Genomic DNA, 57,671 nt, shown 5'->3' with positions numbered 1-57,671 from the left:
TACGAGGACGTGAACTACGTCGCCAGCGGCGCCTTCGAGCGCCTGACAGGAAACCCAGATGCCTTCTACGAAGCCTGGGCTGAGTACCGGTCAGTTGAGGCGCACAAGACCGAGGCATCAGACATGGGCGAAGACTTCGACTTCGATGACGCGAGCGAGATGCATCGGCGACTCCCCCGTCTGGCTGGGCTCCATCTCCGAGCCCGCTGATAGGAGGGCTCGAAGTGTTGCATCCACCTGTGGGTCGCGAGCAATCGTGCTCCACGCGAAGCAGATCGGCCCGCCGCTCTACTCAGAGGGGCGGGCCGTCCTCCCAGGGCTACGACTACTCCGCCAGGGGCAGATACACCCGGTTCCCGCTCGCCGCGAACTCCTTCGACTTCTGCAGCATCCCCTCAGCGACCTCCTCCGCCGTCGCGCCGGCCGCCGCCGTGCCACCGAACTGCTTTGTGATGGATTGGCTAATCTTCATCGAGCAGAACTTCGGCCCGCACATGGAGCAGAAGTGCGCCGTCTTCGCAGGCTCGGCCGGCAGCGTCTCGTCGTGGAACTCCCGTGCCGTGTCCGGGTCGAGTGCGAGGTTGAACTGGTCCTCCCACCGGAACTCGAAGCGGGCGTCCGACAGCGCGTCGTCCCACTCCTGTGCACCTGGATGCCCCTTGGCGAGGTCGGCTGCGTGGGCGGCGATCTTGTAGGTGATGACGCCGGTCTTGACGTCGTCACGATTGGGCAGGCCCAAGTGCTCCTTGGGCGTGACATAGCAGAGCATGGCCGTGCCCCACCAGGCGATCATCGCGGCACCGATGCCGGAGGTGATGTGGTCGTACGCCGGCGCGACGTCCGTGGTCAGCGGGCCGAGCGTATAGAACGGAGCTTCATCGCAGATCTCCTGCTGAAGGTCGATGTTCTCCTTGATCTTGTGCATCGGGACATGTCCCGGGCCCTCGATCATGGTCTGAACATTGAAACGCTTCGCGATCCGGTTGAGTTCCCCGAGCGTGCGCAACTCCGCGAACTGTGCTTCGTCGTTGGCGTCCGCGATGGAGCCCGGCCGGAGGCCGTCGCCGAGCGAGTACGTGACGTCATAGGCGGCGAGGATCTCGCAGAGCTCCTCGAAGTTCTCGTACAGGAAGCTCTCCTTGTGGTGCGCGAGGCACCAGGCGGCCATGATCGAGCCGCCGCGGGAGACGATGCCGGTCTTGCGATTGGCGGTCAGCGGTACGTACGGCAGGCGCACGCCCGCGTGGACCGTCATGTAGTCCACGCCCTGCTCGGCCTGTTCGACGACCGTGTCCTTGTAGATCTCCCAGGTCAGTTCCTCCGCGCGCCCGTCGACCTTCTCCAGCGCCTGATAGAGCGGCACCGTGCCGATGGGGACGGGGGAGTTGCGCAGCACCCATTCGCGGGTGGTGTGGATGTTGCGGCCGGTGGACAGGTCCATGACCGTGTCGGCGCCCCAGCGGGTCGCCCAGGTCATCTTCTCGACCTCCTCCTCGATGGAGGACGTCACCGCGGAGTTGCCGATGTTGGCATTGACCTTCACCAGGAACCGCTTGCCGATGATCATCGGCTCGATCTCCGGGTGGTTGACGTTGGCCGGCAGCACGGCTCGGCCCGCCGCGATCTCCTCCCGCACGACCTCGGGCGAAACGTCCTCCCGAACGGCCACGAACTCCATCTCAGGAGTGATCTCGCCCCGGCGGGCGTACGCGAGCTGTGTGACCGCGTTGCCGTCCCTGCTGCGGCGCGGCAGGCGCGGCCGCCCGGGAAAGACCGCGTCGAGGTTGCGCAGACCACCTCGCGGCGAGGTGTGCTTGATCCCGTCGTCCTCGGGACGGGCGGGACGGCCCGCGTACTCCTCGGTGTCACCGCGGGCGATGATCCAGTTCTCCCGCAGCGGCGACAGGCCCCTGCGGACATCCGTCTCGGTCAGTGGATCGGTGTACGGGCCCGACGTGTCGTACAGCGTGACCGACTGCCCGTTGGTGAGGTGCACCTGACGGACCGGCACCCGCAGATCGGGGCGTGAGCCCTCGACGTACGCCTTGTGCCAGCCGATGGACTTCCCGCTCTCCTCGCTGAGCTCGTTCTGCTCGGAGGCAGGCGTGCGTGCGTCCTCGTTGGTCATGAGACCTACTCCCTACGCCGGCATTACCCGGTAACAGGTTCGGCGGTCGACGCAGCGGCTTCCGTCTGCCGACGTTTCGTGTGAAACATCACTCGCTTGAGGCGATGTTTCATGTGAAACATGACTGGGACGGAGGTCAGCGCCCTCTCAGCCCGGTGCTCCGAGCTCCCGCGTGTACAAAGGTGCCTCCACGCTAGCGTCAATTCGGGCGCGGTGAACAGGGGGCCCCTGTCGTTCTTGCGATGATCGGTCGGTGACCACGACACAGCAGTTCCCGTTTCCGCCATCCGAGCCTCCCCGCAGGCCGGGTGCCGGGCACGGCAACGGAGACGACCGCGGACGTGGCGACGGCCGTGGCGGCAGCCCTGGTGGCGGCAGCGGAGGCAGCCATGAAGGCGGCCATGAGTTTTTCGGTGCCAGGGGTGCCAGGCGTACCCATGGCGACGGAGTCGCCGACGGGCACCGTGGCGGTCATGGGCCCGGTCACGATGAAGGGCCGGGTTACGGCGAAGGGACTGGTCACGGCTCTGGTGCCGGTCACGGTCACGGTCACGGATCCGGGGGCCACGGTTCCGGAGGCGGGCAGGGGCCTGAGGGTCCAGGTTCCGGTGGTGGGCATGGGCCCGAGGGTCCAGGTGCCGGCGGGGGGCACGGCCACTCGCACAGCCACAGTCATGGGCCGGCCGCACCCGTCTCCAAGCACCTGCGCAAGGTCATCGCGGCGATCCTGATCCCGTTCGCCGCGGCCGTCCTGGTCGGGCTCGCGGTGCTGTGGCCCGGTGGCGCTCCGGGTCACGAGCGCACGGGCGTCGGCTTCGACCGGCAGACCCAGCAGGCCACGGTCACTGAGGTCGAGAGCGTGAGTTGCTCATCGGTGAACGCCTCGGGGGAGACTCCGACCGGCGACACATCCACCGCCGAGGGCTCGTCCGCGCAGCAGCAGGCGAACGGCACCTGCAAGAGGGCGACGATCCGGGTCGACACGGGCAAGGACAAGGGTCGTACGTTCACGGAGATCGTCCAGCCGGACCAGTCACGGCAGTTGCACGAGGGCGAGAAGGTCGTGGTCGCCTACGAGCCCTCTGCGCCGAGGGACCTGCAGTACTCGGTCACCGACGTCAACCGCCGCCTCCCGATGGCGCTGCTCGCCGGCATCTTCGCGCTCGCCGTCGTGATCGTGGGCCGGCTGCGGGGCGTCATGGCCCTGGTCGCGCTGGCCATCAGTTTCCTGCTGCTGAACTTCTTCGTCCTGCCCGCGATCCTGCAGGGCTCGAATCCGCTGGTCGTGGCCGTGGTCGGGGCGAGCGCCATCATGCTGATCGCCCTGTACCTGTGCCACGGCCTGTCGGCCCGTACGTCCGTGGCGGTGCTCGGCACTCTGATCTCGCTGCTGCTGATCGGCGTCCTCGGCTCGCTGTTCATCGGCTGGGCCGCGCTCACCGGCAACACGGACGACAACACCGGCCTGATCCACGGCCTGTATCCGTCGATCGACATGAGCGGTCTGCTGCTCGCCGGCGTCATCATCGGTTCGCTCGGTGTCCTCGACGATGTGACGGTCACCCAGACCTCGGCGGTCTGGGAACTGCACGAGGCCAATCCGTCGATGGGCTGGCGCGGGCTGTACCGCGCGGGCATCCGTATCGGCCGCGACCACATCGCATCCGTCGTCAACACGCTCGTCCTCGCCTACGCGGGTGCCGCGCTGCCGCTGCTGCTGCTGTTCTCGATCGCGCAGAGCAGCGTAGGAACGGTCGCCAACAGCGAACTGGTCGCGGAGGAGATCGTACGCACGCTGGTGGGCTCGATCGGCCTGGTCGCCTCGGTACCGGTCACCACGGCCCTCGCGGCCCTGGTCGTCTCGGCCGACCGGACGGGGGCGGGGAGCACGATGGCAACGGGGGCGCCCAAGTCGCCTGGCTCCCCTGGCTCTCCTGGGCCGACGGAAGCGGCGACGACCGGTGCCCGACCGGCTCCGGCACGCGGCGGGAAGGGACGGCGGCGCAGGCACTGAGGCAAGAGGCGCGGCCGGTATGACGGAGGTGCCGACCGGACCGACCCCGGCCACCCCGCCGACCTCAGCATGAACCCGCCGTCCGCCCGAACTGGAGACACCCACGCAGAAGCGTTACTGCACTCCTCCACGTCCGCGCTGAAGTGTTCCGCCGCCTCTCCGCCGAACCGCTCAGCCCGCGCTCTGCTCCTCCGCCAGGATGCGGTCCAACGCCTCGTCGAGGTGGGCGTCGAAGTCGCCGTGCGCCCCTTCCTGGCCCAGCGGCACCAACTTGTCGGTACGGTCGAGGAAGGCGATGAGCGGAGCCGTGGACGAGCGGAACAGCGCCTGGTCGCTGCCGACCTGAAGCCGGATCAGCACATCGCCCAGCGAATCGGGTTCGGCTGGCGAGACCCGCACGTCCCCGTCCCCGCACGGCCGCCCCACCCCGTCGATCAGCAGCTCGCGGCCGAAGGCCCAGGTCACCGGGGCATCGCCCGGCAGATGGAAGGTCAACCGGACGGCATAGGGATCGCAGGTCTCGTAGCGCAGCTCCACCGGAATTCGGAAGGAGAGCTCCTCGGAGACGAGAAAGCTCATCATGACCTCTGCATGCACGGACTCGCGCATCGCCTACCCCGTCACTTGACGTCGACTGGCTGGGAATCGTCCCTCTGACACTCATGGAATCTTGCTGAACGTGCACGGCAGATCACAAGGAGTGAGTTTTCAGATGCTGATAGAGATCGCGAGTGACCCTAGGAGCCGAGCCAGCGCACCCTGCAATTGCTGCGTTGCCGCAGGCAACCGGTCGGCTTGGTGGGCGGGCAGAGAAATCGCCATCGTCGCGGCAGAGTTACCCACGGTGATCGGAATCGCCGCGCACACCGTGCCCAGTGCGTACTCCTGCCGTTCCGTCACCGGTTCCGCCCGCCGCATGCGTTCGAGCCGCCGCAGCATCGAGTGGCTGTCCCGCACTGTGTAGGGGGTGATGGACTGCACGGGGTAGCGGTCGAGGTGGTCGCGGCGGGCGTCATCGTCCAACTGGGCCAGCAGACACTGCCCGATGGCATGGGCGTGCCCGGTCTCGCGGAAGTCGGCCCACTCCTCGACCGCCGGGTTGCCAGGGCTGTCCGAGACGCACACGACCTCGATCTCGCCGTCGCGGTACATCGCGTAGTACACGGGTACGCCGATCGCGTCGCGCCAGTGTGCGAGCGTCTCGGCGACCGTGCTGCGACGTTTCTGCCGGGCTCCACTGCTGCCCAACCGCTCGGCCGCCTCGCCGAGGAAGAACAGCCCTTTGTCGCGGCACAGATAGCCCTCGTGCACGAGGGTGCGAAGCAGGTGGTAGGCCGTGGGGAGGGCCAGACCCGCCTCACGGGCCAGTTGCTTGGCGGGCGCCCCGTGTTGGTGTTCGGCGACGCACTCCAGCAGACGCATCGCGCGCTGGACGGATCCGATGAGGGTGGAGGAGTGCGGCGGCGTGGGTGACGCGGTCGCCTGCCGCTGCGTCGGAGGGGTTGCCGGACGTGACCGCGCGGGCAGTACGGCCGGCTGCTCGAGGGGCCGGACGCGGGCTCCCGTAGGCGGGAGGTCCGCCGTGCCGGTCGCGGCGGATGCGTGCGGCTGAGCGGGTGCGGTGGGTACGTGGGATTGGACGGATGCGGTGTCAACCGTGGCCAAGGGGCACTCCCGGAGCGCGAGGGGGCAGCCCGTGCGGGGGAACACGGGAGGGGGTGTACGCCGCTCGCGGGGTCGTCCCCGCGACGAGTTCCGGACTCTAACCGTCCGCCACCGCTCGCAGACCGTCTGCCCGGGAAACTTCCCTCGCCCGAGGGAACCGGTGATTGCTGTTACCGATCGCCGGTTGCCCCGAGTTGACCGTTCACCAGTCGCTGCGTGACGAGGAGCTCGTCGTGAACTTCCGTACGACGTAGATCAGTCCGCCGACCAGTGCCACGAAGACCAGCACCTTGAAGAGCAGGCCGATGACGAAGCCGACGACGCTGGCTATCAGCCCGCCGAACACGACCAGGGCGATGACCGGCACCGCGACCCACTTCACCCACCACGGCAGTCCCGTGAAGATCTCTCCCATTGCCCTCGCCTCTCTGGTGTCCGGCAGTCTGATGCCGGATCTTCTGATGTCCTGCACTCGATGCTAGGGCCGGGAGGGGCCCCGGCGGGGGCCTCGCATCCCTTGTCCGCCCCTGACTGATCCCCTAGGGAACCCCGAGGTCGCAGGTCAGCTCTCGGGTGGAGAGAACACCACCATCACCCTCAGGTCCTCGCTGATGTGGTGGAACTTGTGCGCGACACCGGCCGGGACGTAGACCACGCTGCCGCGCGCCACCTGGGTGGTCTCCATGCCGACGGTGATCGCGGCGCGGCCGCTGACGACGAAGTAGACCTCGTCCTGGTTGTGCGGCTGCTGCGGGTCGCGCTCGCCCGCGTCGAGGGCGTACAGGCCGACCGACATGTTCCGCTCCCGTAGGAACTGCAGGTAGGCGCCGTCGTTGGCGGCGCGCTCCGCCTCCAGTTCGTCCAACCGGAATGCCTTCATCGACTTTGTCCGCCCTCGCCCGTACTCGTAACCGATCTCTTCTGTCACGATCAGACACATGAAGAATTTCGTAGTCAAGACGATCGCCAACGCGGGCGCCCTGGCGGTCGCCGTTTGGCTGCTCGACAAGATCACCCTGACCGGCGACAGCACCGGCAAGAAGGTCTGGACGCTCATCCTCGTCGCCCTGGTCTTCGGGCTGGTGAACTTCCTGGTCAAGCCCATCGTGAAGGTCCTCACCTTCCCCCTGTTCATCCTGACCCTCGGCCTGATCACCCTGGTGGTCAACGCCCTGATGCTGCTGCTGACCTCCTGGCTGGCCGACAAGCTCGACCTCAGCTTCCACGTCGAGGGCTTCTGGACCGCCGTCCTGGGCGGCCTGATCATCTCGATCGTGTCCTGGGCGCTCCACGTCGTCCTGCCCGATGAGGACTGACTACGCCATGACATACCGCGTCTGCTTCGTCTGCACCGGCAACATCTGCCGCTCCCCGATGGCCGAGTCCGTCTTCCGCGCCCACGTGCGGGAGGCCGGGCTCGGCGGCCTGGTAGAGGTCGACAGTGCCGGCACAGGTGGCTGGCACGAGGGCGACGACGCCGACCCGCGCACCGTCTCCGTCCTCGAGAACAGCGGCTACGACGGCACCCATACGGCCCGCCAGTTCCAGCCGTCGTGGTTCGCCCGCCTCGACCTCGTCATCGCCCTCGACGCCGGCCACCTCAAGGCCCTGAGGCGTCTCGCACCCACCTCGCAGGACGCGGAGAAGGTCCAGCTGCTGCGTTCCTACGACCCCGCCGCCGACGGCGACCTCGATGTGCCGGACCCGTACTACGGGGGCATGGACGGCTTCGAGGAATGCCTTGAGATGGTGGAGGCAGCGAGCGAGGGTCTGCTCGCCGCGGTACGCGAGGACGTGGAGGGGCGGGCGGCATGAGCGTTTCGAGTGGGCAGGGACTCCCTGCGAGCGGTGACGGCACGCGTGCGGTGCGGGCCGGGCTGCCCGAGCCGGTCAAGCACGAGCCGACCCTGCCCGGTCCGGTGTTCGCCGCCCACTTCCATCTGCCGGGCGAGGTGACGGGTCCGTACGGCTACGGCCGCGACGACAACCCCACCTGGACCCTGCTGGAGCGCGCCGTCGGCGAGCTGGAGGCGCCCGGCCAGGACGGCGTCGAGACGCTCGTGTTCGCCTCGGGCATGGCCGCCATCTCCTCGGTGCTCTTCTCGCAGCTGCGGGCCGGGGACGCGGTGGTCCTGCCCAGTGACGGTTATCAGGCGCTGCCCCTCGTGCGCGCGCAGCTGGAGGCGTACGGCATCGAGGTGCGCACGGCGCCCACCGCCGGCGACGCCCAGCTGGACGTCCTCGACGGGGCGAAACTGCTGTGGATCGAGACGCCGTCGAATCCCGGGCTCGACGTGTGCGACATACGGCGGCTCGCCGAGGCGGCACACGCGCGTGGCGCCCTGGTCTCGGTCGACAACACGCTCGCGACACCGCTCGGGCAGCGCCCGCTGGAGCTCGGCGCCGACTTCTCCGTGGCCAGCGGCACCAAGCAGCTCACGGGACATGGGGACATCCTGCTGGGATACGTCACCGGTCGCGACCCCGAGGCCATGGCCGGCGTACGGCGTTGGCGGAAGATCGTCGGGGCGATCACGGGGCCCATGGAGGCCTGGCTCGCCCACCGCTCCATCGCCACGCTCCAGTTGCGGGTAGACCGGCAGAACGCGAACGCCCTGGTGCTCGCGGAGGCGCTGCGGGAGCGCCCGGAGGTGGCCGGGCTGCGTTATCCAGGGCTGTCCGGCGACCCCTCGCACAAGGTCGCCTCGCAGCAGATGCGGCGCTTCGGCTGCGTGGTCTCGTTCACGCTCCCCACGCGCGCGCGTGCCGACCGTTTCCTCGACGCGCTGCGGCTCGTCGACGACGCAACCAGCTTCGGCGGGGTGCGCTCGACGGCCGAACGCCGTGGGCGCTGGGGCGGAGACGCTGTGCCGGACGGTTTCATTCGCTTCTCGGTGGGTGCCGAGGACCCGGATGACCTGGTGGCGGATGTGATGCGCGCGCTGGACGAATCGTCCCAGTGACCCGTGCGCGGCCGCTCCGGACGGTGCACGGCTCCATACAACGGACGGTCCGAGCCTCCCCCCTCGTGGCTCGGACCGTCCCGGTTCTGCGCGCGAAGAACCGCGCGACCAAGGCTAGTTGACTCTGTGTCAGTGTCCAATCACAGTAGCGACAGAGACCTATCGACATATTTATAGTTGGGCCCTGCCTCGAGGCCGGGAGAAGGGCAGGGAAGAGGAGGCGTCGCCATGGATCTGGCCTTGCTGCGCACCTTTGTGACGGTGCACCGGGCCGGTTCCTTCACCCGCGCGGCCGCGCTGCTCGGCCTGTCGCAGCCTGCCGTCACCTCGCAGATCCGCACCCTGGAGCGGCAGCTGGGACGCCCTCTGTTCCTGCGCCAGGCCCGTGGAGTGACTCCTACAACCATCGGCGACGAGCTGGCCCACAAGGCGGCACCGCATCTCGACGCCCTGGTGGAGATCACCGAGGCCGGGCTCGATGACGAGTCCTCCTTACGGACACTGCACCTGGCCGGCCCTCCCGAGTTCACCGCCGAGCGGGCGCTTCCGGCGCTCACCGAGCTGACCGGCGAGGACGGCCAGAGCTTCGCCCTGCGCGCCTCCTTCGGGAACGCCGAGGAAGTCCTGGAAGGGCTGGCCGCCGGGCATCACGATCTGGCCATCTGTACGGCCCGTCCGCGCGGCGCGCTGCTCACGGCGACTGCGCTCTGCGACGAAGAACACGTCATGGTCGCTGCCCCGCGCTGGGCAGAACAGCTCGGCTCCGGGAAACCGCGCCGCAAGGGGGCACGGGTCCTGGAGAACGTCACCTCGGTCAAGGCGCGGCAGGCGTCGGAGGGCGTCTCCGGGGTCAAGGGGAGGCGGTCGTCGGAAAACAAGTCCGGAGCCACGTCGGCACCCGCGCTGGAGAACGTCCCGGTGGTCGAGGTGCACGAGTCGCTGCCCTTCATCTCCCGCTACTGGGCTTCGGTCTTCGACTCGCTTCCGGCCGCCCCAGGCACCGTGATCGTCCCCGACCTGCGCGCGGTCCTCGCCTGCGCTGCGGCAGGCGCCGGACTCGCCGTGCTGCCCCGCTACCTGTGCGCATCCGCCCTGGAACGTGGCGAGGTCGTTTCGCTGCACGATCCGGTGGTGCCGCCCCTGCGGACGTACTTTCTGGTGGTCCGCACCGGCACGCTGGCGATGCCGCACATCGCACGGGCCCACGAGTGGCTGCTGCGGGCGTCGGGCGACTGGTGCTGAGCCTCGCATTTCCCCTGGTCACCGGCGCGCCTTGCCGCCGGTAGCCACCTCTCACGGGGCTGCTCACACGGTGAGCTCATTCGGTGACGTTTCGCGATGTTTCACGTGGAACCAGCCGGGCCACATTTCTCCCATGACCGTCCGACCCGTGGTCAAGCGCACCGCCCGAGCCATTCTGCTGGACGGCGACGACCTGATTCTGATCAAGCGCACCAAGCCCGGCATGGATCCCTACTGGCTCACCCCCGGCGGCGGGGTCGAGCCTGACGACACGACCGTCGTCGACGCCCTGCACCGCGAGGTGTACGAGGAGCTCGGCGCCAAGATCGCCGATGTGGTGCCCTGTTTCGTCGACACCGTAGAGCACATCGGGGAGGACGGCGGTGCGACCGGCGTGAAGGTGCAGCACTTCTTCGTCTGCCACCTGGAGTCCATGGACCCGTCGCTGCGGCACGGCCCCGAGGTGGACGAGCCCATCGGCGAGTACGAGATCGTGCGCGTGCCGTTCACTCGCGTCGGGATCGCCTCGGTCCACCTCGTACCGCTGTCGCTGCGGCACTACCTGGACGGCAACATCGAGGGCGTACGGGCCATGCACGCCCCCGATCTGGGCTGATATCCGACCAGCGGTCACTGAGCGGTGGCGACGAGCTCCTCCACGGAGTCGTGCCGTATGCGTTCCGACGGGATACCGATGTCCCTGAGCACGTGTACACCGCTGCGGATCATTCCAGGCGGGCCGGAGAGGTAGGCGTCGTACTCGTTCCACGGCCCGTACTGGCGTATGGCGTCCGGGAGCTGGAGGTGCGCCTGCTGGTCGATGATCGCGCGGACCGAGAGCCACGGGTGGGACTGCTGGAGTCTGAGCATGGTGTCGATGTCATAGAGGTCGAGGTCGGTGCGGGCGCCGTAGAACACCTCGACCGGGCGCCGTTCGCCGTGCTCGGCGACGTCCTCGACGAGTGCCTTGATGGGCGCTATGCCGGTCCCGCCGCCCAGACAGAGCAGCCCGCTGTCGGTGGTGTGGTCGACGGTCATCGAACCGGCGGGCGGGCCGAGCCGGATGATGTCACCGGGCCGGGCGCGGTGCACCAGGGCGTTGGAGACCCAGCCCGCGGGGACAGCCTTCACGTGGAACGACAGCAGGCCGTCGGAGCGGGGCACGGAAGCGAAGGAGTAGTGCCGCCAGATCCGCGGCCACCAGGGCGTCTCCACGCTCGTGTACTGGCCGGCGAGGAAGGGATAGGGCTGGTCGGGGCGGACGGTGACGACCGCGACGTCCGGTGTTCTGAGGTCGTGCGCCACGACTTCCGCGTACCACCAGGCGGGGGCGCGTAGTTCGTCCGTCGCCGCCGCGTCGATCATCACCTGCGAGATGGTCGTGTACGTCCGGACCCAGGCCGCCTCCAGCTCCGGGGTCCAGATACCGGAGGCGTACTTGCTCAGCGCCCCGATGAGGCACTCGCCGACGGCCGGGTAGTGCTCGGCCCGGGTGCCGTACTTGCGGTGGCCGCGACCGAGATTCTGCAGGTACTCGACGAGGACTTCGGTGTTGTCTATGTGCTCGGCCGCGGTGAGCAGTGCCTTGAGCAGACGGTCCCGCTGGGTGTCCATCGCGGCCGGGAACAGCGACCGGAGATCGGGATGACGTACGAAGAGCAGCGCGTAGAAATACGAGGTGACCTTGTCGGCCACGGGGCCGACCTCGGTCATGGTCCGTCGGATGAGGACGGCGTCCGGGGAGGCGTCCTGCTGCGGGACGGGGCGCTGGGCGGGTACGAGCTGCTCGGCGGGCCGGACTTCAGGGGTAGCGGCCTGGGTGAGGAGTGAGGTCCGGGCAAGCGATGCCTGCGTAACCGGGGATTGGACGGGCGGAGCCGGAGCGCGCGAAGTCGGGGCGGAGGCCGGTATGAGGGGCGCTGTCTCGGGGGTCTGTATTGCGGAGGGCTCGCCGGTCGCGGTGGCGGGCGGTACATCGGCCGGATCGGCGGGCGGTACATCGGCCGGGATGGTCAGCGGTGAGCCGACTGTCGCCGTCGTGGGCTGAGTGTCGTCCGTGGCCGCGGCGGGCGGCTGTTCGCCGTCGGTCGTCGTGGCGGGCGGTGCGGTGTCCGGCGTCGGCGGGTCCGTTTCGGCGTTGGTCGCGGTCCTGCCCACCGGGCGCATCGCCGCCAGGCGACGGCCGTCGGTGGGCTCATGTTCGCCGCCCGGAGTTGTCACCGGCTGCTTGCGCGGCGTGAACCAGCCGCTCCCGCCGGCGGACGCGCCGTTGTCGGCCGGCGTGGTGGTCGGAGCGTCCATGGTGTGCCTCGCCTCGAACATCTTTCGGTCGGTCTGCGCACTTCCTTGGTTCGGAAGGTGCCTGCTTTCCCCCGCAGACGGCTTGCTGTCTTGTCCGGCGCCACAGCCAATGCGGCCACATTCAACCCGCGTTCCGGCTCCGTACGGACAAGTAAGGCGAGAGTGTGACATTGGCCGCAGTACTCACCGCAGCGTCCCACCCGGTATGGACGCCCGGTCCCATTACCAGAAATGTGGGTCTTCGATCTCTCCGTCCCGTTAGGCTGCATTGCCCTGCTCTCGGCCCGGTCGGGGTGCACAGGAGGGGCTCCTCACCCGGACGCGAACCGGAGTCGACCATACCGGCCGCCGCTCCGCACACAAGTCCCCCCTCCTCCTCCACGAATGCTGCGAGGGGCAAACCATCGATTCCTTCAATTACCGGGCGTGCCGCACCAATTCATAGGCTTCCCACAGGTCCCGGCCCATGTAGGAGTGGGTCGAGATACCGGCCAGATGACTGTCCGCATTGACCGCGACGGAGACCGGCACCACCCCGAACAGGTCCTTGTCCGACAACGAGTCCCCATAGGCGATGCAGTCGGCCCGCGCCACGCCGAACTCCTCGCACAGCCGGTCGGCGATCCGGACCTTGGCCGCAGCGCTGAGCACACCGGCCGGGTCCACCGGCTCGGTGAACGGCAGCGCGGGGAAGCGGGACCCGTACGCCGCATGTGCGCCCCAGCCGATGAGCCTCTCCACGAAGAAGGAGGGCGAGAGGGACACGACGGCGCAGTAGTCGCCGCCGTTCCTGATCTCCGCCCAGACCTCGCGGATACGCGCCAGCCATGGGGCACCTTCGAATGCCGCCGCCACATGAGCCTCGGTGAGTTCCGCCCAGAGCGTGTACACCTCCGCCGCGTATTCGGGCGGCCCTATCAGCCCCGCCCCGATCGCCTGGTCGAGGGCAACCGCCTCGGCTTCCAGCCCGAGCTGCCGGGAAATCTCCACGGGAGCGGTGCTTCCGTGCAACAACGTGCCGTCGAGGTCGAAGAGATGAAGTCTGGCCATGCCGCCGAGGCTAGCGGTGCGCTTGTCCGGCTCCCGGGGCGGTCGCCGGACGGGCGCCGTTCGCCGATGTTTCACGTGAAACAGCCAGGGCTGTTCTGGATTGTGCAGTTGTTTACGACATGGCCAAAAGCTCGTAGGTCCCCCGGGAAACAGGTGGACGTCGAGGACGCCCATCAGACAGCCTGACCTGCGTGCCGACTCCTTCCCCCACCGCTCTGCCCATCCGCCGTCTGACGCGTCGCGACCTCACCGCCTGCGCCGACCTGTCCGAGGACCGGGGGTGGCCACGCGAGGAGCACAAGTGGGGCTTCCTCCTCACGGCCGGGAAGGGTTACGGCATCGACGACCCCGACGGTGGACTTGTCAGCGCCTGCGTGGTCACCGAGTACGGACCAAAGGACCAACCTGATCTCGGGGCCATCGGCATGGTGCTGGTCGCCGAAAGGCATGCCCGCCAAGGCATCGGACGCCGACTGATGCGCCACGTCGTCACGGCGATGGGCACTACGCCGCTGATCATGCACGCGACGCCGTACGGTCGCCCGCTCTATGAGGAACTCGGCTTCAAGGTCACCGGACGGGCCGAGATGCTGCGCGGACACTTCACACCGGGCGGATCGTCGGCCGAGGTCGCCACTCGTGCGGCCTCGGCCGACGACCTCACCGGCATCCTCCGGCTCGATGAGAAGGTGTTCGGCGCCGATCGCACGCACATCATCACCCGACTGCCCGCCTTTGCCGACCAGTTGCGCGTCGCTGAGGAGAACGGCCGGATCATCGGCTACGCGGCTGCCTGGCCCAACATGGACACCCATGTCGTCGGGCCCCTGATCGCCCGCGACACACGCACGGCGAAGGCACTGATCGGCTCTCTCGCCGCCCACACGGACCGCCCGCTGCGCACCGACATCGACGTACGGCACGAGGAACTGCTGGCCTGGGCGAAGGGGCACGGCCTTGCATCCGTCGCTTTCAACGCCGTCATGACGTACAGCGTGGCGGAACTCCCAGGGGACTGGAGCCGGCGCTTCGCGCCGCTGACGGTGGCGGCGAGCTGAGGTCCGGCAGGCCGAATTCTGATGCTCCGAGCACCGGTTCCCAGGGGATTCGGGAACCGGCGCTTGCCGTGAGAGCTCGTGGTCCGCTGCAGCCGCGCGCCTCAGCGGTGAGTGGCAGCCCGCTGATCCGTCGGCAGGGCTTCGGCAACCACCCTGCTGGGCCCGCTGTGGCGGCGTTCCAGAGCGGCCGAGAGGAAGGCGAGCAGCAGGGCGGCCGCAGCTAGGCCGGCACCGACCCAGTTGGGAGCGGTGTACCCGAGACCCGCCGAGATGACGAGGCCGCCGAGCCAGGCGGACAGCGCGTTGCCGAGGTTGAAGGCGCCGATGTTCACGGCCGAGGCCAGGGTCGGGGCGCCGCGTGCCTGGTCGAGGACACGCTTCTGCAGCGGCGGTACGGTGGCGAAGCCCAGGGCACCGATCAACGCGATCGTGACGGCCGCCAGGGCCTTGTCGTGGGCGGTGAGCGTGAAGAGGGCGAGCACGACGGCGAGGGCGCCCAGAGAGACGTAGAGCATGGGCATCAGCGCGCGGTCGGCGTACTTGCCGCCGACGAGGTTGCCGCCGACCATGCCGAGGCCGAAGAAGACCAGCAACCAGTTGACCGAGCCGTCCGCGAAGCCGGCGACCTGAGTCATCATCGGCGCGATGTAGGTGATGGCCGCGAAGACGCCGCCGAAGCCCAGAACTGTCATCGCCATCGCGAGCAGGACCTGCGCGTTCTTGAAGGCGGCCAGTTCCTGGCGCAGGCTCACACCTTCGACTCTGGGCATCTCGGGGACGAGCCTGGCGATACCGAGCAGACCGATCACACCCAGAAGGGCGACGATCCCGAAGGTGACACGCCAGCCGACGGACTGCCCGACGAGTGTGCCCAGCGGGACGCCGACCACGTTGGCGACGGTCAGTCCGGTGAACATCATCGCGATGGCTCCGGCCTTCCTGTCGGGAGCCACCAGATCGGCCGCGACGACCGAACCGATACCGAAGAAGGCCCCATGGGCGAGTGAGGCGATCACACGGCCGATCAGCATGACGCCAAAGGTGGGTGCGAGGGCGGACAGCAGATTACCGGCGATGAACAGACCCATCAGCAGCATCAGCGTCCGCTTACGGGAGATCTTGGTGCCGAGCACGGTCATCAGCGGGGCGCCGACCATGACACCGAGCGCGTAGCCGGTCACCAGGAAGCCGGCGGTGGGGATGGAGACCCCGAAGTCGCTCGCGACCTCGGGCAGCAGGCCCATGATCACGAACTCGGTCGTTCCGATTCCGAAGGCCCCGATCGCGAGGGCGAGAACCGCGAGCGGCATGGGGAGCACCTTCCCAGACGATGACAGAAGCACGTGGCGCCCACATTAATTGCAGACGCGTTATAGACGCAAACGCTGGCTATTTCGAGGCCGCTCTGTCCCGATGGCGGACCGCTCCTGGGTATGCCCGCACAGGGACGCCCCTGCATAGAGTGCGGCCATGGGAGATCTTGAGATACGACCCGTCACGGCGGATGACATTCCCGCGATCGTCGCCATGCTCGCCGACGACCCCCTGGGTGCCCAGCGCGAGTCACCCGACGAGCTGACCCCCTACCTTGCGGCGCTCGAACGCCTCACGACCGACCCGAACCAGCATCTGGTGGTCGCCGTCCGCGAGGGCCGCGTCGTCGGCACGCTCCAGCTCACGATCATTCCCGGGCTGTCCCGACTCGGTTCCACCAGGTCGATCATCGAAGGAGTACGCATTCACGCAGACGAACGAGGCAGTGGTCTGGGGACGCGGCTCATCGAGTGGGCGATCGAGGAATCCCGTCACCAGGACTGCCAGTTGGTCCAGCTGACCTCGGACAACACCCGCACGGATGCCCACCGCTTCTACGAGCGGCTCGGCTTCACGGCCTCTCACGTGGGCTTCAAGCTCCAACTGTGACGTACCGCTCCGAGGACGGCATCACGTCCATCCGTCACGCGGTGAAGCGGCTTGTTTCACGTGAAACAAGCCGCTTCACCGCGAGCGCGTCTAGCCGATGCCTCGCCAACCTTCGGGATCCACTCCGCCGGGCAATGAAGCCCCCTCGTCGTACGGCTGGCGGGTGAAGACGAACGACCCGAGGTCCAGATGGCTCACGGAACTGTCCGGGCGCCGTACGGCCGTCAGGAGCTCACCGGCGTAGTAGCCCTCCAGTCCCGTCCAGGTCCCGTCACCGTTCGCCTGGAACCGTGAACGGCGACCGTTGCCGGAGAGGGGCTCCAGTGAGACAAGCCCGTCGGCCGTCAGCCGCAGGGCGAACGCATGTGTCCCCCAATACCACTGGCCCGCCAACTCAAGTGCAGCGGCGTCGACTTCGGTCAGGGGCTGCCACGGATCAGGGAAGCGCGGCTCGGCCTCCGCGACGATCCGTACGAGTTCGGCGCCCACGGCCGACAGCAGCGGGCCGGAGGTGCAGTTGGCCAGCACCACCGCCGCGACGTCGTCCGCCACGCTGATGGTGAGGTTGGCCAGGAAGCCCGGCAGCGACCCCGAATGCCCCACCAGCAGCCGTCCGTCCCGATGCTGGATCTGCAGCCCAAGACCGTATGTGGCTCCGTCTACAACGTCCGCGACCTCGGCCGGTGCCGCGGGCGTCCGCATCTCCCGCACGGTGTCGGCGCTCAACACCCGGGCGTTCCCCTTCGCCAAGAAGGCGGCGAATCGCGCCAAGTCTCCTGTGGTCGACCAGAGTTGCCCCGCCGGAGCCATCAGACCGAGGTTCTCGGAGGGTTCGGGCAGCATCACGTCGGCCCATGGGTGCACCGCCCAGCCACCGGCGTGGGGCGCTTGTGGCCGCGTGCTCGTACGGTCCAGGCCCAGAGGTTCGAGCACTTCGCGCCGCAGTACGTCCTCCCATGGAGCCCCGCGCAGCTTCTCGACGAGCGCGCCCAGAAGGGTGTAGCCAGGGTTGGAGTAATGGAAGCGGCGGCCGGCCGGATGCCGGAAGGGCTGCTCCCCCAGCACGTCGGCGAGTTCGGGGCGCAGGGACCCCGGAGTGCGCTCCCACCACGGCGCGGGTGACTCGGCCGCCAATCCGCTCGTGTGGGCGAGCAGTTCGGCGATCGTGGCCTCCCCCGCACCGGTGCCCGGCACGTGCTTCTCGAGGGGGTCGCCCAGGTCGAGCGCACCCTCGTCACGCAGTCGCAGCACAAGAACGGCGGTGAAGGTCTTGGTGATCGACCCGATCCGGTACTGCACGTTCTCGTCCGGGCCGTGCCCTTCCACCGAGGTCCGCGAACCGTGCCACACGGCCTGTCCGTCCCTCACGACCGCGGCGACCAGCGACGGCGCACGCCCTTCCGCCTGGGCCACGGCAATCCGGTGCAACAGCGTCCGGCGCGTGCTGGGTAGCAACTCTTCCAGAGGTGTCGTCATGGCCCCAGTCCATCCCGCGGGGAGCTCGGGCGTCGAGCTCATTTGGCCCCGTAGGTGCCTGATCAGGTCTGCGCCATGTCCACGAACCGTGAGTAGTGGCCCTGGAAGGCGACCGTGATCGTGGCCGTCGGGCCGTTACGGTGCTTGGCCACGATCAGGTCGGCCTCGCCCGCGCGCGGGGACTCCTTCTCGTAGGCGTCCTCGCGGTGCAGCAGGATGACCATGTCGGCGTCCTGCTCGATGGAACCGGACTCACGCAGGTCGGAGACCATGGGCTTCTTGTCCGTGCGCTGCTCGGGACCACGGTTCAGCTGGGAGAGCGCGATGACCGGCACCTCCAGCTCCTTGGCCAGCAGCTTGAGGTTTCTGGACATGTCCGAAACCTCCTGCTGACGGTTCTCAGCGCGCTTTGAGCCGCCGGACTGCATCAGCTGGAGGTAGTCGATGACGACCAGCCGAATGTCATTGCGCTGCTTCAGCCGGCGGCACTTGGCACGGATCTCCATCATCGACAGGTTCGGGGAGTCGTCGATGAAGAGCGGGGCGGCCGAGACGTCCGGCATCCGCCGGGCCAGGCGCGTCCAGTCCTCGTCGGTCATCGTGCCGGATCTCATGTGGTGCAGGGCGACGCGTGCCTCGGCCGACAGCAGACGCATCGCGATCTCGTTGCGGCCCATTTCGAGGGAGAAGATGACGCTCGGCAAGTTGTTCTTGATCGACGCGGCCCGCGCGAAGTCCAGTGCGAGCGTGGACTTACCCATGGCGGGACGGGCGGCGATGACGATCATCTGGCCCGGGTGCAGTCCGTTGGTGAGCGAGTCGAAGTCGGTGAACCCCGTGGGCACACCGGTCATCTCGCCGCTGCGCGAGCCGATCGCCTCGATCTCGTCGAGGGCGCCCTCCATGATGTCGCCGAGCGGCAGGTAGTCCTCGCTTGTCCGCTGCTCTGTGACCGCGTAGATCTCCGCCTGGGCACGGTTGACGATCTCGTCGACGTCGTCGTCGGCCGCGTACCCCATCTGCGTGATGCGGGTACCGGCCTCGACCAGGCGGCGCAGAACGGCTCGCTCGTGAACGATCTCCGCGTAGTACTCGGCGTTGGCCGCAGTCGGCACGGTCTGGACGAGCGTGTGCAGATACGACGCCCCGCCGACCTTGTTGATCTCGCCGCGCTTGGTGAGCTCGGCGGCGATCGTGATGGGGTCGGCCGGCTCGCCCTTGGCATAGATGTCGAGGATCGCCTGGTAGATCGTCTCGTGCGCGGGCTTGTAGAAGTCGTGGCCTTTGAGGACCTCCACGACATCGGCAATGGCGTCCTTGGACAGGAGCATGCCGCCGAGCACGGACTGCTCGGCATCCAGATCCTGCGGAGGAACGCGCTCGAAGGACGAACCGCCGCCCTCCCAGGCGCCGTTCTCCCTGCCTCGGTCGTGCTGCTCGTCGCGACCCCGGGCTCCGTCGCCGCGTCGGCGGGAGGCGGGTAGACGATCACTGGGACCGCTGTCGGCCCAGGGGTCGTCCAAGGGCTCGGAAATGCTCACCGAGCCACCTCCTCCCGTCCGCAGAGCGGACCTAGCCGTGCCCCTCTGTTCTACGGCACGGCACTGACAAATGAGACGCCCAACTCCGGTTCTGGCGCGTCGGTTTTGTGATGCTTTCCAGGCCGACGGACGGAGTGGGCGCCGGTCCACGGTAGGCCCGCGGGCACCGTCAGCCAATCTGGTTATCCACAGGCCATGTGGACGACGGCCCGGATGCTGTGGAGAACTCCGCGAAACCTGTGCACGACCCGGTGGACAGCCCTGTGAACAAGCCTCGCCTTCTCTCGCCAGACCTACTCTGACCTGCTCTTTTCCCGTCCACCGGTTGTGCAGAAGAAAAACTTTTCCAGTCGGGCCAAGATCACATCGATTGGTGCGTTCAAGCACGCGCCACGAGACAGTGAGTAAGGGACAGTAGCGCATTGCATCTCTTACCTGTGGACGATTAGATTAGTGCTCATGACACAGGCTCCCGCGACCCCCAAGGCCGCCCGCAGTCGGCACGACCGAGAGATCGTCGCGCTGGCCGTCCCGGCCTTCGGCGCACTCGTCGCCGAGCCTCTCTTCGTCATGGCCGACAGCGCGATCGTGGGCCATCTGGGCACGGCCCAACTCGCCGGCCTCGGCGTCGCCTCGGCGCTCCTCATGACCGCCGTCAGCATCTTCGTCTTCCTCGCCTACGCCACCACCGCCGCCGTAGCCAGGCGCGTCGGCGCGGACGACCTCCAAGCCGCCATCCGGCAGGGCATGGACGGCATCTGGCTGGCACTGCTGCTCGGCGCCGCCGTCATCGCCGTTGTCCTGCCCACAGCGCCTGCTGTCGTGGATCTCTTCGGCGCATCCAACACCGCAGCCCCGTATGCGACCACTTATCTACGGATCTCGGCCCTGGGCATCCCGGCCATGCTCGTCGTACTCGCCGCCACCGGGGTCCTGCGCGGTCTGCAGGACACGAAGACGCCGCTGTACGTCGCCATCGCCGGCTTCGTCGCCAACGCCGCCCTCAACGTAGGCCTCGTCTACGGTGCCGACCTCGGTATCGCGGGCTCCGCCTGGGGCACCGTCATCGCTCAGTGCGGGATGGCCGCCGCCTATCTCGTCGTGGTGATCCGCGGTGCCCGTCGGCACGGTGCCTCACTGCGCCCCGACGCCGCCGGGATTCGTGCCTCCGCACAGGCCGGTGTCCCCCTGCTGGTTCGCACGCTCTCCCTGCGGGCGATCCTGATGATCGCCACCGCTGTGGCGGCCCGCCTCGGCGACGCCGACATCGCGGCGCATCAGATCATCCTGTCGCTCTGGAGCCTGCTCGCCTTCGCGCTCGACGCCATCGCCATCGCCGGACAGGCCATCATCGGCCGCTATCTCGGCGCCGACGACCCGGAAGGCGCCCGCAACGTCTGCCGTCGCATGGTGCAGTGGGGCATCGCGGTCGGCATCGTGCTCGGCCTCCTGGTCTTGATCAGCCGCCCGGTATTCCTGCCGCTGTTCACCAGCGACGCCGTAGTGAAGGAGGCAGCCCTGCCCGCTCTGGTGATCGTCGCCCTTTCGCAGCCGATCTGCGGCATCGTCTTCGTCCTGGACGGAGTCCTAATGGGCGCGGGCGACGGCCCGTACCTGGCGAGGGCGATGCTGGGCACCCTGGCGGTGTTCACCCCGGCCGCCTTCCTGGTTCCGGCACTCGGCGGTGGGCTCACGACACTCTGGGCGGCCATGACGCTGATGATGACCATGCGGTTGCTTACGTTGTGGCTGCGAGCCCGCTCCGGGCGCTGGCTGGTGACGGGGGCGACGCGCTGACCGTTTGGACACGGTGACCGTTTCACGTGAAACCAGCGTTTCACGTGAAACATGGGCTCCCGTCCCGGTCTCTGGCACGGAGGAAGGGGCCGCACCCGACTGGGTGCGGCCCCTTCCTCTCAGCAGTCCGAGCCGAGTGCAGCGATCAGGCCGCGACGACCTCGATGTTGACCTTGGCGGCAACCTCGGGGTGCAGGCGAACGGACGTCTCGTGGGCGCCCAGCGTCTTGATCGGCGCGCCCAGCTCAATGCGGCGCTTGTCGACCTCGGGGCCACCGGAAGCCTTGATCGCGGAAGCGATGTCGGCCGGGGTGACGGATCCGAAGAGACGACCGGCGTCGCCGGAGCGGACGGCCAGGCGGACCTTGACGCCCTCGAGCTGAGCCTTCACGGAGTTGGCCTGCTCAATGGTCTGGATCTCGTGGATCTTGCGAGCGCGACGGATCTGCTCGACGTCCTTCTCGCCACCCTTGGTCCAGCGGATCGCAAAGTTCCGCGGGATCAGGTAGTTGCGAGCGTAACCGTCCTTGACGTCGACGACGTCGCCCGCGGCACCGAGGCCGGAGACCTCGTGGGTGAGGATGATCTTCATGTCTCGGTCACCCTTCCCTTATCGCGCGGTGGAGGTGTAGGGCAGCAGCGCCATCTCACGGCTGTTCTTTACAGCCGTGGCGACGTCACGCTGGTGCTGCGTGCAGTTGCCGGTCACGCGGCGGGCACGGATCTTGCCGCGGTCGGAAATGAACTTCCGCAGCATGTTCGTGTCCTTGTAGTCCACGTACGTGACCTTGTCCTTGCAGAAAGCGCAGACCTTCTTCTTAGGCTTGCGCACAGGCGGCTTCGCCATGGTGTATCTCCTGTGTGATCAAGAAGTGTGGGTACGACCCACCCTGGGCCCGAAGGCCTAGAAGGGGGGCTCGTCCGAGTAGCCGCCGCCAGCGCCGCCGCCGGAGTTTCCACCCCAGCCGCCGCCACCACCGCCGCCGCCCTGGGCGCCACCGGCAGGAGTGCTGGTCGCCCACGGGTCGTCGGCGGGAGCCCCGCCGCCGCCCTGCTGACCGCCGCCGGGGCTTCCACCCCAGCCGCCGCCACCTTGAGCGCCACCGCCACCGCCGCCGTAACCACCCTGGCCACCACGGCCGGCGGTCTTGGTGACCTTGGCCGTGGCACTACGCAGGCTGGCGCCGACTTCCTCGACGTCCAGCTCGTAGACCGTGCGCTTGACGCCCTCACGGTCCTCGTAGGACCGCTGCTTCAGCCGGCCCTGCACGATGACGCGCATGCCTCGCTGGAGCGACTCGGCGACGTTCTCAGCCGCCTGACGCCAGACCGAGCAGGTCAGGAACAGGCTCTCGCCGTCCTTCCACTCGTTCGTCTGACGGTCGAAGGTGCGGGGGGTGGACGCGACACGGAACTTCGCGACCGCCGCACCGGAAGGGGTGAAGCGCAGCTCGGGGTCGTCGACAAGATTGCCGACGACCGTGATGACGGTCTCGCCTGCCATTGGGGGAACCTCTCGGCGGGTTTGCTGCTGGCTGCTTGTGCTGCTACTCGAATCCCGAGATCAGCTGAGCGGAAAGCTCAGTGGGTCTCGGGACGGAGGACCTTGGTCCGGAGGACCGACTCGTTCAGGTTCATCTGGCGGTCGAGCTCCTTGACGACCGCAGGCTCGGCCTGCAGGTCGATGACCGAGTAGATGCCCTCAGGCTTCTTCTTGATCTCGTACGAGAGACGACGACGGCCCCAGGTGTCGACCTTCTCGACCTTTCCGTTGCCCTCACGGACGACGGAAAGGAAGTTCTCGATCAGGGGGGCGACAGCGCGCTCCTCCAGATCGGGGTCGAGGATGACCATCACCTCGTAGTGACGCATGTGGAACCCACCTCCTTTGGACTCAACGGCCACGGCGGTTCCGTGGCAGGAGGGTTGTTGATGCGTACGCAACGGTATCGGCCGCCACTGACAATCGGGGGTCCCGAGGGGAGTCCCTTGGCCATGACATGGGCAGACACCGGTGCAGACGGTACAGAGTACCCGCACAGCGGCTTCCGGTTGAAATCCGGCCGCCAGGACCGTCAATCTGTACACATCGGGTGTGTATGGCGCTACGATGCGCCGTCTTCCGCAGGAGGTGCCCTATGGCACAGGCATTGCGACCCAATACCGTCGGCGGCCTTTTCGCCACGGACGGCAAGCCCCACCCTCTCCAGGACACGCTGGTAGCGGTGACCCTGGTGCTGGGCCTCACGTCGTTCGTCACGGCGATGTTCCACAGCCTGCATCTGCTCAGCTCCTGGACCGGCCTGGTGGGGATCCTCACCGGCGCGTACGGGCAGTGGATCTCGGAGACGACGCGTGAGCGCTTCGGGCTGATCCTCGGCCTGGGTGCGGCGGGGGTCGGCTTCTTCCTCGGCATGGCGCACGGCGGTCTCTTCGGCTGACGCCACGGACATCGCCCGCTGAACCCCTCATAAAGAACGGCGGAACGCCTCGGTGGCCCACAGGCCGGGGCGAAGGTGCCGTATGCCCAGTCGGGGTGCTCGCGAGGCGCAGTAGGCTTCGGCGCGAGAGCCGGAGCCCCTGTACCCATGGGGACACACCAGCCCGAGGAGCGCCCCGAATGAGCCTGACCCTGAGGACGATCAGCCGCGAGCAGCATCTGGCGTACATCCAGAGCCTGCCGTCGGCTAGCCACATGCAGGTTCCGGCCTGGGCAGACGTCAAGGCGGAGTGGCGCTCCGAGAGCCTCGGGTGGTTCGACGACCGCACCGGCGAGATGGTCGGCGCGGGCCTCGTCCTCTACCGGCAGTTGCCCAAGATCAAGCGCTACCTCGCCTATCTCCCCGAGGGCCCGGTCATCAACTGGTTCGCGCCGAATCTCACCGACTGGCTGGAACCGATGCTCGCGCACCTCAAGCAGCAGGGCGCCTTCTCCGTGAAGATGGGCCCGCCGGTGATCATCCGGCGCTGGGAAGCGGCCTCCATCAAGCAGGGCATCCAGAACCCGGACGTGAAGCGGCTGCGCGACATCGAGGCCGACTTCATCGAACCGCGCGCCTTCGAGGTCGCCGACAAGCTGCGCCGCATGGGCTGGCAACAGGGCGAGGACGGGGGCGCCGGCTTCGGTGACGTACAGCCCCGCTATGTCTTCCAGGTGCCGCTGGCGAACCGCTCCCTGGAAGAGGTCCACAAGAACTTCAACCAGCTGTGGCGCCGCAACATCAAGAAGGCCGAGAAGGCCGGCGTCGAAGTAGTCCAGGGCGGCTACCACGACCTCGAGGAATGGCAGCGCCTGTACGAGATCACGGCTGTGCGCGATCACTTCCGGCCCCGCCCGCTGTCGTACTTCCAGCGCATGTGGACGGCCCTCAATACCGAGGACCCCAACCGCATGCGACTGTACTTCGCCCGGCACAACGGCGTGAACCTGTCGGCGGCGACGATGCTGATCGTCGGCGGGCACGTCTGGTACTCCTACGGCGCCTCCGACAACATCGGCCGCGAGGTCCGGCCCTCGAACGCGATGCAGTGGCGGATGCTGCGCGACGCCTACGCGCTCGGCGGCACGGTCTACGACCTGCGTGGCATCTCCGACTCGCTGGACGAGACCGACCACCTCTTCGGCCTGATCCAGTTCAAGGTGGGCACGGGCGGTCAGGCCGCCGAGTACCTGGGTGAGTGGGACTTCCCGCTGAACAAGCTGCTCCACAAGGCGCTCGACATCTACATGTCGCGCCGCTGAGGTCGCGTTCTTCGCTTCAATAGCTCCCATACCTCTGATACACAGCAGCCACGAGAAAGGTTCCAGGTCCGGCCATGGCGCTCACCCTCTACGTCGACACCGCGCGCTGGCGGGCGCATCACAAGCACGTGCAGGAGCAGTTCCCGGGGCTCGTCCCGGTCTGCAAGGGCAACGGCTACGGCTTCGGACACGAGCGGCTGGCGGAGGAGGCCACGCGACTCGGCTCGGACGTCCTCGCCGTCGGTACGACGTACGAGGCCGCGCGGATCAAGGACTGGTTCGGCGGTGACCTGCTGGTGCTGACGCCGTACAGGCGCGGCGAGGAGCCCGTCCCACTGCCTGACCGGGTCGTTCGCTCGGTGTCGTCGATCGACGGCGTGTACGGCCTCGTGGGCGCCCGTGTGGTCATCGAGGTGATGTCCTCTATGAAGCGGCACGGCATCAGCGAGCAGGACCTGCCGCAGCTGCACGCCGCCATAGAGAACGTCCGCCTTGAGGGCTTCGCGATCCACCTGCCGCTGGACCGTACCGACGGCTCGGACGCCGTCGAGGAGGTCATCGGCTGGATGGACCGGCTACGGGCGGCCCGTCTGCCGCTGCACACGATGTTCGTCAGCCACCTCAAGGCCGAGGACCTGGCCCGGCTGCAGCAGCAGTTCCCGCAGACCCGCTTCCGGGCCCGTATCGGCACGCGGCTGTGGCTGGGGGACCACGAGGCCACCGAGTACCGCGGGGCGGTCCTGGACGTCTCGCGCGTCGTCAAAGGCGACCGCTTCGGCTACCGACAGCAGAAGGCGGCCTCGGACGGCTTCCTGGTGGTCGTGGCGGGCGGTACGTCGCATGGAGTGGGCCTGGAGGCCCCCAAGGCGCTGCACGGCGTCATGCCGCGCGCCAAGGGCGTGGCCCGCGCCGGCCTCGCCACGGTCAACCGGAACCTTTCTCCGTTCGTCTGGGGCGGCAAGCAGCGCTGGTTCGCCGAGCCCCCGCACATGCAGGTCTCCATCCTGTTCGTGCCGTCCGACGCTCCGGAGCCGAAGGTGGGCGAGGAGCTGGTGGCCCATCTGCGCCACACCACCACACAGTTCGACCGGATCGTCGACCGCTGAGCAGAGGCTCGTCCCCCCGGCTGAGCGAGTCGTAACAGCCGAAAGGCCGTACACGGAAGCCCGTGTACGGCCTTTCGCGTGGGTCGTCCCCGCTGCGTTCGCTCAGAGCGAACCGTCGGCAGAGGGCTCGGAGGGGGTTACCGCGCCCCGGTTGCCCCACTCCACCTGGGGCCCGTCGAAGTGGGCAGCGTGTCGCGGCGGATGGGCGGCGGGGCCGAGGACGAAGACGTCCTCCGCACGGTCGAGCACGCCGCCCGAGGGGTCGTCGTCGCCGGCCCGGCGCACGACGTCCCGCTCCGGCATGAAGATGTCGCGCACGACCACGGCACACAGGTACAGCGTGCCCAGCAGGTGCAGGGCGATGGCCCAGTGGTAGCCGTCGGTCGGCAGGCCCTTGTGGGCGTCTCCGCTCGTCGTGTACGCGAGATACATCCAGATGCCCAGGAAGTACGCCACCTCGCAGACCTGCCAGATCAGGAAGTCCCGCCACTTGGGCCGGGCCAGCACGGCCAGCGGGACCAGCCAGAGGACGTACTGCGGCGAGTACACCTTGTTGGTGAGGATGAATGCCGCCACGATCAGGAAGGCGAGCTGGGCGAAGCGGGGACGGCGAGGGGCGGTCAGCGTGAGCGCCGCAATGCCTCCGGAGCACAGCAGCATCAGCAGCGTGGCCATTGTGTTGACGGTCTCGGTGCTGGGCGGGTTGCTCGAGTTCTGGGACCAGATCAGCCAGAAGGAACCGAAGTCGACACCCCGCTCCTGGCTGAACGTGTAGAACTTCGACCAGCCGTCGAAGGCGAAGACCATCACAGGCACGTTCACGATCAGCCAGGCGACGATCGCACCCACCACGGCCATCCCGTACTCCCGCCATCTGCCGGCGCGCCAGCACAGCACGAGCAACGGGCCGAGCAGCAGGAAGGGATAGAGCTTGGCGGCCGTGGCGAGCCCCAGCAGCACGCCGAAGGCGAGGGAGCGGCCCCGCGACCACATCAACATCGCGGCGGCCGTCAGAGCGACCGCCAGCAGGTCCCAGTTGATGGTCGCGGTCAATGCGGCGGCGGGCGCCAGGGCGACCAGCAGCCCGTCCCAGGGGCGCCGGGCGTGTGTACGGGTCACGCAGACGGCGATGACGGCGGCGCACGCCATCAGCATCCCGGCGTTGACCATCCAGTACCACTGTTCCTGGTCCTGGATACTGCCGCTGCCCGGCGTGAGCCAACTGGCGACCTCCATGAACACACCGGTCAGCACCGGGTATTCGAGGTACTGCATGTCACCGGGAAGTTTGTCGAAGTACGGCACGAGTCCGTCGGCGAAGCCTCGCCCCTGGTAGAGGTGCGGGATGTCCGAGTAGCACGCATGCGTGTACTGCGAGCTGGCGCCGAAGAACCAGGCTCCGTTGTAGCAGGGCGCCTTCTGGACCAGGCCGAGGGCGAACATTCCGATCGCCACGACAGCGATGATCCGGACAGGAGTCCACCAGGACGTCCCGAGCAGCGCACGCCGCCCGACGGGGCCACCGATCAGCTCACTGCCGCTCTTGGCGATCTCGTCGTTCTCGGTCGGCCGCACCAGGTCCGGCTCATGCACGCTCGCGGGCGTCGATTCTGCACTGGGCATGCCGCACATCCTGCCGTACGTGCCTGGGTGTACGCCGAGGGCCGCCGCACCTGGTGGGTGCGGCGGCCCATGTTTCACGTGAAACACCCATGGCGGGCGATATGACAGCTAACCGGCCGGGCCTCCGAATAGGCCTCCGTTGTTGTTTCCGTTATTGCCGTTCGTGTCCGTCGACGTGGCTGTGGGTGTGGAGGACACACCTCCGTCGGTTCCTCCGGTGTCCGTCCCACCGGTGTTGTCACCGCACTGCCAGTCGAACTGGCAGCTCTCGGTCGGCGTGGGCGACGGAGACCTCCCCGTCCGGCTGGGCTTCGGACTCGGCGTCGGAGTGGCAGACGGCGTCTCGATGACCGTGGGAGTGGGCGACGGACTCGGGACATCGTTGACGATCACGCCGATGGGCTCCGGCGTCGGGAACGGCTCCGCATCCACGCCCTGCAACGCCTGTTCCATGTAGTCATGCCAGATCTCGGACGGGAACGAAGCACCGTGGATCTTCTCCTGGCCACCCGTTCCGAACATCTTCAGGAACTCGCGGTTTTTCTTGGTCTCGTCGTCGTCCATCCGGAACATCGTGATCGACGTCGACAGCTGCGGGGTGTAGCCCACGAACCAGGCCGACTTGTTGCCGTCGGTGGTACCGGTCTTGCCCGCCACCTCACGGCCGGTCAGCTTGGCATTGGTACCCGTGCCCTTGTCGACCACGGTCTTGAGGACGTCCGTGACGTTGTCCGCGACCTTCGGGTCGAACGCGTCCTTGGGCTGGTCCTTGTGGTTGTAGATCGGGCCGTCCTTGCTCGTGACCTTCTGTACAGAGAAGGGCTCGCGCTGCTTGCCACTGGCCGCGAACGTGGCGTAGGCGCCCGCCATGCGGATCGCACTGGGGTCGGAGATACCGATCGAGAAGGACGGGAAGCTCGTGCCCGCGAGACTGTCCTCCTTGAGGCCGGCGTCCATCGCTGCCGCCTTCACCTTGTCCAGTCCGACGTCCATGCCGAGCTGTACGAAGGCGGAGTTCACCGATTCCCGCATGGCCTCACGCAGATCGATCTGGTACTTCGGCGGACTGCCGTACGACTCCTGGCCATCGTTCTCCTGGAGCCACTCCTTGTCCTTCTCGTTCTTCCAGATCGTCCCGTCGTAGTTCTTGATCTTGAGATCGTTCTTGCCGCTGTACAGGCTCTTCGGGGAGACGACCGTGCGCTCGTCCTGTGCCTGGCTCTCGCCGAGGTCCGGATCGCGCACACCCCACTTCATCGCCGCCGCGAGCACGAACGGCTTGAACGTCGATCCGACCTGGGCGCCGGTCGCGTCGGCGTTGTTGGTGAAGTGCTTGGTCGCGTCCTCACCGCCGTAGATGGCCTTGATGGCGCCGGTCGTCGGATCCACGGAAGCCCCGCCGAACTGGACGTAGGTGTCCGTCTTCGGGCGTTCCTTCGGCTTGATGTTCGCCTTCTGGACCTTCTGGACCGACTTCTCGAGCTCGTCGACCTTCTTCTTGTCGAAGGTCGTGTAGATCGAGTAGCCGCCCTGCTGCAGCTTGTCGGCGCTGACGATGTTGTTGTTGATCAGGTACGCCTTGGCAAGGTCGACGAGATAACCCACCTGGCCGCTCAGCTCGTTGTTCGAGCGCGGGTTCTTCACGTCGGGAAGCTTCCGGTACTCGGCCCGGACTGTGGGGCTCAGATGGCCGTACTCGACCATCTTGTCGAGGGTGTCCTGCATCTGCGCCAGAGCCCGCTTGCTGTTGGCCGCGGGAGTGGCGCCGGTCGGGTCGATGGACTGCGCGCCCGCCGGGTCGTAGTACGTGGCGCCCTTGAGCATCGCCGCGAGGAAGGCACACTCGCCCTCGTTCAGGTCGACGGCGTCCTTGTTGAAGTACGCGCGGGCGGCCGCCTGAATGCCGTAGGCCGACCGGCCGTAGTACGCGGAGTTCAGGTAGCCCTCCATGATGTCGTCCTTCGACACCGTGGCGCCCACCTTGATCGAGACGAAGATCTCCTTGAACTTTCGCGAGACAGTCTGGGACTGGTCGTTCAGCATCGCGTTCTTCACGTACTGCTGGGTGATGGTCGAGCCACCCTGCGTCTCACCGCCACGGGCCATGTTGAACACGGCTCGGGCGATGCCCTTGGGGTCGATGCCACTGTCTGTCTCGAAGGTCTTGTTCTCCTGCGAGATGACGGCGTACTGCATCGCCTTGGGAATCTGCGCGAGGTTGACGTTCTGGCGGTTCGTCTCACCGCCCGTGGCGACCATCTCGGAATTGTTGGACCAGTAGTAGACGTTGTTCTGCGCCGTCGCGGTCTCGTCGATGTTCGGGACGCTCACCAGGGCATAGCCGACACCCGCGACCGCGACCATGCCTCCGAAGAAGCCGATGAACAGCCCCGTCACCAGCTTCCACGAAGGCACCCAGCGCGCCACGCCGTACTTGCCGGCACGCGGATAGTCGATGAGTCGCTTCTTACCGGAAGCCGCCGCACGCCCCCGGCCCCGCCCAGGGCCGTTCGGGCCGCCGGGACCATCCCGCCGGCCACCGCGGCCGGCGGGTTCGGCGGCTCTGCGTCGGCTGCCACTACTTCTCTGTGCCGCCCGGCGGGCCTCGGCGCGGCCGCCGAACGGACGCTCCTCGCCTCCCGGACCGTAGGAATCCGACTCATGGGAACTCGCCCCATAGGAATCGGAAGAAGACCCGGTGGCGCCTCGCGGAGCCGCGCGGCGGCCGGAGGACGAACCGGACTGGCCGCGTCGGGCCGCGGCACGTCCGCCTCCCTGCGGCTGCGGCGGTTTGCGACGGTGCTCGCTCATCGAACGACTACTCCTCGGGCAGGCGCACCTTTGCGCGCCTGGAAACGGCGGCTGGTTTCCGGTCCCCCCGAAGTACGGATGTGGTCGGTTCCGCATTCACCCGTACTGCACCGAGGACGATGACGCCCCCCAGGTGTCACTCGGTTCCCGGTGGTGTGCATGGCGCACAGACTACGCACCGTCAAAACCCGCCTAGCCCCGAAGTTCACCCCAAAACAGGCAACTCGCTTCCCATGAATCACTGATGTGATCCCGTTCACCGTCCACCCTCTTGCCGCATCCGGAAGGCCGTTCTATCGTCTGGATGTATCGAGTCGATACATCAGCTCGGCATAAACACCGTCACGGCACCCGTCTCGACGGGTCGCGGCAGAGAGGAGGCGACGATGAGCCGACGTTCCGGCATCCTCGAGTTCGCCGTACTCGGCCTGCTCCGCGAATCCCCGATGCACGGCTATGAGCTGCGCAAACGACTCAACACCTCACTGGGTGTGTTCCGTGCGTTCAGCTACGGGACTCTGTACCCCTGCCTCAAGACGCTGGTCGCGAACGGCTGGTTGATCGAAGAACCGGGCAACACCTCCGAGGACGCCCTCGCCGCACCTCTCGCAGGGCGTCGCGCCAAGATCGTCTATCGGTTGACGGCGGAAGGTAAGGAGCACTTCGAGGAGCTCCTCTCACAGACGGGACCCGACGCGTACGAGGACGAGACCTTCGCCGCTCGCTTCGCCTTCTTCGGGCAGACCTCTCGCGATGTGCGCATGCGCGTCCTTGAGGGCCGTCGCAGCCGTCTGGAAGAGCGCCTGGAGAAGATGCGCGCCTCGCTGGCGCGCACCCGGGAGCGCCTCGACGACTACACGCTTGAGCTCCAGCGCCACGGAATGGAGTCCGTGGAGCGCGAAGTGCGCTGGCTGAACGAGCTCATCGAGAGCGAGCGGGCCGGACGGGACCTCAAGGGTTCCGCCTCCGGGGGACCCGCTCAGCAGGACACCACATCTGGAGCGACGGGCGATCTGCCCCGGCCGGGGAACACCCCCCGGCCGGATTCGCCCGACGACACCGCCACGTGAGAGCCCACGCAGGGCCTCACTCGTACACACAGGGAGCAACCGGAATGGGTTCGGTTCGCGTAGCCATCGTCGGCGTGGGCAACTGCGCCGCGTCGCTGGTGCAGGGCGTCGAGTACTACAAGGACGCCGATCCGGCGGCCAAGGTCCCAGGTCTGATGCACGTCCAGTTCGGCGACTACCACGTCGGTGACGTCGAGTTCGTCGCTGCCTTCGACGTCGACGCGAAGAAGGTCGGCCTCGACCTCTCGGACGCCATCGGTGCCAGCGAGAACAACACCATCAAGATCTGCGACGTCCCGAACAAGGGCGTCACAGTGCAGCGCGGACACACCCTCGACGGGCTCGGCAAGTACTACCGCGAGACCATCGAGGAGTCCGCCGAGACGCCGGTCGACGTGGTCCAGATCCTCAAGAACCAGCAGGTCGACGTCCTCGTCTGCTACCTGCCCGTCGGTTCCGAGGACGCGGCGAAGTTCTACGCCCAGGCTGCCATCGATGCCAAGGTCGCCTTCGTCAACGCCCTCCCGGTCTTCATCGCCGGCACCAAGGAATGGGCGGACAAGTTCACCGAGGCGGGCGTCCCGATCGTCGGCGACGACATCAAGTCGCAGGTCGGCGCCACCATCACGCACCGTGTGATGGCGAAGCTCTTCGAGGACCGCGGTGTCCGTCTCGAGCGCACCATGCAGCTCAACGTCGGCGGCAACATGGACTTCAAGAACATGCTGGAGCGCGACCGCCTCGAGTCCAAGAAGATCTCGAAGACGCAGGCCGTCACCTCCCAGATCCCCGACCGGGACATGGGCGCGAAGAACGTCCACATCGGTCCGTCGGACTACGTGGCCTGGCTGGACGACCGCAAGTGGGCGTACGTCCGCCTCGAGGGCCGCGCCTTCGGTGACGTCCCGCTGAACCTGGAGTACAAGCTCGAGGTCTGGGACTCCCCGAACTCCGCGGGTGTCATCATCGACGCCCTGCGCGCCGCGAAGATCGCCAAGGACCGCGGAATCGGCGGCCCGATCCTGTCGGCGTCCTCGTACTTCATGAAGTCCCCGCCGGTCCAGTACTTCGACGACGAGGCCTACGACAACGTCGAGAAGTTCATCAAGGGCGAGGTCGAGCGCTAGCAAGACAGCACGCTGCGCGTGAAGACTCCGGTCTTGCTCGCTTGTTGAGGGTCCCCGGCACTGCGCCCGGGGACCCTCCTCGTATGTGAGGCTGTGCCCCATGGCCGTCGTCCGTGACCTGCGCGTCCTGCTCCGCTTCCGGAACTTCCGACGCCTCCTCGCCGTACGTCTGCTCTCGCAGGGCGCCGACGGCGTCTACCAGGTCGCGCTCGCCGCCTACGTCGTCTTCTCGCCGGAGAAACAGACCTCGGCAACCGCGATCGCCTCCGCGATGGCCATCCTGCTGCTCCCGTACTCCTTGGTCGGCCCCTTCGCCGGTGTCCTGCTGGACCGCTGGCGACGCCGCCAGGTCTTCCTCTACGGCAACCTGGTGCGCGCCCTGATGGCATCGGCGACGGCCGTCCTGATCGTCGGCCAGGTCCCTGACTGGCTCTTCTACGTCTCCGCCCTGTGTGTCACGGCCGTCAACCGCTTCGTGCTGTCCGGACTGTCCGCCGCCCTGCCCCGCGTCGTGGACGCTGAGCGCCTCGTGATCGCCAACTCCCTTTCCCCGACCGCCGGAACGCTCGCCGCGACCGCGGGCGGCGGTCTCGCCTTCGTCGTACGGCTGGTGGTCGCGGACTCGGATGCGGCCGTCGTGCTGCTGGCAGCCGCGCTGTACCTGTGCGGGGCACTCGCGTCGCTCCGCATGGCACCGGAACTCCTCGGCCCCGACCGCGAGTTGGTCAAACCACGGATCGCGGAGGCACTCGCCGGCACCGCCCGCGACCTGGTGGCGGGCGTACGACACCTCGGCGCACCTTCGCGCCGGGAGGCGGCCCAGGCGCTCGGCGCGATGGCACTGATGCGGTTCTGCTACGGCGCCCTGCTGGTCATGCTGCTGATGCTCTGCCGGTACAAGTTCTCCTCGAACGCCGATGACGGACTTGCCCTGCTCGGGCTGGCGTTGGGGATTTCAGGGGCTGGCTTCTTCGCTGCGGCCGTAGTGACGCCCTGGGCTGCCGGACGATTCGGCCCCGGCGCGTGGATCGTCGCGTGCGCTGCGGCCGCCTCGATCCTGGAGCTCACTCTCGGTCTACCGTTCGCCGCCGCCCCTATGCTCGCCGCCGCCTTCGTGCTGGGCCTCACCACCCAGGGCGCGAAGATTGCCACGGACACGATCGTCCAGTCCTCGGTCGAGGACGGCTTCCGCGGCCGGATCTTCTCCGTCTACGACGTGCTCTTCAACGTAGCCTTCGTGGGTGCCGCTGCCGTGGCCGCCCTGATACTGCCGCCGGACGGTCGCTCGGTGCCGTTGGTGGTGACGATCGCCGTCACATACGGGACGGTTGCCGTCGCACTGGCCCGCTGTGAACGCTCGTGAGTGCCACCAACCGATGTTTCACGTGAAACACCGCCTGCTTCCGAGCACATCCGCCGACGGCCCTCGTACGCATCCGGGTCGTCATGTTTCACGTGAAACATGACTCCGTTCCGCGGCTTCAGTTCTGTTCGGCCCACCACTCCTTGAGTGCGGCCACCGCCTCGTCATGACCCATCGGTCCGATCTCCAGACGAAGCTCCAGCATGTGCTTGTAGGCGCCGCCGACAGCGGGGCCAGGTCCGACGCCGAGGATCTCCATGATCTGGTTGCCGTCCAGGTCGGGGCGGATCGCGTCCAGTTCCTCCTGCTCCTGGAGCTGGGCGATCCGTTCCTCCAGGCCGTCATACGCCCGCGACAGTGCGGCCGCCTTGCGCTTGTTCCGGGTCGTGCAGTCCGACCGGGTCAGCTTGTGGAGCCTGTCGAGGAGCGGTCCCGCGTCTCGGACGTAGCGACGGACCGCCGAGTCGGTCCACTCCCCGGTGCCGTACCCGTGGAAGCGCAGGTGGAGTTCGACCAGGTGCGAGACGTCCTTCACCAGATCATTGGAGTACTTCAGCGCGATCATGCGCTTCTTGGTCATCTTCGCCCCGACCACCTCGTGGTGGTGGAACGAGACCCTGCCGTCCTTCTCGAAGCGGCGCGTTCGCGGCTTGCCGATGTCGTGCAGCAGTGCAGCGAGACGGAGGACGAGGTCCGCACCGTTCTCCTCCAGCGCGATCGCCTGCTCCAGAACGATCAGCGTGTGCTCGTAGACGTCCTTGTGCCGGTGGTGCTCGTCACTCTCCAGCCGCAGGGCCGGCAGCTCGGGCAGAACATGGTCGGCGATCCCCGTGTCGACCAGCAGCGTCAGGCCCTTGCGTGGGTGGGCGGACAGGATCAGCTTGTTCAGCTCGTCCCGGACCCGCTCGGCGGAGACGATCTCGATGCGCTCGGACATCTCCCTCATGGCCGTCACGACCTCGGGAGCCACCTCGAAGTCGAGCTGCGCCGCGAAACGTGCGGCCCGCATCATCCGCAGCGGGTCGTCCGAGAAGGACTCCTCGGGCGTCCCCGGAGTGCGCAGGACACGCGCCGCCAGATCCTCGAGGCCCCCGTGGGGGTCGATGAATTCCTTCTCCGGCAGTGCGACCGCCATCGCGTTCACGGTGAAGTCGCGCCGGACGAGGTCTTCCTCGATGGAGTCGCCGTACGACACCTCGGGCTTGCGTGAGGTCCGGTCGTACGCCTCCGACCGGTAGGTGGTCACCTCGATCTGGTAGCCGTTCTTCTGAGCCCCGACCGTGCCGAAGGCGATCCCGACCTCCCAGACGGAGTCCGCCCACGGCCGTACGATCTTCAGTACGTCCTGGGGATGGGCGTCGGTCGTGAAGTCCAGGTCGTTGCCGAGCCGGCCAAGCAACGCATCCCGGACCGAGCCGCCGACCAGGGCGAGCGAGAACCCGGCCTCCTGGAAGCGACGGGCGAGGTCGTCGGCGACAGGGGCAACCCGCAGCAGTTCGTTCACCGCGCGGTGCTGCACCTGACTCAGGGCACTGGGGTTGTCTTCGTTGGCGTTCGGCACAACAGAAGAGGGTACGTGGCCCGGGCGACCACGAGCTCCTCCATTAAACGCGCACAGACTCTCCACCTCACCGTGCACAAGGCCTGCCCGTGAGACCCACGCAGGCGACCCCCTTTATACGTGCACATTCGGGACAGGACGGCTGCGGCCCTGATCTTGTGGAGCAGTCCGCGGCACTTCCCCTCAGCGCACATCGTTACCATGCGTGGACGCACATTCCGACGACCACTGACGACGACGAGGGACGGGCGAGCGCGTGGCCGAGGCGGCAGACTTCCAGGGGACGAGTCCCTCACCTGCCCGCCGCTGGCTGCGGCGCACCGGAGCGCTGCTCGCCGGGGCGCCTCTGCTGGCCGGACTGTGCCAGTTGCCCGGCGTCACCTCCGCCTACGCCGCCGGACAGGCGTCCGCACAGGCCTCCGCGGATTCGGGCACAGTGTCGGTGGCCCTCGACACCCTCAGCCCCAGCGCCCCCACGAACGGCGACACGCTGACCGTGTCCGGCACAGTGACCAACAACGGCAAGCAGGCCGTCACCGACGCACACGTGGGCCTGCGGGTGGGGGCCGAGCTGACCACGCGCTCGGCCATCGACAACGCCGCAAGGACCGGCCGCGACCTCCAGGCCGTCACCGGCCCGGAGGTCGGCGGCAAGTACGCAGAGGAGTTCTCCAAACTGACGCCGGGCGTCGCCGAGCATTTCTCCATCTCGGTGCCGGTCGACGAGCTCGACCTCGGCGGCAGCGGGGTCTACCCGTTCGCCGTCTCGCTCTCCGGCGAGACGGCCGCGCAGCCCTGGGAGCAGGTGCTCGGCACGCAGAGCACCTTCCTGCCGTGGCAGTCCGGCGAGGCAGACACGAAGACGAAGACGACGTACCTCTGGCCGCTCATCTCCACCGTCCACATGACGGCGGAGACGGGATCGAACGAGCAGCAGACGCCGGTCTTCCGCAACGACGACCTCGCCAAGGAAATCGCCCCAGGCGGCCGCCTGGACCAGCTGGTGTCACTGGGCAAGGACCTCGACGTCACCTGGGTCGTCGACCCGGACCTGCTGGCCTCGGTCGACGCGATGACGCACACCTACCGCGTGAAGTCGGGCGACACCACCAGGGCGGGTTCCCAGCAGAATCAGACGCTCGCGGGGCAGTGGCTCGCCAAATTGCAGGACGCTGTGGCGGACAAGGAGGTCGTCGCCCTCCCCTTCGCCGACCCGGACCTCGCCTCCCTCGCACACAACGGCACGAGGGTCACCGGCTCGCTGAGCCATCTGAACGAGGCCACGGACGTCGTCCCGAACACGGTGGAGCCGATCCTCCACGTGAAACCGGTCACCGCCTTCGCCTGGCCCGTGGAGGGGGCTGTCGACCCGTCGATCGTCAAGGTCGCCACCTCGGCCGGCGCCGACAAGGTCATCGCGCGCAGTGACAGCCTCCAAGAGACCGCCGGCCTGCCGTACACGCCCTCCGCGGCCCGGCCCATCGGTGGCGGCACCACCGCGGTCGTCGCGGACGCCCGGCTGTCGACGGCCTTCCAGGGCGATCTGATGAAGGCCTCCGCCGCCACGCTCTCCGTGCAGCAGTTCCTCGCCCAGAGCCTCGCCCTCAATCTTCAGACGGACAAGCAGCGCAGCATCGTCGTCGCCCCGCAGCGGATGCCGTCGGCACGTCAGGCCCAGGCCATGGCCGAGGCGTTGACGGCCCTGCAGGGCGGAAACTGGTCCGAGTCCCAGAAGCTCACGGCGGCCGCCACCGCCAAGCCGGACCCCGACGCCACCACGAAGGTGCCGTCGACATCCAAGTACCCCCCCTCGCTGCGCAAGCAGGAGCTGCCGAGGTCCGCGTTCGAGAAGATCGCCGGCACGCAGGAGAAACTCGACAACTTCAAGGTGATCCTCGCCAACCAGTCCCGGGTGGTGACCCCCTTCGGGCGGGCCATGAACCGTGAGATGTCCACGTCCTGGCGGGGCCGCGCCTCGGAGGCGACCGGCTTCCGCAGTGACGTGGCGGCGTACCTCGGCCGGCTGACCGGCCAGGTCCAGCTGATCGACAAGTCGGAGACGAAGCTGTCCGGCCGCAGCGCCACGATCCCGGTGACCGTGCAGAACAACCTGGTGCAGGGCGTGGACCACCTGGTACTGCGCCTCACCTCGCTCAGCCCGAAGCGCCTCGAAATCGGTGGCGAGTCCTACTCCGAGCAGCGGGTCGAGGTCTCCGGCGGGCACAGCCAGACGGTGAAGTTCACCACTACAGCCAAGGCGAACGGTAAGGCCACGGTGATCGCCCAGCTGTACACCGAGGACGGCCAGGAGTACGGCGACGCCGTCACGTTCGACGTGAAGGTCACCGAGTTCACGGCAACGGTGATGCTTGTCATCGGCGGCGGCTTCCTCCTGCTCGTCCTCGCCGGCTTCCGGATGTACACGCAGCGCAAGCGCGCGGCCGCCCGTGAGGCCGAGCAGGACGGCCCCGAAGGGCCGGATGAGGCCGAAGGCGGACCGGTGAACCCCGGGGAGCCCGGCGACCGTCTCAAGGGGGAGTCCGGCACCCAGGCCCGGGCAGACGACCCGGAGCAGCCGAGTGACCCGACACCGGACACCCCAGCGGAAAGCGCAGACCCGTCCGGCACGGGTGAGAGAGTGGACCGTTGAGGAAGTCGTGGCCGGTGGGCCCGGGACGATGAGGTGGGGTAACCATGAACGCGCCGTACGACGGTGACCGCGGCCAGGCCGCGGGCAGCTCGGGCTACCCCGAGGGTCCGCCGCCCGAGCACGGCCAGGTACCGGCGCAGCCCCCCGCCGACATGTACCTCCAGGACGCCTACGACCAGGACCCCTACCAGGGACAGGACCCTCCCGCCCAGGACCCCGTCGCCGAGGCGCTCTACGACCGCGCAGCCCACCCCCCGCCGCCCCCGGGCGCGTACCAGCCGCAGCAGCCGCAGCAGCCGCTGTACGCCCAACCACCCCAGTCGCCGTACGCCCCCGACCCGCACGTGTGGGCGCAGACCCCGGCGCCCGAGCCGGAGGGCCCGACCCAGTACCTGCCGTACGGTGACGATCCCCGCACCACCCAGTTCGTGGGCGTCGACGACCTGGTGGGCCAGGCCGGCGAGGAACGCCACGAGCCGGACGCCTTCGCCCACCTCTTCCGGGACCAGCAGCAGGGCAGCGGCCACCCGCAGTACGACCCGCCGTCGGTGCCGGGTCCGGCAGCGGCCCCGGGCGAGCAGGCATCGGCGCCGCAGTACCGGGCTCCGGCGGCCCCCTCGCCCGCGGACGACCAGACCATGAACCTCGCCGCCACGCCCACCGCGACTTCGGCGCCCTCCGCAAAGAAGGGCGGGCGGGCCGGGGGGCTGCTGAAGTCGAGCGCCGTGATGGCGGCCGGCACGATGGTCTCCCGTCTCACCGGCTTCATCCGCTCGGCGATGATCGTCTCGGCACTGGGTCTCGCGCTCCTGGGCGACTCCTTCCAGGTGGCGTACCAGTTGCCGACAATGATCTACATCCTGACCGTCGGCGGCGGCCTCAACTCCGTCTTCGTGCCGCAACTCGTGCGTGCCATGAAAGACGACGAGGACGGCGGCGAAGCCTACGCCAACCGACTGCTGACCCTCGTCATGGTGGCGCTCGCCGCGCTCACGGCACTCGCGATGTTCGCTGCCCCACTGCTGGTACGCATTCTGGCGAACCCAGTCGCCAGCAACCCTCAGGCCAACGAGGTCGCCGTCACCTTCACCCGTTACTTCCTGCCCTCGATCTTCTTCATGGGCATCCACGTGGTGATGGGGCAGATCCTCAACGCCCGTGGCAAGTTCGGCGCGATGATGTGGACCCCGGTCCTCAACAACATCGTCATCATTGTGACGCTCGCCTCGTTCCTCTGGGTGTACGGCACCGCCGAGCACTCGGGGATGGAGGTCACCAACATCCCGCAGGAGGGTCAACGACTCCTGGGCATCGGCATCCTGCTGGGCATGGTCGTCCAAGCCCTCGCGATGATCCCGTATCTACGCGAGACCGGCTTCCGGGTACGCCCACGCTTCGACTGGAAGGGCCACGGCCTCGGCAAGGCCGCCATGCTCGCCAAGTGGACCATCCTGTTCGTCCTGGCCAACCAGGCGGGGGCGCTTGTGGTCACCCAGCTGTCCACCGCCGCCGGCATCGACTCCGGCGTCAAGGGCACCGGTTTTGCCGCCTACGCCAACGCGCAGCTGATCTGGGGCCTTCCGCAAGCCATCATCACGGTCTCCCTGATGGCCGCCCTGCTTCCGCGTATCTCCCGCTCGGCTGCGGAGGACGACGGCGGCGCTGTCCGTGACGACATCTCCCAGGGCCTGCGGACGACGGCCGTCGCCATCGTGCCGATCGCTTTCGGGTTCGTCTCCCTCGGCATCCCGATGTGCACGCTGATCTTCGGTTCCTCAGGCGCCGACCAGGCCACGAACATGGGCTTCATGCTGATGGCCTTCGGCCTCGGCCTGATCCCGTACTCGGTGCAATACGTCGTCCTGCGCGCCTTCTACGCGTACGAGGACACCCGGACCCCCTTCTACAACACGGTCATCGTTGCGGCCGTCAACGCCGCCGCCTCTGCCGTCTGCTTCGCCGTGCTGCCCGCCCGCTGGGCCGTGGTCGGCATGGCCGCCGCGTACGGCCTGGCGTACGCGACCGGTGTCGGCGTCGCGTGGCGCCGGCTGCGCAAACGGCTGGGCGGTGACCTGGACGGCGGGCGCGTCCTGCGGACGTATGCCCGCCTCTGCATCGCCTCAGTACCGGCGGCCCTGCTCAGCGGCGCTGCCTGCTACGGCATCGGCCACACCCTCGGCCAGGGCGTCCTCGGTTCCTTCGCCGCGCTGATCGCCGGCGGGGCGGTACTGCTCGGAATCTTCTTCGTCGCCGCCCGCAAGATGCGCATCGAGGAGCTGAACTCACTGGTCGGCATGGTCCGCGGGCGCCTGGGGCGCTGAGGCGGGGGTACGCGCACAACCATCGTCCGCCACCGTGTGTCGTGCATAGCGGCGGACTGTGGGCACAATTGGTTTCGGCGTCACACGACGCGCAATGGATGGGGAGGCAGGAACGACGGTGGCGGAACGGAGCACAGCTGCCGTCGACGTGGCAGACAACAGCGGTGACAAGCCGCTGACCGCCGAGGCGGACCAGTCCACGGCCGACGGGGTGGCCAAGAACCGGGAGCGGGACACGGAAGACGTCGAGGCACAGGGGAGTGGCGGGACCGAGAGTCCCGGGAAGGTCTCACCACCGGAGCTGCACAGCGGACACAAGCTCGCCAGACGCTACCGGCTCGAGGAATGCGTCACCCGTCTGGACGGATTCAGCAGTTGGCGTGCCGTGGACGAGAAGCTGCGTCGCGCCGTCGGCGTCCACCTGTTGCCCGCGGACCACTCACGGGCCCGTTCGGTGCTGGCTGCGGCCCGCTCCTCAGCACTGCTGGGCGACCCGCGCTTCGTCCAAGTACTCGACGCCGTCGAGGAGAACGACCTCGTCTACGTCGTCCACGAGTGGCTGCCCGACGCCACCGAGCTGACCGCCCTTCTCGCCTCCGGTCCCTTGGAGGTGTACGACGCCTATCAGTTGGTCAGCCAGACCACCGCCGCCATGGCCGCCGCCCACCGCGAAGGCCTGGCCCATCTGCGTCTGAACCCCAATGCCGTACTGCGCACCTCGACCGGCCAGTGGCGCATCCGTGGTCTCGCCGTGAACGCCGCCCTGCGCGGCATCAGCTCCGAGACCCCGCAGCGCACCGACACGGAGGCGATCGGCGCCCTGCTGTACGCGGCACTCACCCAGCGCTGGCCGTACGAGAACGACGCCTACGGACTGTCCGGCCTGCCCAAGGACATCGGCCTCATCGCCCCCGACCAGGTGCGTGCCGGCGTCCACCGCGGCCTGTCCGAGCTGGCCATGCGCGCACTCGCCAACGACGGTGCGACCGCCTCTCGCCACGAGTCCCCGTGCACCACACCCGAGGAGTTGGTGAAGGCGATCGGCGAGATGCCTCGCATCCGCCCGCCGGAGCCGGCGTTCACCGCCCCGCCGGACTACCAGCGCACGACGTACCAGCAGGGCACGTACGGCCGCCAGGCGCCACGTCCTGGCGTCACCCAGCCCGTGCCGACCCCGCCGCCCCCGCTGCAGAGCCGTACCGGCAGGGCGCTGAAGTGGGCGGTCTCGGCCCTCCTCATCGCCGCCCTCGGCCTGGGCAGCTGGCAGTTGGCGGACGCGATCATGGACCGGGGCGGCAAGTCCGAGGAAACGAACCAGACTCAGACAACGGACGGGGACGACAAGACCCCGACGAAGCCGGCCAGCACTCCGATCTCCATCAGCGGTGCTCATGACTTCGACCCGTTCGGCGCCGACGGCTCGGAGAAGCCGCGCGACATAGACAAGGTCTACGACAACTCCCCCAGCACGTACTGGCAGACGGACTACTACCTGAGTTCCGACTTCGGCCGACTGAAGCCCGGCGTCGGTGTCATCCTCGATCTCGGCAAGGTCCAGGAGGTCGGGAAGGTGACTGTTTCCTTCGTGGGGGACACGTCCGTCGAACTCCGCGCCGCTTCCAGTGACGCGAGTTCACAGCCCACGTCCTTCGACGCCTACACGAAGGTCGCCGGCGGCTCCGGCACGAGCGTGACCCTCAAACCCGACGAGTCCCTCAAGTCCCGCTACCTTCTGGTCTGGCTGACCAAACTGCCGCAGATTGACGGTGAATGGCGCGGCCGGGTGGCGGACATCAAGGTGACCAGCTAAGGACGAGGGGGAGGGGACCCGATGGCAGATGACACCGCATACGGCGACACGAGCGATCGGGACCTCTTGGCCCGCCATGTCGAGGGCGATGCCGACGCCTTCGGTGAGCTCGTACGCCGACACCGGGACCGGCTCTGGGCGGTGGCCCTGCGGACGCTGGGAGACCGGGAGGAGGCCGCTGACGCCGTCCAGGACGCCCTCGTCTCCGCCTACCGGGCCGCCCACACCTTCCGGGGCCAGTCGGCGGTCACGACATGGCTGCACCGGATCACGGTGAACGCCTGTCTGGACCGCGCCCGTAAGGCCGCCTCCCGCAAGACGTCCCCCGTCGACGACACCGAGCGCCTGGAGCAGCTCCTCGAGCCGCACGAGTCGGCCTCGGCGCCAGCGGAGCGCAACGACCTTCACCGTCAGCTCCTGGAGGCACTCGCCACCCTTCCGCCCGACCAGCGGGCCGCGCTCGTCCTGGTGGACATGCAGGGTTACCCGGTCGCCGAGGCCGCCCACATGCTCGACGTGCCGACCGGGACGGTGAAGAGCCGCTGTGCCCGCGGCCGCGCCAGACTCTTGCCCCTGCTCAAGCATCTGCGGCCGGAAAACACCGGCGCCGACAGAGAAGCGGGCGAGGGGCGGAACCGGACGCAGGGGACATCCGTCCCACCCGCAGCGGGACCGCGTCAGGCGGGGCCGCCGGATACGGGACCAAGCGATTCAGCTGCAGTGAAGGGCGGAGGTGGGCGAGCGTGACATCAACGACAGACACAGCCGGGCACCCGGACGTCGCGGAGATCTCCGACCTCACCGAAGGCCTGCTCCCGCCGTCCCGAACCGCGGAGGTACGTCAGCATCTGGACCAGTGTGAACTCTGCGCGGACGTCCACGCTTCCCTTGAAGAGATCCGGGGACTGCTCGGAACCCTGCCGGGTCCCCCGCGCATGCCCGCCGATGTCGCCGGCCGGATCGACGCCGCCCTCGCCGCGGAGGCACTGCTGCACGCCACGGCGCCCGACGCCGTGGACGCGTCGGCACCAGTCAGCGCCCAGTCCCTGTCCGACGCGGCGCCCGCCTCCGTGTCCGGATCGGACGACAGCATGCTTGTTTCACGTGAAACGTCGGCCGACCGCCCCGCAGGTCACGCGCGCGCCTCGACGACCGGCCCGGGTCGCAAGGAGCCCAGGCGTGGCGGTCGACGCCGCGCTGTTGTCCTCGGCGCTGTGTTCACCGCCGCCGCCCTGGGATTCGGTTCCGTGCTGCTGTCCTCGCTGAACGATGGCAAGCCGTCCAGCCCCGAGGCGGGGTCCACCTCCGCGGACACCTTCTCCGAGGCGAGGCTGGAGAAGCAGGTCTCCGATCTCGTCGCCCAGCACCAAAGCTCCGGCAGTGGATCTCCCGCGCCCCACAGCTTCGGCGCGGAGTCCGTCCCCGGTAGCAACTCGCCCAGGGTCTACAGGGACCCGGTGATCCCCGGCTGCATTCAGAAAGGCATCGGCCGCAGCGACGCAGCGCTCGCAACCGAGAAGGGGATCTACAAGGGGAGGGACGCGCTCCTCGTTGTCCTGCCCGACACCCCGGACGGCACCCGGATCACCGCCTACCTCATGGAGGCGACCTGTGTGGGTCAACCGTCGTCCCCCAAGGCCAAGGTCTTGCTGAAGCAGTCCTACACCGGCCCCTGAGCGCGCACGCATCGTCTTCGTCCCGCGTGGTATCCCCTACGGTGGCGCATCCCCGTGTGCCCGGACACAGCGGGAATGCGCGCCCCTTAGGATCCGTTGGGTGGGGTGAGAGTTCTGAAAGGAGCTCCCCCGGTCCAACGACGCAGTCCAGAGACGAGGAATCAAGCCGTGAGCGACGTCCGAAACGTGATCATCATCGGCTCCGGGCCCGCCGGCTACACGGCGGCGCTCTACACCGCGCGCGCGTCGCTGAAGCCGCTGGTGTTCGAGGGCGCAGTCACGGCGGGTGGTGCGCTGATGACCACGACCGAGGTGGAGAACTTTCCAGGCTTCCAGGACGGCATCATGGGCCCCGAGCTCATGGACAACATGCGCGCTCAGGCCGAGCGCTTCGGCGCCGAGCTCGTCCCGGACGACATCGTCAACGTCGACCTGGCCGGTGAGATCAAGACCGTCACCGACACCGCGGGCACGGTCCACAAGGCCAAGGCCATCATCGTCGCCACCGGCTCCCAGCACCGCAAGCTCGGCCTGCCCAACGAGGACGCCCTCTCGGGCCGCGGTGTCTCCTGGTGCGCCACCTGTGACGGCTTTTTCTTCAAGGAACAGGACATCGCCGTGATCGGCGGTGGTGACACCGCGATGGAGGAGGCCACCTTCCTCGCCCGCTTCGCCAAGTCCGTGACGATCGTCCACCGCCGTGACACCCTGCGGGCCTCCAAGGCGATGCAGGAGCGCGCCTTTGCCGACCCGAAGATCAAGTTCGTGTGGGACAGCGAGGTCGCCGAGATCCAGGGCGACCAGAAGCTCTCGGGCCTGAAGCTGCGCAACCTCAAGACCGGCGAGCTCTCGGACCTTCCGGTCACCGGCCTGTTCATCGCAATCGGCCACGACCCGCGCACCGAGCTCTTCAAGGGCCAGCTGGAGTTGGACGAGGAGGGCTACCTGAAGGTCGAGGCACCCTCCACGCGGACGAACCTGACCGGTGTCTTCGGCGCCGGTGACGTGGTCGACCACACCTACCGCCAGGCGATCACCGCGGCCGGCACCGGCTGCTCCGCCGCCCTCGACGCGGAGCGCTTCCTCGCCGCCCTCGCGGACGAGGAGAAGGCCGAGCCCGAGAAGACCTCCGTCTGACCCCCATCCGCCCCACCGCACCAACAAGTTAAGGAGCCCGCCGTGGCCGGCACCCTCAAGCATGTGACCGACGATTCCTTCGAGCAGGACGTCCTCAAGAGCGACAAACCCGTCCTGGTGGACTTCTGGGCTGCTTGGTGCGGCCCGTGCCGCCAGATCGCGCCGTCCCTCGAGGCGATCGCCGCCGAGTACGGCGACAAGATCGAGGTCGTCAAGCTGAACATCGACGAGAACCCGGGTACGGCCGCCAAGTACGGCGTCATGTCCATCCCGACCCTGAACGTGTACCAGGGTGGCGAGGTCGCCAAGACCATCGTCGGTGCGAAGCCGAAGGCCGCGATCGTCCGCGACCTCGAGGACTTCATCGCCGAGTGACGTTTCACGTGAAACACGAATGGGCCGACCCTGAGGGTCGGCCCATTCGCTTCAGAGCGGCCGGAGCACCGGCTCCTTCTGTACAGCTCCCAGAAGCCGGTCCAGCGCCATCTCCACGTCCTCCTTCCAGGAGAGCGTGGTCCGCAGCTCCAGCCTCAGCCGCGGGTACGTGGGGTGAGGCCGAACCGTCTTGAAGCCCACCGCGAGGAGATGGTCGGCGGGCAGCAGGCACGCGGGCTCCTTCCAGCGCACGTCTCCGAAGGCCTCGATCGCCTTGAAGCCCCGCCGCAGCAGATCCTTGGCCACCGTCTGGACCATAACCCGTCCCAGCCCCTGCCCCTGGTAACCCGGCATGATGAACGCGGTCATCAACTGAACCGCGTCGGGCGAAACAGGACTCGTGGGAAATGCCGTCGAGCGAGGCACGTAGGCCGGAGGAGCGTAGAGCACGAAGCCGACCGGTACGTCGTCCACGTACACGACCCTGCCGCAGGATCCCCAGTCCAGCAGGACTGCCGAGATCCAGGCCTCCTTCTCGAGGGCGGGTGTTCCGGCTTTTACCGCGGCTTCACCACTGACTGGGTCCAACTCCCAGAAGACACACGCACGACAGCGCTTGGGAAGGTCCTGAAGGTTGTCCAGCGTGAGCGGTACGAGCCGACGCCCCATGAAGGCTGTTCCTCGCTTCCTTCGCCCGCCGCGTCGCGGGCGGCCGTCAGAGCGCTCCGTTCCCTGAGCAGGCTGCCGACGAACCCGCCGACCGCGCCCAGCCCCAGGCCCGCGCTCACAAATCCGGTGCGGCTCACCATTCGCATGGCCCCTGCCTCTCCCCTCAGAGGTGCTGCCGGGTGGATGCGCCATACCCAAACGCATCGTATCCACGATGCGATTCCACCGATACCGCCTGAAAGCAAAGAGCGGGGGGGGGGGGGGGGGGGGCGCCGCCCCCCCCCCCCCCCCCCCCGCGCCCGCCGCGCCCCCCCCCCCCCCCCCCCGCCCCCGACCCCCCGGGGCCGGCCCCCCCCCCCCCCCCCCCCCCCCCCCCCCCGCTCATACGGCCGAGCGAGATCGCTCCACCCGCCCGGACAATCAGTCGTCCGTCTCCTCGGAGTCACCGTCCAGCAGACTCTTCTGCAGCACCGGTCCCTCTCCGGGAGCGAGGCTGCTGAGAATCCGTTCAAGGTCCTCCATCGAGGCGAACTCGACGGTGATCTTCCCCTTCTTCTGGCCGAGGTCAACCTTCACCCGCGTCTCGAAGCGGTCCGAGAGGCGGGTCGCGAGGTCGCTCAGGGCCGGCGAGAGCCGAGTACCGGCCCGTGGCCCCTTGGAGCGCTGAGCCGTCTGGGGCCGAGACCCCATCAGCGTCACGATCTCCTCTACGGCCCGCACCGAGAGTCCCTCGGCCACGATCCGGTGGGCCAACCGGTCCTGCTCCTCCGAATCGTCGACGGAGAGCAGTGCCCTCGCGTGTCCGGCCGAGAGGACTCCGGCAGCCACCCGCCGCTGAACCGCCGGCGAGAGCTTCAGCAGACGCAGGGTGTTGGAGACCTGTGGACGGGAGCGCCCGATGCGGTCCGCCAGCTGGTCGTGCGTGCAGTTGAAGTCCTTCAGCAGCTGGTCGTAGGCGGCCGCTTCTTCCAGAGGGTTCAGCTGGGCACGGTGCAGGTTCTCCAGGAGGGCGTCCAGGAGGAGCTTGTCGTCGTCCGTGGCCCGGACGATCGCCGGGATCGCCTCCAGCCCCGCCTCTCGGCAAGCCCTCCAGCGCCGCTCGCCCATGATGAGCTCGTAGCGCCCGGGACCGAGCTGTCGTACGACGACGGGCTGGAGGAGACCGACCTCCTTGATGGAGGTGACGAGTTCCTGTAGAGCGTCCTCGTCGAAGACCTCACGGGGCTGCCGGGGGTTCGGCTTGATGGAGTCGAGGGGGAGCTCCGCGAAGTGGGCGCCCATGGGAGGCTCGGGCGTCTCCACGGCACCGTTGGTCGACGGTTCCTCTGTTTCATGTGAAACGGCGGGCAGCATGGCCACCTTCGCCGCCGCCACCCCACGATCGGTGGTCAGTACCGGCACAGCCGCCGGGGACGTCGAAGCGGCGCCCCCCACCGCGGCCGAAGCCACCGACTTCTCCGTCGGGGCAGCAGGGATCAGTGCGCCGAGACCACGACCCAAACCCCTCCGTCGCTCGCTCACTGGATCCCCTCCACCATGCTCCGGTCGCTCTGTGCGCCGATATGTGCGTGTGTCGCGTCGTAGGAGACGCCTACACCCTTCAGCGCGATTTCTCGTGCCGCCTCAAGATAGGACAGGGCACCACTCGATCCTGGATCGTAGGTCAGCACCGTCTGTCCGTAGCTCGGCGCCTCCGAGATGCGGACCGAGCGGGGAATGCTCGTCCGCAGCACCTCGTCGCCGAAGTGACTGCGCACCTCGTCCGCGACCTGGGACGCGAGGCGCGTCCGGCCGTCGTACATGGTGAGCAGGATCGTCGATACATGCAGGGTGGGGTTGAGGTGCCCCCGCACCAGATCGACGTTGCGCAGCAGTTGGCCAAGGCCTTCCAGCGCGTAGTACTCGCACTGGATCGGGATGAGGACCTCCTCGCCGGCGACCAACGCGTTGACCGTCAGCAGGCCGAGCGAGGGCGGGCAGTCGATGAGGATGTAGTCCAGCGGCTGCTCGTAGGCCTGGATCGCCCGCTGCAGTCGGCTCTCGCGTGCCACAAGGGACACCAACTCGATCTCCGCACCGGCGAGATCGATCGTGGCAGGAGCACAGAAGAGACCTTCTACGTCGGGGACCGGCTGGACGACCTCGGCGAGGGGCCTGCTGTCGACCAGCACGTCGTAGATGGAAGGGACCTCGGCGTGATGGTCGATCCCCAACGCCGTGGATGCGTTGCCCTGCGGGTCGAGGTCGATGACCAGGACACGGGCGCCGTGCAGGGCGAGTGAAGCGGCAAGGTTGACGGTCGTCGTCGTCTTGCCCACACCGCCCTTCTGGTTGGCGACCACCATGACGCGGGTCTGCTCGGGACGCGGCAGACCTTCGCCTGCGCGGCCCAGAGCTTCCACCGCCAGTTGGGCAGCACGACCGATCGGAGTGTCGTCCATAGGGGGCGGTGTTTCACGTGAAACATCCTCCCCCATCGACTCGGTACGGGGACCGGGGACCGGATCGGTCATCGGTCCCGCGATGTTGGCGTCGGACCGCAAGGATTCACTCTCCTCGACTTCAGGCTCGCAATGAACAGAGCCTCCCATGCCTTCGGGGTCGTGAACCAGTGAGGCCTGTTGTTCTGTGGAGAAATCCACCTCTGTGGACAACTCAGGTCCCTCATCGAGTGAACCAAGAGGCCTGCGGTCGCGGGGTTCGGCCGCGGCGCGGCCCCGGCTGATGATGCCGTGCAGCAATGAGCGACGTTTCACGTGAAACACGATGCACAGCAGCGGGGCCCGAACTGTCGCGACACTCCGGCATGCGTACGTTGACAGCTTGTGTGGAGTACGTCTCGTCGTCAGGGCGGATCAGCGCCGCCGACGTGCACGTCCGGTTCTGGCCGCCTTCGCCCGCTTCGCCGCGAAGCGCACCCCACCCGGACTCTCGCCGACCTCCACCCGCACGACGGTGGACAACGGATCCACCACGCCTTCACCCACGTGCAGGATGGACGTCTCCACGGCACCGAGCTTGCTCAGTGCCGTCGCCGCGCTCTTGAGCTCCTCCTCCGCGGTGTCGCCCTTGAGTGCGAGCATCTCCCCGTACGGACGCAGCAGGGGAATGCCCCAGGTCGCCAGCCGGTCCAGCGGCGCGACAGCCCGTGCCGTCACCACATGGACGGGCGTGAGCTTGCCCATGACCTCTTCGGCCCGCCCACGCACGACCGTCACATGGTCCAGACCCAGCAGCTCCACGACCTCGGTCAGGAAGTTGGTGCGCCGCAGCAGGGGCTCCAGCAGCGTGATCTTCAGGTCCTCACGGACGAGCGCCAGGGGAATGCCGGGCAGACCCGCGCCCGAGCCGACATCGCACACCGTCACGCCCTCGGGAACGACCTCCGACAGCACCGCACAGTTCAGCAGGTGTCGTTCCCAGAGTCGCGGCACCTCACGCGGACCGATCAGACCGCGCTGCACGCCCGCCTCGGCGAGCAGCTCCGCGTATCGCACCGCGTCCGCGAAGCGATCACCGAAAACCTCGCGGGCATGTTCGGGCGCGGGGGGAAGCTCCGCTGCCTCCGTCACGGGGGACCGTCCTTCCGTACCGCGTAGACGCACCGGGCGCCGACGCAAGAACCACCAGAACTATCAGGCTGACAAAGTTCGGCCCCGCCTGCGCAACAGACGGGGCCGGAGGAACGTACGGACCGATCAGGCGGGAAGCACGACGACGAAGCGCTGCGGCTCCTCGCCCTCGGACTCGCTGCGCAGGCCGGCGGCCTTGACCGCATCGTGCACGACCTTGCGCTCGAACGGCGTCATCGGGTCCAGCTTCACGGACTCGCCGGTGCTCTTGACCTCGGCCGCGGCCTTGGCACCGAGCTCGGACAGCTCGGCGCGCTTCTTGGCGCGGTAACCCGCGATGTCCAGCATCAGCCGACTGCGGTCCCCGGTCTCCCGGTGCACGGCAAGGCGCGTGAGCTCCTGCAGGGCTTCCAGCACCTCGCCGTCGCGGCCGACCAGCTTCTGCAGATCGCGGCCGCCCGCGTCGCTGATGATCGACACAGCGGCGCGATCGGCCTCGACGTCCATGTCGATGTCACCGTCGAGATCGGCGATGTCGAGCAGACCCTCGAGGTAGTCCGCCGCGATCTCGCCCTCCTGCTCCAGGCGGGTCAGGGTGTCTGCGCCCTCGGCAGCGGCGGAGGTGGTGCCTTCCGTCACGGGATGGACTCCTTCTTACTTCTTGGACGGGGACTTGGGCCGCTGCGGACCCTTGCGCTGTCCGGACTGGGCCTTGCTGCGGGTACCGCCGGGCTTCTTGGCGGCGGCGGGGGGCTTGGTGTCCTCGGGCTCGTCGGACTTGGTCAGTGACGGGCCCTCGCTCTTGGTCAGTGACGGGCCCTCGTCGGCTGCCTTGGGACTACCGGACTGCCGCTGGGACTTGCTCTGCCGCTTGGGCTGCTGCCGCTTGGGAGTGGCGGCGCTCGTCGCCGTACCGTCCTCGGTCTCCGCTGCGACCTGGGCCTCGCCCTTCACCACGGTGCCGTCGGCCTGGGCCGTGAGGCCCGCCTTGTTCAGGCCATTGATGAACTTGCGCTCGAACTCATTGCGGTCGCGGCCCTTGGTCACGATGGCCTTGACGATGGCCTTCTCCCCGCGGCCGCGCGTCTTGCCGTGGTGCGTGACGTGCTTGTACAGACGCTCCAGGTACGCCGCCTGAGCCTTGGAACCCGGAGTCGGGTTGTTGCGGATCACGTACATCTGCTGGCCCATGGTCCACACGTTGGTGGTCAGCCAGTAGACGAGGACACCGACCGGGAAGTTGATGCCGAAGACGGCGAACATGACAGGGAAGACGTACATCAGCATCTTCTGCTGCTGCATGAACGGTGTCTTCACCGTGGTGTCGACGTTCTTGGTCATCAGCTGGCGCTGCGTGTAGAACTGCGACGCCGACATCATGATGATCATGACCGCGGTCACGATGCGGACGGTGGTCAGAGAGGCGTCGAGCGCGGTGACGTCCGCCGAGCTGTCGGTGAACTTCGCGGCCAGCGGAGCACCGAAGATGTGCGCCTTCTGGGCGCTCTGCAGCAGGCTGTCGTTGATGACACCGATGGTGTCGTTGTTCGCGATGCCGTTGAGCACGTGGTACAGAGCGAAGAAGAACGGTGACTGCGCCAGGATGGGAAGGCACGAGGAGAGCGGGTTGGTGCCCGTCTCCTTGTACAGCTTCATCATCTCTTCGGACTGGCGCTGCTTGTCGTTCTTGTATCGCTCCTGGATCTTCTTCATCTCGGGCTGCAGCGTCTGCATGGCCCGGGTCGCCTTGATCTGCTTCACGAAGAGCGGGATCAGGCAGATACGGATCAGAATCACCAGGGACACGATGGACAGGCCCCAGGCCCACCCGGAGTCGTCGCCGAAGAGGGCGCCGTACACCGTGTGGAACTGGACGATGACCCAGGAGACAGGTGTCGTGATGAAGCTGAAGAAGCTGGCAATCGTGTCCACTAATCATGCTCCTTGGGCATGGGACGGGGTCTCTGCGGCCGGGCTCGTAAGAGCCTGCCCCTCGGTGGCCGGGTCGGCGGAGGAGGGCCCGCCCTTGCGTGTACGCCAGGCGTCACGCAGCATTTCGTGCCACCGCGGACGCTTGCGCGGTGGGACATGGTCCACACCGCCGAGCGACCACGGATTGCACCGCAGGATGCGCCAGGCCGTGAGTCCCGTGCCCTTGATCGCACCATGCCGGTCGATGGCCTGGTACCCGTAGTGGGAGCACGACGGGTAGTACTTGCACACCGGCCCGAGCAACGGGCTGATGGTCCACTGGTACAGCTTGATCAGCGCCAGCAGCGGGTACTTCATCGCGCGCCCCCTCCCAGCAACCGCTCCAGGGCGGCATCCAGGTCTTGGGCCAGTTGTGCATGATCGGCGTCCCCCGCACCGGGCAACGCTCGTACGACTACCAGGCTACCGGGGGGCAAGAGGGCGACTCGATCGCGCATCAGATGGCGAAGCCTGCGCTTCACCTTGTTGCGCACCACGGCTCCGCCCACGGCCTTGCTCACGACGAAACCCGCACGCGTCGGGGGAGCGCTCTCCCCAGGCGCGTGCGGGTCCGTGGCACCGCTACGAAGATGGACGACGAGAGACGGGCGTCCGGCCCGACGACCTCGTCGTACCGCGGTCGCGAAGTCCTCGCGCCGCCTCAGCCGGTTCTCGGTGGGCAGCACGATGTCATGACCTGACCGGAATCAGGCGGACAGGCTGGCGCGACCCTTGCCACGACGGTTCGCGAGAATCGCGCGGCCGGCGCGGGTGCGCATCCGCAGGCGGAAGCCGTGGGTCTTGGCACGACGACGGTTGTTCGGCTGGAAGGTGCGCTTGCTCACTCGGGGGCTCCAGAATAAATCGGGGTTTTCGGGGTGCCGTCCTGGCTGTCACCGTGCGCCCACGAGTAGCTCGCGTTACGCCCGAGTGCACCGCTGACCGATCACCCAAATGATCTGTGCCCATCGGAGGCAGGCGGCAGCAGCCATCGACAACTCGACCTGGTTACGGTACGCGCGGCTGAGCCATCCGGTCAAACCAGCGGCCACCGGGAGACACTATCCACAGCCTGGGGACAACAACTTGAACCGCACCCGTCGCCCTGACTACCGTGGCTGGACTCCGATTCGTTCCCCTGCATCTGCCCCACCCCATTTGAATCCCGACCGTTCCCGAACCACACGTTCGTGGGACCCGTGAGAGAGCGTGCCCTGTGGCTGACGTACCTGCCGATCTTGCCGCAGTGTGGCCACGAGTACTCGAGCAGCTTCTCGGTGAAGGGCGTGGGCAGGGTGTCGAGGTCAAGGACGAGCACTGGATCCGACGCTGCCAGCCGCTCGCACTCGTAGCGGACACCGCACTGCTTGCCGTACCGAACGAATTTGCGAAGGGTGTGCTCGAAGGCCGCCTCGCCCCCGTCGTCAGCGAGACACTGAGCCGCGAGTGCGGCCGTCCTATCCGCATCGCGATCACCGTCGACGACTCCGCCGGCGAACCCTCGCCCCCGCCGAGTCGGCCCCAGCAGCGCTACGAGGAGCCCGAGCTTCCCTCCGGCCAGTACGAGGGCTACGGCCGCCACCGCGCCGACGACCAGAGGCCGGGCCGCTCCGACCAGCACCCCGGCCCCCAGGGCGACCACACGCCCCGCCCGGACGGGCTCCCGACCGCCCGCCCGGCCTACCCCTCGGAATATCAGCGCCCCGAACCCGGCACCTGGCCACGCCCGCAGCAGGACGAGTACGGCTGGCAGCAACAGCGCCTCGGCTTCCCCGAGCGCGACCCCTACGCCTCGCCATCACAGGACTCCTACGGCCCCCCCTCGCGGGACTCCTACGGCGCGCCCTCCCAGGACTCGTACGGATCCCAGTCCAACGACTCGTACTCACAGGACTACCGTCCGCAGTCGATGGAGCGCCCGTCGTACGACAACCAGCGCCCCGACTACGACCAGCGACCGGACTACGGCCGCCACCGCGCCGACGAGGACCATCGCGACGCCCGCCGCGAGCGGCCCGAGCCGTCGGGCTCTGGGCATGTGAACCGCGGCGGTCCCGTCGGTTCCCATCTGCCCACCACCGGTGCCCCGGGCCCGCTGGCGGCGCAGCCCGCGCCGGCGACCGGCCCGGGCGAGCCGACCGCGCGCCTGAACCCGAAGTACCTCTTCGACACGTTCGTCATCGGCGCCTCCAACCGTTTCGCGCACGCGGCCGCGGTGGCCGTCGCGGAGGCGCCCGCGAAGGCGTACAACCCGCTCTTCATCTACGGGGAGTCGGGACTTGGCAAAACGCATCTTCTGCACGCGATCGGGCACTACGCGCGCAGCCTCTACCCGGGCACGCGTGTCCGCTACGTGAGCTCCGAGGAATTCACCAACGAGTTCATCAACTCCATCCGCGACGGCAAGGGCGACAGCTTCCGCAAGCGCTACCGCGAGATGGACATCCTGCTCGTCGACGACATCCAGTTCCTCGCGGACAAGGAGTCGACGCAGGAGGAGTTCTTCCACACCTTCAACACGCTCCACAACGCCAACAAGCAGATCGTGCTGTCCAGCGACCGGCCGCCCAAGCAGCTGGTGACCCTGGAGGACCGGCTGCGGAACCGTTTCGAGTGGGGCCTGATCACCGACGTCCAGCCACCGGAGCTGGAGACCCGCATCGCCATCCTTCGTAAGAAGGCGGTCCAGGAGCAGCTCAACGCCCCGCCGGAGGTACTGGAGTTCATCGCCTCGCGGATCTCGCGCAACATCCGCGAGCTGGAGGGGGCGCTGATCCGGGTGACGGCGTTCGCATCGCTCAACCGGCAGCCCGTGGACCTGGGCCTCACGGAGATCGTCCTCAAGGACCTCATCCCCGGCGGAGAGGACTCGGCGCCCGAGATCACCTCCACGGCCATCATGGGCGCTACCGCCGACTACTTCGGCCTCACGGTCGAGGACCTGTGCGGCACCTCGCGCGGCCGTGCGCTGGTGACCGCCCGCCAGATCGCCATGTACCTGTGCCGCGAACTGACGGACCTCTCCCTGCCGAAGATCGGCGCACTGTTCGGCGGCCGCGACCACACGACGGTCATGCACGCGGATCGCAAGATCCGCAATCTGATGGCCGAGCGGCGCTCCATCTACAACCAGGTCACCGAGCTGACCAACCGCATCAAGAACGGCTGACAGAGCCGCTCGTACGCCTCTGAGGGCGCTCCCGGGACGAGTTCCCGGGGGCGCCCTTCGTCGTTCCGGAGAGCGGCACCGGGCCCTGACACGACATCCGCTGTTCGAATACCTGCCGCGTTACGGCCTCTCTCCACAGATCCGGGGACTTTCTTCCGTCCACATGCTGGGGACTGGGAAGTTGTCCAGATCGTGTCCACAGGGACTCCTGGCGAGAGACCATCAGACCAGGTCAGGTGGCTGTGGATTGGTGGACGAACGATCTCCACAGGCTGTGGACGGCGAGATGATCCACAGCCTGTGCATCGAGTTGTCCACCGGCCGCCCACAGGCTGAGGTCGGTTGTCCCCAGCGATCCCCAGCTTCTCCACACCGCTGTCCACTGTTCGGCAACGCGACGCGCCTGCTCACCGTCCCGAGTGAAAGGCGTCACACGAAGGTGCCAGGTTGGGCTGTGGGAAACGTGGGTAAAGCTGGGGACGGCGCTGGGGAGAAGTGGCCCGAGGCTGTGCATGGAGTGTGCAGAACTTTCTGTTCTCCACAGAGAAGCCCGGTTGTCCACCGTCGTCGCCCACAGGGTCGGTGGACAAAATTTCTGCTCTGAGCTGGGAAAACGGGGTTATCCACGGTATCCACAGGCCCTACTACTACTCCCAACTAGAGAGAGCTGGGAATCCGTTTCGAAGTGGGTCCTGTGCACAACTCACTGTCCGGCCCCCGACTGCCCCTCGTCACGACTTGACCCCGAGAGGCACCTACTGTCAGTGCCGTGCGTCAGACTGTTCCCGCAGTCCTTCCCCTCACAGGGACCGACGACACCGAGACAGACGACGAAGCCAGGCAGGGCGAGAAGCGCCGGCAACAGCAGGAGGCGGCAACAGTGAAGATCCGGGTGGAACGCGACGTACTCGCGGAGGCAGTGGCCTGGGCGGCGCGCAGCCTCCCGGCCCGTCCGCCGGCGCCGGTCCTCGCCGGCCTTCTCCTGAAGGCCGAGAACGGCCAGCTGAGCCTCTCCAGCTTCGACTACGAGGTCTCCGCACGGGTGTCCGTGGAGGCGGAGGTCGAGGAGGAGGGCACGGTGCTGGTCTCCGGCCGCCTGCTTGCCGACATCTCGCGCGCCCTTCCCAACCGCCCGGTGGAGATTTCCACAGACGGTGTACGGGCCACGGTGGTCTGCGGCTCCTCACGGTTCACACTCCACACCCTGCCTGTGGAGGAGTACCCGGCCCTGCCGCAGATGCCGAACGCGACGGGCACGGTCCCCGGCGAGGTCTTCGCCGCGGCCGCCGCCCAGGTCGCCATCGCCGCCGGCCGTGACGACACGCTGCCCGTCCTCACCGGTGTGCGCATCGAGATCGAGGGCGACACGGTCACGCTGGCGTCCACCGACCGCTACCGTTTCGCGGTCCGTGAGTTCCTGTGGAAGCCGGAGAACCCGGAGGCGTCCGCGGTCGCGCTGGTGCCCGCCAAGACGCTCCTGGACACCGCCAAGGCCCTCACGAGCGGCGACAGCGTCATCCTGGCGCTGTCCGGCGGGGGGTCGGGCGAGGGCCTGATCGGCTTCGAGGGCGCCGGCCGTCGTACGACGACGCGTCTGCTGGAGGGCGACCTCCCGAAGTACCGCTCGTTGTTCCCGACGGAGTTCAACTCCGTTGCCGTCATCGAGACCGCCCCCTTCGTGGAGGCCGTCAAGCGCGTGGCCCTGGTCGCCGAGCGCAACACCCCGGTGCGGCTCAGCTTCGAGCAGGGTGTGCTGATCCTCGAAGCCGGTTCCAGCGACGACGCACAGGCTGTGGAGCGGGTCGACGCCCAGTTGGAGGGCGACGACGTCTCGATCGCCTTCAACCCGACGTTCCTGCTGGACGGCCTGAGCGCCATCGACTCGCCGGTGGCCCAGCTGTCCTTCACGACGTCCACGAAGCCCGCGCTGCTCAGCGGCAGGCCGGCCCTGGACGCCGAGGCGGACGAGGCCTACAAGTACCTGATCATGCCGGTGCGGCTGAGCGGCTGACCGATCCTTCAGAAACCCGCAGGTCGGGGCGTACGTATGAGCGCGTATGCCCACAGATGTGCGCGGGCGTCCGGGTTTAGGCTCGGACGCAGGTACGAAAGTGCCGCGGTACGTATGTGCCGTCACGCCACGTCGCAAAACCTAAGGAACAACTGATGGAGCTCGGTCTCGTCGGCCTCGGCAAGATGGGCGGCAACATGCGCGAGCGGATCCGCCGCGCAGGCCACACCGTCATCGGATACGACCGTAACCCGGACCTCGCCGATGTCCACAGCCTTCGAGAGCTTGTGGGCAAGCTCAAGGGGCCGCGCGTGATCTGGGTGATGGTGCCGGCCGGTGCCCCCACCCAGTCGACCGTCGACGACCTCGCCGAACTGCTGGAGCCCGGTGATGTCCTCGTGGACGGCGGGAATTCCCGCTGGACGGACGACGAGAAGCACGCTCAGGAGCTGGCAGCCAAGGGCATCGGCTTCGTCGACTGCGGAGTCTCCGGCGGCGTCTGGGGCCTGGAGAACGGCTACGCACTGATGTACGGCGGTGATGCGGAGAACGTCGCCAAGGTGCAGCCGATCTTCGACGCACTCAAACCGGAGGGCGACGCCGGTGCGGTGCACGCCGGCAAGGTCGGTGCGGGCCACTTCGCGAAGATGGTCCACAACGGCATCGAGTACGCCATGATGCAGGCCTATGCCGAGGGCTGGGAGCTTCTGGAGAAGGTCGACTCCGTGACCGACGTCCGGGAGGTCTTC

Annotated in this window: 52 protein-coding genes and 1 riboswitch (2 of these 53 only partly in view); of the genes, 26 read left to right on the top strand and 26 right to left on the bottom strand. The window is 67.8% G+C overall.

Annotated elements, in window-relative coordinates; genetic code table 11:
* Positions 1-210: the 3' end of a DUF4240 domain-containing protein gene (locus ACFYO2_RS16645; protein ID WP_388349171.1), read on the top strand. It extends 357 nt beyond the left edge of the window; 210 of the gene's 567 nt are visible here — the last part of the coding sequence; the start codon falls outside the window, past its left edge; the stop codon is at positions 208-210.
* A gap of 115 nt (positions 211-325) precedes the next feature.
* On the opposite strand, the gene thiC is transcribed toward ACFYO2_RS16645, so the two are convergent.
* A complete protein-coding gene (gene thiC, locus ACFYO2_RS16640) occupies positions 326-2,128 on the bottom strand; it encodes a phosphomethylpyrimidine synthase ThiC (RefSeq protein WP_388349169.1) in 1,803 nt (600 codons plus the stop codon).
* A riboswitch (TPP riboswitch) is annotated at positions 2,121-2,310 on the bottom strand. It overlaps the preceding gene by 8 nt.
* 71 nt (positions 2,311-2,381) lie before the next feature.
* Here thiC and ACFYO2_RS16635 point away from each other — a divergent pair.
* Positions 2,382-4,142 carry a YibE/F family protein gene (locus ACFYO2_RS16635; protein WP_388349167.1) on the top strand — a complete coding sequence of 587 codons (1,761 nt, stop codon included), beginning with the start codon at positions 2,382-2,384 and terminating at the stop codon, positions 4,140-4,142.
* Between the two features lie 171 nt (positions 4,143-4,313).
* Here the strand turns inward: ACFYO2_RS16635 and ACFYO2_RS16630 are convergent, their stop codons facing one another.
* From ACFYO2_RS16630 to ACFYO2_RS16615, 4 genes are all read right to left on the bottom strand, one after another.
* Positions 4,314-4,751: an SsgA family sporulation/cell division regulator gene (locus tag ACFYO2_RS16630; protein WP_388349165.1), complete on the bottom strand. Its 438-nt coding sequence runs from the start codon at positions 4,749-4,751 to the stop codon at positions 4,314-4,316.
* A 99-nt stretch (positions 4,752-4,850) separates the two neighbouring features.
* Positions 4,851-5,669 (bottom strand): IclR family transcriptional regulator, encoded by an 819-nt coding sequence (locus ACFYO2_RS16625; protein WP_388349613.1) that lies wholly within the window; start codon positions 5,667-5,669, stop codon positions 4,851-4,853.
* Between the two features lie 340 nt (positions 5,670-6,009).
* Positions 6,010-6,222 carry a DUF5326 family protein gene (locus ACFYO2_RS16620; RefSeq protein WP_388349163.1) on the bottom strand — a complete coding sequence of 71 codons (213 nt, stop codon included), beginning with the start codon at positions 6,220-6,222 and terminating at the stop codon, positions 6,010-6,012.
* Positions 6,223-6,369: 147 nt separating this feature from the next.
* Positions 6,370-6,687, bottom strand: a complete 318-nt coding sequence (locus ACFYO2_RS16615; protein WP_266436733.1) for a cupin domain-containing protein — start codon at positions 6,685-6,687, stop codon at positions 6,370-6,372.
* 58 nt (positions 6,688-6,745) lie between these two features.
* Here ACFYO2_RS16615 and ACFYO2_RS16610 point away from each other — a divergent pair, with 58 nt between their 5' ends.
* From ACFYO2_RS16610 to ACFYO2_RS16590, 5 genes are all read left to right on the top strand, one after another.
* On the top strand, positions 6,746-7,123 hold the full coding sequence (locus ACFYO2_RS16610) for a phage holin family protein (protein WP_030665982.1): 378 nt from the start codon (positions 6,746-6,748) through the stop codon (positions 7,121-7,123).
* A gap of 7 nt (positions 7,124-7,130) precedes the next feature.
* Positions 7,131-7,622 carry a low molecular weight protein-tyrosine-phosphatase gene (locus ACFYO2_RS16605; RefSeq protein WP_388349161.1) on the top strand — a complete coding sequence of 164 codons (492 nt, stop codon included), beginning with the start codon at positions 7,131-7,133 and terminating at the stop codon, positions 7,620-7,622.
* The gene (locus ACFYO2_RS16600) at positions 7,619-8,770 is read left to right on the top strand and encodes a cystathionine gamma-lyase (RefSeq protein WP_388349160.1); all 1,152 of its coding nucleotides are present in this window, start codon (positions 7,619-7,621) and stop codon (positions 8,768-8,770) included. The genes ACFYO2_RS16605 and ACFYO2_RS16600 overlap by 4 nt, the downstream gene beginning before the upstream one ends.
* A 228-nt stretch (positions 8,771-8,998) precedes the next feature.
* Complete coding sequence (locus ACFYO2_RS16595; RefSeq protein ID WP_388349158.1) at positions 8,999-10,012, top strand: LysR family transcriptional regulator; 1,014 nt, start codon at positions 8,999-9,001, stop codon at positions 10,010-10,012.
* A gap of 133 nt (positions 10,013-10,145) precedes the next feature.
* On the top strand, positions 10,146-10,628 hold the full coding sequence (locus tag ACFYO2_RS16590) for an NUDIX domain-containing protein (protein WP_388349155.1): 483 nt from the start codon (positions 10,146-10,148) through the stop codon (positions 10,626-10,628).
* Positions 10,629-10,642: 14 nt separating this feature from the next.
* Here ACFYO2_RS16590 and ACFYO2_RS16585 read toward each other — a convergent pair whose 3' ends face one another.
* Both ACFYO2_RS16585 and ACFYO2_RS16580 read right to left on the bottom strand, forming a co-directional pair.
* Positions 10,643-12,313, bottom strand: a complete 1,671-nt coding sequence (locus ACFYO2_RS16585; protein ID WP_388349153.1) for a globin domain-containing protein — start codon at positions 12,311-12,313, stop codon at positions 10,643-10,645.
* A 417-nt stretch (positions 12,314-12,730) separates the two neighbouring features.
* Positions 12,731-13,363, bottom strand: a complete 633-nt coding sequence (locus ACFYO2_RS16580; protein WP_388349151.1) for an HAD family hydrolase — start codon at positions 13,361-13,363, stop codon at positions 12,731-12,733.
* Between the two features lie 191 nt (positions 13,364-13,554).
* Here ACFYO2_RS16580 and ACFYO2_RS16575 point away from each other — a divergent pair, with 191 nt between their 5' ends.
* The gene (locus tag ACFYO2_RS16575; protein ID WP_388349149.1) at positions 13,555-14,421 is read left to right on the top strand and encodes a GNAT family N-acetyltransferase; all 867 of its coding nucleotides are present in this window, start codon (positions 13,555-13,557) and stop codon (positions 14,419-14,421) included.
* A gap of 101 nt (positions 14,422-14,522) precedes the next feature.
* Here ACFYO2_RS16575 and ACFYO2_RS16570 read toward each other — a convergent pair whose 3' ends face one another.
* Positions 14,523-15,731, bottom strand: a complete 1,209-nt coding sequence (locus ACFYO2_RS16570; protein ID WP_388349147.1) for an MFS transporter — start codon at positions 15,729-15,731, stop codon at positions 14,523-14,525.
* A gap of 160 nt (positions 15,732-15,891) precedes the next feature.
* Here ACFYO2_RS16570 and ACFYO2_RS16565 point away from each other — a divergent pair, with 160 nt between their 5' ends.
* Positions 15,892-16,344: a GNAT family N-acetyltransferase gene (locus ACFYO2_RS16565; RefSeq protein WP_388349145.1), complete on the top strand. Its 453-nt coding sequence runs from the start codon at positions 15,892-15,894 to the stop codon at positions 16,342-16,344.
* Between the two features lie 90 nt (positions 16,345-16,434).
* Here ACFYO2_RS16565 and ACFYO2_RS16560 read toward each other — a convergent pair whose 3' ends face one another.
* On the bottom strand, positions 16,435-17,820 hold the full coding sequence (locus ACFYO2_RS16560) for a serine hydrolase domain-containing protein (RefSeq protein ID WP_388349143.1): 1,386 nt from the start codon (positions 17,818-17,820) through the stop codon (positions 16,435-16,437).
* 62 nt (positions 17,821-17,882) lie between these two features.
* The gene (gene dnaB / locus ACFYO2_RS16555; RefSeq protein WP_388349141.1) at positions 17,883-19,361 is read right to left on the bottom strand and encodes a replicative DNA helicase; all 1,479 of its coding nucleotides are present in this window, start codon (positions 19,359-19,361) and stop codon (positions 17,883-17,885) included.
* A 459-nt stretch (positions 19,362-19,820) separates the two neighbouring features.
* Here dnaB and ACFYO2_RS16550 point away from each other — a divergent pair, with 459 nt between their 5' ends.
* Positions 19,821-21,158, top strand: coding sequence for an MATE family efflux transporter (locus tag ACFYO2_RS16550; protein WP_388349139.1), 1,338 nt, complete (start codon positions 19,821-19,823; stop codon positions 21,156-21,158).
* Positions 21,159-21,303: 145 nt separating this feature from the next.
* Here the strand turns inward: ACFYO2_RS16550 and rplI are convergent, their stop codons facing one another.
* The 4 genes from rplI to rpsF form a co-directional block, all read right to left on the bottom strand.
* A complete protein-coding gene (gene rplI / locus ACFYO2_RS16545; RefSeq protein ID WP_388349137.1) occupies positions 21,304-21,750 on the bottom strand; it encodes a 50S ribosomal protein L9 in 447 nt (148 codons plus the stop codon).
* An 18-nt stretch (positions 21,751-21,768) separates the two neighbouring features.
* Entirely contained in the window at positions 21,769-22,005 is a 237-nt protein-coding gene (gene rpsR / locus ACFYO2_RS16540; RefSeq protein ID WP_003949403.1) for a 30S ribosomal protein S18, read from the bottom strand.
* A gap of 57 nt (positions 22,006-22,062) precedes the next feature.
* Entirely contained in the window at positions 22,063-22,662 is a 600-nt protein-coding gene (locus ACFYO2_RS16535; protein WP_388349134.1) for a single-stranded DNA-binding protein, read from the bottom strand.
* A gap of 77 nt (positions 22,663-22,739) precedes the next feature.
* Positions 22,740-23,030, bottom strand: coding sequence for a 30S ribosomal protein S6 (gene rpsF, locus ACFYO2_RS16530; protein WP_005482942.1), 291 nt, complete (start codon positions 23,028-23,030; stop codon positions 22,740-22,742).
* A 266-nt stretch (positions 23,031-23,296) separates the two neighbouring features.
* Between rpsF and ACFYO2_RS16525 the strand changes: the two genes are divergently transcribed.
* The 3 genes from ACFYO2_RS16525 (at position 23,297) to ACFYO2_RS16515 (ending at position 26,006) form a co-directional block, all read left to right on the top strand.
* Positions 23,297-23,599, top strand: coding sequence for a hypothetical protein (locus ACFYO2_RS16525; protein ID WP_388349132.1), 303 nt, complete (start codon positions 23,297-23,299; stop codon positions 23,597-23,599).
* Positions 23,600-23,778: 179 nt separating this feature from the next.
* Positions 23,779-24,900 carry a peptidoglycan bridge formation glycyltransferase FemX gene (gene femX / locus ACFYO2_RS16520; RefSeq protein ID WP_388349130.1) on the top strand — a complete coding sequence of 374 codons (1,122 nt, stop codon included), beginning with the start codon at positions 23,779-23,781 and terminating at the stop codon, positions 24,898-24,900.
* 74 nt (positions 24,901-24,974) lie between these two features.
* Entirely contained in the window at positions 24,975-26,006 is a 1,032-nt protein-coding gene (locus tag ACFYO2_RS16515) for an alanine racemase (protein WP_388349128.1), read from the top strand.
* Positions 26,007-26,108: 102 nt separating this feature from the next.
* Here ACFYO2_RS16515 and ACFYO2_RS16510 read toward each other — a convergent pair whose 3' ends face one another.
* Together ACFYO2_RS16510 and ACFYO2_RS16505 are read right to left on the bottom strand one after the other, a co-directional pair.
* Positions 26,109-27,638, bottom strand: a complete 1,530-nt coding sequence (locus ACFYO2_RS16510) for a glycosyltransferase family 87 protein (protein WP_388349611.1) — start codon at positions 27,636-27,638, stop codon at positions 26,109-26,111.
* A gap of 99 nt (positions 27,639-27,737) precedes the next feature.
* Positions 27,738-30,440, bottom strand: coding sequence for a transglycosylase domain-containing protein (locus tag ACFYO2_RS16505; protein ID WP_388349126.1), 2,703 nt, complete (start codon positions 30,438-30,440; stop codon positions 27,738-27,740).
* Positions 30,441-30,826: 386 nt separating this feature from the next.
* Here ACFYO2_RS16505 and ACFYO2_RS16500 point away from each other — a divergent pair, with 386 nt between their 5' ends.
* From ACFYO2_RS16500 to ACFYO2_RS16490, 3 genes are all read left to right on the top strand, one after another.
* On the top strand, positions 30,827-31,510 hold the full coding sequence (locus ACFYO2_RS16500) for a helix-turn-helix transcriptional regulator (RefSeq protein WP_388349124.1): 684 nt from the start codon (positions 30,827-30,829) through the stop codon (positions 31,508-31,510).
* A gap of 44 nt (positions 31,511-31,554) precedes the next feature.
* The gene (locus tag ACFYO2_RS16495) at positions 31,555-32,637 is read left to right on the top strand and encodes an inositol-3-phosphate synthase (RefSeq protein WP_388349122.1); all 1,083 of its coding nucleotides are present in this window, start codon (positions 31,555-31,557) and stop codon (positions 32,635-32,637) included.
* A 100-nt stretch (positions 32,638-32,737) separates the two neighbouring features.
* Complete coding sequence (locus tag ACFYO2_RS16490; RefSeq protein ID WP_388349120.1) at positions 32,738-34,000, top strand: MFS transporter; 1,263 nt, start codon at positions 32,738-32,740, stop codon at positions 33,998-34,000.
* A gap of 118 nt (positions 34,001-34,118) precedes the next feature.
* Here ACFYO2_RS16490 and ACFYO2_RS16485 read toward each other — a convergent pair whose 3' ends face one another.
* Positions 34,119-35,561, bottom strand: a complete 1,443-nt coding sequence (locus ACFYO2_RS16485; protein WP_388349118.1) for a CCA tRNA nucleotidyltransferase — start codon at positions 35,559-35,561, stop codon at positions 34,119-34,121.
* 256 nt (positions 35,562-35,817) lie between these two features.
* Between ACFYO2_RS16485 and ACFYO2_RS16480 the strand changes: the two genes are divergently transcribed.
* The 7 genes from ACFYO2_RS16480 to trxA all read left to right on the top strand — a co-directional run bounded on the left by ACFYO2_RS16480 (position 35,818) and on the right by trxA (position 45,530).
* The gene (locus tag ACFYO2_RS16480; protein ID WP_388349117.1) at positions 35,818-38,211 is read left to right on the top strand and encodes a DUF6049 family protein; all 2,394 of its coding nucleotides are present in this window, start codon (positions 35,818-35,820) and stop codon (positions 38,209-38,211) included.
* Between the two features lie 44 nt (positions 38,212-38,255).
* Positions 38,256-40,532 (top strand): murein biosynthesis integral membrane protein MurJ, encoded by a 2,277-nt coding sequence (gene murJ / locus ACFYO2_RS16475; RefSeq protein WP_388349115.1) that lies wholly within the window; start codon positions 38,256-38,258, stop codon positions 40,530-40,532.
* A gap of 118 nt (positions 40,533-40,650) precedes the next feature.
* Positions 40,651-42,342 carry a protein kinase family protein gene (locus ACFYO2_RS16470; RefSeq protein ID WP_388349113.1) on the top strand — a complete coding sequence of 564 codons (1,692 nt, stop codon included), beginning with the start codon at positions 40,651-40,653 and terminating at the stop codon, positions 42,340-42,342.
* Between the two features lie 21 nt (positions 42,343-42,363).
* Positions 42,364-43,089 (top strand): RNA polymerase sigma factor SigM, encoded by a 726-nt coding sequence (gene sigM, locus ACFYO2_RS16465; protein WP_388349111.1) that lies wholly within the window; start codon positions 42,364-42,366, stop codon positions 43,087-43,089.
* Positions 43,086-44,018, top strand: a complete 933-nt coding sequence (locus tag ACFYO2_RS16460; protein ID WP_388349109.1) for an anti-sigma factor family protein — start codon at positions 43,086-43,088, stop codon at positions 44,016-44,018. The genes sigM and ACFYO2_RS16460 overlap by 4 nt, the downstream gene beginning before the upstream one ends.
* Positions 44,019-44,186: 168 nt before the next feature.
* Positions 44,187-45,155 (top strand): thioredoxin-disulfide reductase, encoded by a 969-nt coding sequence (gene trxB / locus ACFYO2_RS16455; protein WP_388349107.1) that lies wholly within the window; start codon positions 44,187-44,189, stop codon positions 45,153-45,155.
* Positions 45,156-45,197: 42 nt separating this feature from the next.
* Entirely contained in the window at positions 45,198-45,530 is a 333-nt protein-coding gene (gene trxA / locus ACFYO2_RS16450) for a thioredoxin (protein WP_143641354.1), read from the top strand.
* A gap of 51 nt (positions 45,531-45,581) precedes the next feature.
* Here trxA and ACFYO2_RS16445 read toward each other — a convergent pair whose 3' ends face one another.
* From ACFYO2_RS16445 to rpmH, 9 genes are all read right to left on the bottom strand, one after another.
* Positions 45,582-46,199 carry a GNAT family N-acetyltransferase gene (locus tag ACFYO2_RS16445; protein WP_388349104.1) on the bottom strand — a complete coding sequence of 206 codons (618 nt, stop codon included), beginning with the start codon at positions 46,197-46,199 and terminating at the stop codon, positions 45,582-45,584.
* A gap of 420 nt (positions 46,200-46,619) precedes the next feature.
* Entirely contained in the window at positions 46,620-47,720 is a 1,101-nt protein-coding gene (locus ACFYO2_RS16440; protein WP_388349102.1) for a ParB/RepB/Spo0J family partition protein, read from the bottom strand.
* A complete protein-coding gene (locus ACFYO2_RS16435; RefSeq protein ID WP_388349609.1) occupies positions 47,717-48,790 on the bottom strand; it encodes a ParA family protein in 1,074 nt (357 codons plus the stop codon). Before ACFYO2_RS16435 ends, ACFYO2_RS16440 begins: the two co-directional genes overlap by 4 nt.
* 264 nt (positions 48,791-49,054) lie before the next feature.
* Positions 49,055-49,771: a 16S rRNA (guanine(527)-N(7))-methyltransferase RsmG gene (rsmG, locus tag ACFYO2_RS16430; RefSeq protein WP_240862123.1), complete on the bottom strand. Its 717-nt coding sequence runs from the start codon at positions 49,769-49,771 to the stop codon at positions 49,055-49,057.
* Positions 49,772-49,897: 126 nt separating this feature from the next.
* Complete coding sequence (locus tag ACFYO2_RS16425; RefSeq protein ID WP_388349100.1) at positions 49,898-50,410, bottom strand: protein jag; 513 nt, start codon at positions 50,408-50,410, stop codon at positions 49,898-49,900.
* Positions 50,411-50,425: 15 nt separating this feature from the next.
* Positions 50,426-51,703, bottom strand: coding sequence for a membrane protein insertase YidC (gene yidC / locus ACFYO2_RS16420; protein WP_388349098.1), 1,278 nt, complete (start codon positions 51,701-51,703; stop codon positions 50,426-50,428).
* A gap of 3 nt (positions 51,704-51,706) precedes the next feature.
* Positions 51,707-52,060 (bottom strand): membrane protein insertion efficiency factor YidD, encoded by a 354-nt coding sequence (yidD, locus tag ACFYO2_RS16415; RefSeq protein ID WP_388349096.1) that lies wholly within the window; start codon positions 52,058-52,060, stop codon positions 51,707-51,709.
* Positions 52,057-52,428: a ribonuclease P protein component gene (gene rnpA / locus ACFYO2_RS16410; RefSeq protein ID WP_388349094.1), complete on the bottom strand. Its 372-nt coding sequence runs from the start codon at positions 52,426-52,428 to the stop codon at positions 52,057-52,059. The genes yidD and rnpA overlap by 4 nt, the downstream gene beginning before the upstream one ends.
* Positions 52,429-52,449: 21 nt before the next feature.
* Positions 52,450-52,587 (bottom strand): 50S ribosomal protein L34, encoded by a 138-nt coding sequence (rpmH, locus tag ACFYO2_RS16405; RefSeq protein WP_006381191.1) that lies wholly within the window; start codon positions 52,585-52,587, stop codon positions 52,450-52,452.
* Positions 52,588-52,958: 371 nt separating this feature from the next.
* On the opposite strand from rpmH, the gene dnaA reads away from it, so the two are divergent.
* From dnaA to gnd, 3 genes are all read left to right on the top strand, one after another.
* Positions 52,959-54,911 (top strand): chromosomal replication initiator protein DnaA, encoded by a 1,953-nt coding sequence (dnaA, locus tag ACFYO2_RS16400; protein WP_388349091.1) that lies wholly within the window; start codon positions 52,959-52,961, stop codon positions 54,909-54,911.
* Between the two features lie 880 nt (positions 54,912-55,791).
* Positions 55,792-56,922, top strand: a complete 1,131-nt coding sequence (gene dnaN, locus ACFYO2_RS16395; protein ID WP_388349607.1) for a DNA polymerase III subunit beta — start codon at positions 55,792-55,794, stop codon at positions 56,920-56,922.
* A gap of 155 nt (positions 56,923-57,077) precedes the next feature.
* Positions 57,078-57,671, top strand: the 5' portion of a protein-coding gene (gnd, locus tag ACFYO2_RS16390; protein ID WP_388349089.1) for a phosphogluconate dehydrogenase (NAD(+)-dependent, decarboxylating). The gene runs 282 nt beyond the window's last position; only the first 594 of its 876 coding nucleotides appear in the window; its start codon is at positions 57,078-57,080; its stop codon lies beyond the right edge, outside the window.

The organism is Streptomyces sp. NPDC006602, from assembly GCF_042870385.1.
Lineage (GTDB): Bacteria > Actinomycetota > Actinomycetes > Streptomycetales > Streptomycetaceae > Streptomyces.
This window is presented reverse-complemented; position numbering and strand designations above follow the sequence as displayed.

Bases quoted from the DNA above. Each gene is read 5' to 3' on its own strand.
- ACFYO2_RS16570 (WP_388349147.1), bottom strand. From the start codon at position 15,731: ATGCCGCTCGCGGTTCTCGCCCTCGCGATCGGGGCCTTCGGAATCGGA.
- ACFYO2_RS16490 (WP_388349120.1), top strand. From the start codon at position 32,738: ATGGCCGTCGTCCGTGACCTGCGCGTCCTGCTCCGCTTCCGGAACTTC.
- sigM (WP_388349111.1), top strand. From the start codon at position 42,364: ATGGCAGATGACACCGCATACGGCGACACGAGCGATCGGGACCTCTTG.
- murJ (WP_388349115.1), top strand. From the start codon at position 38,256: ATGAACGCGCCGTACGACGGTGACCGCGGCCAGGCCGCGGGCAGCTCG.
- ACFYO2_RS16550 (WP_388349139.1), top strand. From the start codon at position 19,821: ATGACACAGGCTCCCGCGACCCCCAAGGCCGCCCGCAGTCGGCACGAC.
- rpsF (WP_005482942.1), bottom strand. From the start codon at position 23,030: ATGCGTCACTACGAGGTGATGGTCATCCTCGACCCCGATCTGGAGGAG.
- ACFYO2_RS16630 (WP_388349165.1), bottom strand. From the start codon at position 4,751: ATGCGCGAGTCCGTGCATGCAGAGGTCATGATGAGCTTTCTCGTCTCC.
- ACFYO2_RS16560 (WP_388349143.1), bottom strand. From the start codon at position 17,820: ATGACGACACCTCTGGAAGAGTTGCTACCCAGCACGCGCCGGACGCTG.
- ACFYO2_RS16435 (WP_388349609.1), bottom strand. From the start codon at position 48,790: ATGGGAGGCTCTGTTCATTGCGAGCCTGAAGTCGAGGAGAGTGAATCC.
- ACFYO2_RS16525 (WP_388349132.1), top strand. From the start codon at position 23,297: ATGGCACAGGCATTGCGACCCAATACCGTCGGCGGCCTTTTCGCCACG.
- ACFYO2_RS16580 (WP_388349151.1), bottom strand. From the start codon at position 13,363: ATGGCCAGACTTCATCTCTTCGACCTCGACGGCACGTTGTTGCACGGA.
- ACFYO2_RS16445 (WP_388349104.1), bottom strand. From the start codon at position 46,199: ATGGGGCGTCGGCTCGTACCGCTCACGCTGGACAACCTTCAGGACCTT.
- ACFYO2_RS16495 (WP_388349122.1), top strand. From the start codon at position 31,555: ATGGGTTCGGTTCGCGTAGCCATCGTCGGCGTGGGCAACTGCGCCGCG.
- femX (WP_388349130.1), top strand. From the start codon at position 23,779: ATGAGCCTGACCCTGAGGACGATCAGCCGCGAGCAGCATCTGGCGTAC.
- ACFYO2_RS16585 (WP_388349153.1), bottom strand. From the start codon at position 12,313: ATGGACGCTCCGACCACCACGCCGGCCGACAACGGCGCGTCCGCCGGC.
- ACFYO2_RS16610 (WP_030665982.1), top strand. From the start codon at position 6,746: ATGAAGAATTTCGTAGTCAAGACGATCGCCAACGCGGGCGCCCTGGCG.
- thiC (WP_388349169.1), bottom strand. From the start codon at position 2,128: ATGACCAACGAGGACGCACGCACGCCTGCCTCCGAGCAGAACGAGCTC.
- ACFYO2_RS16600 (WP_388349160.1), top strand. From the start codon at position 7,619: ATGAGCGTTTCGAGTGGGCAGGGACTCCCTGCGAGCGGTGACGGCACG.
- rpsR (WP_003949403.1), bottom strand. From the start codon at position 22,005: ATGGCGAAGCCGCCTGTGCGCAAGCCTAAGAAGAAGGTCTGCGCTTTC.
- ACFYO2_RS16500 (WP_388349124.1), top strand. From the start codon at position 30,827: ATGAGCCGACGTTCCGGCATCCTCGAGTTCGCCGTACTCGGCCTGCTC.
- ACFYO2_RS16605 (WP_388349161.1), top strand. From the start codon at position 7,131: ATGACATACCGCGTCTGCTTCGTCTGCACCGGCAACATCTGCCGCTCC.
- ACFYO2_RS16505 (WP_388349126.1), bottom strand. From the start codon at position 30,440: ATGAGCGAGCACCGTCGCAAACCGCCGCAGCCGCAGGGAGGCGGACGT.
- rplI (WP_388349137.1), bottom strand. From the start codon at position 21,750: ATGAAGATCATCCTCACCCACGAGGTCTCCGGCCTCGGTGCCGCGGGC.
- ACFYO2_RS16510 (WP_388349611.1), bottom strand. From the start codon at position 27,638: ATGTGCGGCATGCCCAGTGCAGAATCGACGCCCGCGAGCGTGCATGAG.
- ACFYO2_RS16515 (WP_388349128.1), top strand. From the start codon at position 24,975: ATGGCGCTCACCCTCTACGTCGACACCGCGCGCTGGCGGGCGCATCAC.
- ACFYO2_RS16620 (WP_388349163.1), bottom strand. From the start codon at position 6,222: ATGGGAGAGATCTTCACGGGACTGCCGTGGTGGGTGAAGTGGGTCGCG.
- ACFYO2_RS16595 (WP_388349158.1), top strand. From the start codon at position 8,999: ATGGATCTGGCCTTGCTGCGCACCTTTGTGACGGTGCACCGGGCCGGT.
- ACFYO2_RS16590 (WP_388349155.1), top strand. From the start codon at position 10,146: ATGACCGTCCGACCCGTGGTCAAGCGCACCGCCCGAGCCATTCTGCTG.
- yidD (WP_388349096.1), bottom strand. From the start codon at position 52,060: ATGAAGTACCCGCTGCTGGCGCTGATCAAGCTGTACCAGTGGACCATC.
- ACFYO2_RS16535 (WP_388349134.1), bottom strand. From the start codon at position 22,662: ATGGCAGGCGAGACCGTCATCACGGTCGTCGGCAATCTTGTCGACGAC.
- ACFYO2_RS16565 (WP_388349145.1), top strand. From the start codon at position 15,892: ATGGGAGATCTTGAGATACGACCCGTCACGGCGGATGACATTCCCGCG.
- ACFYO2_RS16615 (WP_266436733.1), bottom strand. From the start codon at position 6,687: ATGAAGGCATTCCGGTTGGACGAACTGGAGGCGGAGCGCGCCGCCAAC.